The organism is Lyngbya sp. CCAP 1446/10 (assembly GCF_026130175.1).
Classification (GTDB): domain Bacteria; phylum Cyanobacteriota; class Cyanobacteriia; order Cyanobacteriales; family Microcoleaceae; genus Microcoleus.
Map to the genome: position 1 here is coordinate 1 of NZ_JAIGNI010000015.1, position 57,671 is coordinate 57,671.

54 protein-coding genes are annotated in these 57,671 nt (G+C 46.1%); 23 read left to right on the forward strand and 31 right to left on the reverse strand.

What is annotated here, in order from left to right:
• The first annotated feature begins 42 nt into the window (after positions 1-42).
• A complete protein-coding gene (locus K4039_RS08985; protein ID WP_265234817.1) occupies positions 43-543 on the forward strand; it encodes a DUF4276 family protein in 501 nt (166 codons plus the stop codon).
• A 1-nt stretch (position 544) separates the two neighbouring features.
• On the opposite strand, the gene K4039_RS08990 is transcribed toward K4039_RS08985, so the two are convergent.
• The 6 genes from K4039_RS08990 to K4039_RS09015 all read right to left on the reverse strand — a co-directional run bounded on the left by K4039_RS08990 (position 545) and on the right by K4039_RS09015 (position 5,638).
• A complete protein-coding gene (locus tag K4039_RS08990) occupies positions 545-1,324 on the reverse strand; it encodes a DUF6816 family protein (RefSeq protein WP_265234818.1) in 780 nt (259 codons plus the stop codon).
• A gap of 225 nt (positions 1,325-1,549) precedes the next feature.
• Positions 1,550-1,960 carry a ChuX/HutX family heme-like substrate-binding protein gene (locus K4039_RS08995; RefSeq protein WP_265234819.1) on the reverse strand — a complete coding sequence of 137 codons (411 nt, stop codon included), beginning with the start codon at positions 1,958-1,960 and terminating at the stop codon, positions 1,550-1,552.
• Between the two features lie 218 nt (positions 1,961-2,178).
• Entirely contained in the window at positions 2,179-3,132 is a 954-nt protein-coding gene (locus tag K4039_RS09000; protein ID WP_265234820.1) for a PhoH family protein, read from the reverse strand.
• A gap of 351 nt (positions 3,133-3,483) precedes the next feature.
• Complete coding sequence (locus K4039_RS09005; RefSeq protein WP_265234821.1) at positions 3,484-3,999, reverse strand: KH domain-containing protein; 516 nt, start codon at positions 3,997-3,999, stop codon at positions 3,484-3,486.
• Positions 3,938-4,222: a 30S ribosomal protein S16 gene (gene rpsP, locus K4039_RS09010; protein ID WP_265234822.1), complete on the reverse strand. Its 285-nt coding sequence runs from the start codon at positions 4,220-4,222 to the stop codon at positions 3,938-3,940. The genes K4039_RS09005 and rpsP overlap by 62 nt, the downstream gene beginning before the upstream one ends.
• 81 nt (positions 4,223-4,303) lie before the next feature.
• Positions 4,304-5,638, reverse strand: coding sequence for a D-alanyl-D-alanine carboxypeptidase (locus K4039_RS09015; RefSeq protein WP_265234823.1), 1,335 nt, complete (start codon positions 5,636-5,638; stop codon positions 4,304-4,306).
• Between the two features lie 477 nt (positions 5,639-6,115).
• Between K4039_RS09015 and plsX the strand changes: the two genes are divergently transcribed.
• From plsX to K4039_RS09040, 5 genes are all read left to right on the forward strand, one after another.
• Positions 6,116-7,165, forward strand: coding sequence for a phosphate acyltransferase PlsX (gene plsX / locus K4039_RS09020; RefSeq protein ID WP_265234824.1), 1,050 nt, complete (start codon positions 6,116-6,118; stop codon positions 7,163-7,165).
• 388 nt (positions 7,166-7,553) lie between these two features.
• Positions 7,554-8,555: a beta-ketoacyl-ACP synthase 3 gene (locus tag K4039_RS09025; RefSeq protein WP_265234825.1), complete on the forward strand. Its 1,002-nt coding sequence runs from the start codon at positions 7,554-7,556 to the stop codon at positions 8,553-8,555.
• 519 nt (positions 8,556-9,074) lie between these two features.
• Positions 9,075-9,956 carry an ACP S-malonyltransferase gene (gene fabD, locus K4039_RS09030; RefSeq protein ID WP_265234826.1) on the forward strand — a complete coding sequence of 294 codons (882 nt, stop codon included), beginning with the start codon at positions 9,075-9,077 and terminating at the stop codon, positions 9,954-9,956.
• A 457-nt stretch (positions 9,957-10,413) separates the two neighbouring features.
• Positions 10,414-10,605, forward strand: a complete 192-nt coding sequence (locus tag K4039_RS09035) for a hypothetical protein (RefSeq protein WP_265234827.1) — start codon at positions 10,414-10,416, stop codon at positions 10,603-10,605.
• 274 nt (positions 10,606-10,879) lie between these two features.
• Positions 10,880-11,518: a 1-acyl-sn-glycerol-3-phosphate acyltransferase gene (locus K4039_RS09040; RefSeq protein WP_265234828.1), complete on the forward strand. Its 639-nt coding sequence runs from the start codon at positions 10,880-10,882 to the stop codon at positions 11,516-11,518.
• A 95-nt stretch (positions 11,519-11,613) separates the two neighbouring features.
• On the opposite strand, the gene K4039_RS09045 is transcribed toward K4039_RS09040, so the two are convergent.
• The 6 genes from K4039_RS09045 to K4039_RS09070 all read right to left on the reverse strand — a co-directional run bounded on the left by K4039_RS09045 (position 11,614) and on the right by K4039_RS09070 (position 20,494).
• The gene (locus K4039_RS09045) at positions 11,614-12,183 is read right to left on the reverse strand and encodes a GAF domain-containing protein (protein WP_265234829.1); all 570 of its coding nucleotides are present in this window, start codon (positions 12,181-12,183) and stop codon (positions 11,614-11,616) included.
• A gap of 296 nt (positions 12,184-12,479) precedes the next feature.
• Positions 12,480-13,070 (reverse strand): YdcF family protein, encoded by a 591-nt coding sequence (locus K4039_RS09050; protein WP_265234830.1) that lies wholly within the window; start codon positions 13,068-13,070, stop codon positions 12,480-12,482.
• Positions 13,071-13,634: 564 nt separating this feature from the next.
• Entirely contained in the window at positions 13,635-14,468 is an 834-nt protein-coding gene (locus K4039_RS09055; protein ID WP_265234831.1) for a GUN4 domain-containing protein, read from the reverse strand.
• A gap of 347 nt (positions 14,469-14,815) precedes the next feature.
• Positions 14,816-15,958, reverse strand: a complete 1,143-nt coding sequence (locus tag K4039_RS09060) for a cell wall metabolism sensor histidine kinase WalK (RefSeq protein WP_265234832.1) — start codon at positions 15,956-15,958, stop codon at positions 14,816-14,818.
• 150 nt (positions 15,959-16,108) lie between these two features.
• A complete protein-coding gene (locus tag K4039_RS09065) occupies positions 16,109-18,781 on the reverse strand; it encodes an adenylate/guanylate cyclase domain-containing protein (RefSeq protein WP_265234833.1) in 2,673 nt (890 codons plus the stop codon).
• A 579-nt stretch (positions 18,782-19,360) separates the two neighbouring features.
• Positions 19,361-20,494 carry a glycosyltransferase gene (locus K4039_RS09070; protein ID WP_265234834.1) on the reverse strand — a complete coding sequence of 378 codons (1,134 nt, stop codon included), beginning with the start codon at positions 20,492-20,494 and terminating at the stop codon, positions 19,361-19,363.
• On the opposite strand from K4039_RS09070, the gene K4039_RS09075 reads away from it, so the two are divergent.
• Positions 20,475-20,642, forward strand: coding sequence for a hypothetical protein (locus K4039_RS09075; protein ID WP_265234835.1), 168 nt, complete (start codon positions 20,475-20,477; stop codon positions 20,640-20,642). The genes K4039_RS09070 and K4039_RS09075 overlap by 20 nt on opposite strands.
• Before the next feature lie 167 nt (positions 20,643-20,809).
• Here K4039_RS09075 and K4039_RS09080 read toward each other — a convergent pair whose 3' ends face one another.
• From K4039_RS09080 to K4039_RS09090, 3 genes are all read right to left on the reverse strand, one after another.
• Entirely contained in the window at positions 20,810-21,094 is a 285-nt protein-coding gene (locus tag K4039_RS09080) for a hypothetical protein (protein ID WP_265234836.1), read from the reverse strand.
• 307 nt (positions 21,095-21,401) lie between these two features.
• Positions 21,402-22,553, reverse strand: a complete 1,152-nt coding sequence (locus tag K4039_RS09085) for an NAD-dependent epimerase/dehydratase family protein (protein ID WP_265234837.1) — start codon at positions 22,551-22,553, stop codon at positions 21,402-21,404.
• Positions 22,554-22,667: 114 nt separating this feature from the next.
• A complete protein-coding gene (locus K4039_RS09090) occupies positions 22,668-23,258 on the reverse strand; it encodes a chromophore lyase CpcT/CpeT (RefSeq protein WP_265234838.1) in 591 nt (196 codons plus the stop codon).
• Positions 23,259-23,872: 614 nt separating this feature from the next.
• On the opposite strand from K4039_RS09090, the gene K4039_RS09095 reads away from it, so the two are divergent.
• Both K4039_RS09095 and K4039_RS09100 read left to right on the forward strand, forming a co-directional pair.
• A complete protein-coding gene (locus K4039_RS09095; RefSeq protein ID WP_265234839.1) occupies positions 23,873-25,063 on the forward strand; it encodes a transposase in 1,191 nt (396 codons plus the stop codon).
• 518 nt (positions 25,064-25,581) lie between these two features.
• Positions 25,582-26,799, forward strand: coding sequence for a sensor histidine kinase (locus K4039_RS09100; protein WP_265234840.1), 1,218 nt, complete (start codon positions 25,582-25,584; stop codon positions 26,797-26,799).
• 299 nt (positions 26,800-27,098) lie between these two features.
• Here the strand turns inward: K4039_RS09100 and K4039_RS09105 are convergent, their stop codons facing one another.
• Positions 27,099-27,200 (reverse strand): cytochrome b6-f complex subunit PetL, encoded by a 102-nt coding sequence (locus K4039_RS09105; protein WP_265234841.1) that lies wholly within the window; start codon positions 27,198-27,200, stop codon positions 27,099-27,101.
• A gap of 77 nt (positions 27,201-27,277) precedes the next feature.
• Here K4039_RS09105 and aroB point away from each other — a divergent pair, with 77 nt between their 5' ends.
• Entirely contained in the window at positions 27,278-28,372 is a 1,095-nt protein-coding gene (aroB, locus tag K4039_RS09110) for a 3-dehydroquinate synthase (RefSeq protein ID WP_265234842.1), read from the forward strand.
• Positions 28,373-28,468: 96 nt separating this feature from the next.
• Here the strand turns inward: aroB and K4039_RS09115 are convergent, their stop codons facing one another.
• Positions 28,469-29,236, reverse strand: coding sequence for a tetratricopeptide repeat protein (locus K4039_RS09115; protein WP_265234843.1), 768 nt, complete (start codon positions 29,234-29,236; stop codon positions 28,469-28,471).
• Positions 29,237-29,426: 190 nt separating this feature from the next.
• Between K4039_RS09115 and K4039_RS09120 the strand changes: the two genes are divergently transcribed.
• Positions 29,427-30,266 carry an SPFH domain-containing protein gene (locus K4039_RS09120; protein WP_265234844.1) on the forward strand — a complete coding sequence of 280 codons (840 nt, stop codon included), beginning with the start codon at positions 29,427-29,429 and terminating at the stop codon, positions 30,264-30,266.
• Here K4039_RS09120 and folP read toward each other — a convergent pair.
• The 7 genes from folP to psbD all read right to left on the reverse strand — a co-directional run bounded on the left by folP (position 30,257) and on the right by psbD (position 39,477).
• The gene (gene folP, locus K4039_RS09125) at positions 30,257-31,120 is read right to left on the reverse strand and encodes a dihydropteroate synthase (RefSeq protein ID WP_265234845.1); all 864 of its coding nucleotides are present in this window, start codon (positions 31,118-31,120) and stop codon (positions 30,257-30,259) included. The two genes, K4039_RS09120 and folP, sit on opposite strands and share 10 nt — an antisense overlap.
• 232 nt (positions 31,121-31,352) lie before the next feature.
• Entirely contained in the window at positions 31,353-32,078 is a 726-nt protein-coding gene (gene tpiA / locus K4039_RS09130) for a triose-phosphate isomerase (protein ID WP_265234846.1), read from the reverse strand.
• A gap of 68 nt (positions 32,079-32,146) precedes the next feature.
• The gene (locus K4039_RS09135; RefSeq protein WP_265234847.1) at positions 32,147-32,332 is read right to left on the reverse strand and encodes a PCP reductase family protein; all 186 of its coding nucleotides are present in this window, start codon (positions 32,330-32,332) and stop codon (positions 32,147-32,149) included.
• Positions 32,333-32,523: 191 nt separating this feature from the next.
• On the reverse strand, positions 32,524-36,351 hold the full coding sequence (locus K4039_RS09140; RefSeq protein WP_265234848.1) for a GAF domain-containing protein: 3,828 nt from the start codon (positions 36,349-36,351) through the stop codon (positions 32,524-32,526).
• A 287-nt stretch (positions 36,352-36,638) separates the two neighbouring features.
• A complete protein-coding gene (locus K4039_RS09145) occupies positions 36,639-36,761 on the reverse strand; it encodes a hypothetical protein (protein ID WP_265234849.1) in 123 nt (40 codons plus the stop codon).
• Positions 36,762-36,876: 115 nt separating this feature from the next.
• Complete coding sequence (psbC, locus tag K4039_RS09150; RefSeq protein WP_265234850.1) at positions 36,877-38,256, reverse strand: photosystem II reaction center protein CP43; 1,380 nt, start codon at positions 38,254-38,256, stop codon at positions 36,877-36,879.
• A gap of 162 nt (positions 38,257-38,418) precedes the next feature.
• Complete coding sequence (psbD, locus tag K4039_RS09155) at positions 38,419-39,477, reverse strand: photosystem II D2 protein (photosystem q(a) protein) (protein WP_265234851.1); 1,059 nt, start codon at positions 39,475-39,477, stop codon at positions 38,419-38,421.
• 201 nt (positions 39,478-39,678) lie between these two features.
• Between psbD and K4039_RS09160 the strand changes: the two genes are divergently transcribed.
• From K4039_RS09160 to K4039_RS09185, 6 genes are all read left to right on the forward strand, one after another.
• Entirely contained in the window at positions 39,679-40,245 is a 567-nt protein-coding gene (locus tag K4039_RS09160) for a photosystem I assembly protein Ycf4 (protein ID WP_265234852.1), read from the forward strand.
• Positions 40,246-40,415: 170 nt separating this feature from the next.
• Positions 40,416-41,210, forward strand: coding sequence for a peptidylprolyl isomerase (locus K4039_RS09165; RefSeq protein ID WP_265234853.1), 795 nt, complete (start codon positions 40,416-40,418; stop codon positions 41,208-41,210).
• A 151-nt stretch (positions 41,211-41,361) separates the two neighbouring features.
• A complete protein-coding gene (locus K4039_RS09170) occupies positions 41,362-42,576 on the forward strand; it encodes a beta-ketoacyl-ACP synthase (RefSeq protein WP_265234854.1) in 1,215 nt (404 codons plus the stop codon).
• Positions 42,577-42,909: 333 nt separating this feature from the next.
• A complete protein-coding gene (locus K4039_RS09175) occupies positions 42,910-44,019 on the forward strand; it encodes an ATP-binding protein (protein ID WP_265234855.1) in 1,110 nt (369 codons plus the stop codon).
• 101 nt (positions 44,020-44,120) lie between these two features.
• Positions 44,121-46,028 carry a DNA mismatch repair endonuclease MutL gene (mutL, locus tag K4039_RS09180; protein WP_265234856.1) on the forward strand — a complete coding sequence of 636 codons (1,908 nt, stop codon included), beginning with the start codon at positions 44,121-44,123 and terminating at the stop codon, positions 46,026-46,028.
• Positions 46,029-46,195: 167 nt separating this feature from the next.
• Positions 46,196-47,017, forward strand: a complete 822-nt coding sequence (locus K4039_RS09185; protein WP_265234857.1) for a SirB1 family protein — start codon at positions 46,196-46,198, stop codon at positions 47,015-47,017.
• On the opposite strand, the gene K4039_RS09190 is transcribed toward K4039_RS09185, so the two are convergent.
• Complete coding sequence (locus K4039_RS09190; RefSeq protein ID WP_265234858.1) at positions 46,988-47,143, reverse strand: hypothetical protein; 156 nt, start codon at positions 47,141-47,143, stop codon at positions 46,988-46,990. The genes K4039_RS09185 and K4039_RS09190 overlap by 30 nt on opposite strands.
• 160 nt (positions 47,144-47,303) lie before the next feature.
• Here K4039_RS09190 and K4039_RS09195 point away from each other — a divergent pair, with 160 nt between their 5' ends.
• Positions 47,304-47,981 carry an alpha/beta hydrolase gene (locus K4039_RS09195; protein WP_265234859.1) on the forward strand — a complete coding sequence of 226 codons (678 nt, stop codon included), beginning with the start codon at positions 47,304-47,306 and terminating at the stop codon, positions 47,979-47,981.
• Positions 47,982-48,130: 149 nt separating this feature from the next.
• On the opposite strand, the gene K4039_RS09200 is transcribed toward K4039_RS09195, so the two are convergent.
• Positions 48,131-48,595: an SRPBCC family protein gene (locus K4039_RS09200; protein WP_265234860.1), complete on the reverse strand. Its 465-nt coding sequence runs from the start codon at positions 48,593-48,595 to the stop codon at positions 48,131-48,133.
• 77 nt (positions 48,596-48,672) lie between these two features.
• On the opposite strand from K4039_RS09200, the gene K4039_RS09205 reads away from it, so the two are divergent.
• Positions 48,673-50,370, forward strand: coding sequence for a mechanosensitive ion channel (locus tag K4039_RS09205; protein ID WP_265234861.1), 1,698 nt, complete (start codon positions 48,673-48,675; stop codon positions 50,368-50,370).
• A gap of 314 nt (positions 50,371-50,684) precedes the next feature.
• Here K4039_RS09205 and K4039_RS09210 read toward each other — a convergent pair whose 3' ends face one another.
• Positions 50,685-52,136 carry a GTP-binding protein gene (locus tag K4039_RS09210; RefSeq protein ID WP_265234862.1) on the reverse strand — a complete coding sequence of 484 codons (1,452 nt, stop codon included), beginning with the start codon at positions 52,134-52,136 and terminating at the stop codon, positions 50,685-50,687.
• A 436-nt stretch (positions 52,137-52,572) separates the two neighbouring features.
• Between K4039_RS09210 and K4039_RS09215 the strand changes: the two genes are divergently transcribed.
• The 3 genes from K4039_RS09215 (at position 52,573) to K4039_RS09225 (ending at position 54,012) form a co-directional block, all read left to right on the forward strand.
• Positions 52,573-53,400 carry a CPBP family intramembrane glutamic endopeptidase gene (locus tag K4039_RS09215; RefSeq protein ID WP_265234863.1) on the forward strand — a complete coding sequence of 276 codons (828 nt, stop codon included), beginning with the start codon at positions 52,573-52,575 and terminating at the stop codon, positions 53,398-53,400.
• A 71-nt stretch (positions 53,401-53,471) separates the two neighbouring features.
• Complete coding sequence (locus tag K4039_RS09220; protein WP_265234864.1) at positions 53,472-53,690, forward strand: DUF433 domain-containing protein; 219 nt, start codon at positions 53,472-53,474, stop codon at positions 53,688-53,690.
• 166 nt (positions 53,691-53,856) lie between these two features.
• Positions 53,857-54,012: a hypothetical protein gene (locus K4039_RS09225; protein WP_265234865.1), complete on the forward strand. Its 156-nt coding sequence runs from the start codon at positions 53,857-53,859 to the stop codon at positions 54,010-54,012.
• An 87-nt stretch (positions 54,013-54,099) separates the two neighbouring features.
• Here the strand turns inward: K4039_RS09225 and K4039_RS09230 are convergent, their stop codons facing one another.
• The 4 genes from K4039_RS09230 to K4039_RS09245 all read right to left on the reverse strand — a co-directional run bounded on the left by K4039_RS09230 (position 54,100) and on the right by K4039_RS09245 (position 57,243).
• Positions 54,100-54,477, reverse strand: a complete 378-nt coding sequence (locus tag K4039_RS09230; protein ID WP_265234866.1) for a HEPN domain-containing protein — start codon at positions 54,475-54,477, stop codon at positions 54,100-54,102.
• Positions 54,467-54,931 (reverse strand): hypothetical protein, encoded by a 465-nt coding sequence (locus K4039_RS09235; RefSeq protein ID WP_265234867.1) that lies wholly within the window; start codon positions 54,929-54,931, stop codon positions 54,467-54,469. The genes K4039_RS09230 and K4039_RS09235 overlap by 11 nt, the downstream gene beginning before the upstream one ends.
• A gap of 523 nt (positions 54,932-55,454) precedes the next feature.
• Entirely contained in the window at positions 55,455-56,078 is a 624-nt protein-coding gene (locus K4039_RS09240; RefSeq protein ID WP_375339796.1) for a formylglycine-generating enzyme family protein, read from the reverse strand.
• Between the two features lie 127 nt (positions 56,079-56,205).
• Positions 56,206-57,243 (reverse strand): serine/threonine-protein kinase, encoded by a 1,038-nt coding sequence (locus K4039_RS09245; RefSeq protein WP_321161588.1) that lies wholly within the window; start codon positions 57,241-57,243, stop codon positions 56,206-56,208.
• A gap of 56 nt (positions 57,244-57,299) precedes the next feature.
• On the opposite strand from K4039_RS09245, the gene K4039_RS09250 reads away from it, so the two are divergent.
• The gene (locus K4039_RS09250) at positions 57,300-57,611 is read left to right on the forward strand and encodes an S-layer protein (protein ID WP_265234868.1); all 312 of its coding nucleotides are present in this window, start codon (positions 57,300-57,302) and stop codon (positions 57,609-57,611) included.
• Positions 57,612-57,671: the final 60 nt, after the last annotated feature.

Sequence of the window (57,671 nt, forward strand, 5' to 3'; positions counted from 1 at the left end):
CAAATCATGGGCGACATAAGAAGAACCAAGTAGGTATAATATTTGACATCCATACCGAAACATGAACCTATTCATATTCACTCATTTATTTATTATACATCGCTGAGGTTATTAAATTTTCATTCCTTATCAAAAATACCAGAATGTGCTGATATCGAAAAATTTGTTGGGTTTGCGGCACCAGAAATCGAAGCTTGGATTATTGCTGATTGGAATAATTCAATAGCTAAAAATTCAGATTTTCGAGGCAGACACGAACGGATGCGTTGGTGGCTGAGTAAAGAAAAAAATGTTCCTTTTGAGAGTCCCGAATCATTTAGTGAATATGATTTTAAAAGAGATTGCTGTCAAGACAAGCTATCAGAGACATTAATTGAGTCAACAACTGTTGAACATGAGAGCAATTTCGATCGACCACGCTTTTCCAAAGGATTGCATACTCCTTTACTATTGAGAGAAATCGATCCGAACGAAGTTCAAAAAAAATGTCCGTTATTTCGCGAACTCTATAACTATCTCAATAATTTTTGTCGTTCTTCTTAGCTTATTCTCCCGGCAATAACTCCAACCGATATCGGTACAAAGCCACAGGATGCCCCCCAGCAGCAAAATAATCCGGGTCTTGGGGCGACAAATAAATCGCTGTCACCTGATCCGCCTCAATTCTTTTACTCGCATAACCGCCATTTTCCCCGCCTCCAAACACTCGATAAGCCGTTGTTGTTTCCACCTCGTTTAAATAAATATCAGTCTCTCCCCGAAACACCTGCTGAGAAATCTCTGTAGACATAAATTCATCGGGATTGGGCGTTTCAGTGCCGCGACTGGTAACAATCGAAATTAGTTGGCGATCGCCTTTGAGTATGGTAATCTGGCGGTTGGGATTGTTCGGATCGACTTTCACGGAAAGTACGCCGCCGTCGCCTAAATAGGCTTTGGCGATGTTCAAACCGTTAAAAGTGCGATCGCCCACAATCTTCTTCGCTAGCTTAGATTTATAATTAGAAAAAATACCAGTATCTATTTCCGGTTGAAATCGCACTTGAAATAATACGGGCTGCTGTAAATACTGGCGATTTTTTTCAAATCCAGGCGTGACAATATTTGGCGCTAAAGGAGCGGCTAAATCCACCAAAATGCTCGCAACATTCCAATTTCCTCCCATCCAGTCTGGATACACCAAATCTCCCTTAGCTACAGCGATGGGAGGCTTGCGATCCCAATTGGGAAAACTGGAAATGCGATCGGCCAAAACCCCCGCCCTGGCAGCCCCACCCCACAGCAGCACAGCCAAAACCAGACAAAAACCCCAAATTACCTTCATACCAAATTACATTCAAACAGCTAATTTTTTCTTTCTCTTCTCTCTTCTATGCGTTCTCAGCGCCTCTGCGATTAATTAATCCATAAGTACGCAACAAATTAGTTAAACCTCATATTTATAGCATTTTCATAAGCAGGCATCTTGCCTGTTTCACAAAAATAAATTTGCCGCTTGTGGGGTGGGCATCCTGCCCGCCCCAAATATGCAATTTCAAAGTCGAAAAGCCTATTTTTCAAGTGTCTCAACAGGTGCGGGTTCCCAAACCTCCCCGTATTTTTCCTTCAATTCTTGCCAATTTTCCACCTGTCCCGGTTCATATTCCCCCGGCTTTCCCCACTGCAAAAACGCGCTCAAAGCAGCCTCATTTTGCTCGTCGAGGAAACGAATTGCATAAGTTGTAAAATTGCCTCTTTTCGCCTCCCCAGTCTCGAACTTCACCTGTTTGATTTTGTCCATATTCAGGTGAAACTCAAATATTTCGGCGTGCATATTTGCATATTTACCCTTCGGTAACTCCGCATAAAACAGCTTGTGAATCGAACCGCGTACTTCCAGGACAGCCGCGCTGCTAGTCACAATTAAACGCAGTGTACCCAATTTTTCGCAAGCTTCTAAGAATTCTTTCAGATTAGGCATAATTTGGTAATTGGGAATTGATAATTGGGAATTGATAATTGGTAATTGGGGATTGGTAATTGGTAATAACAACCCAAAACACCAAATAACTAATAATACCCCATGACAACTGACAACTGACAACTGACAACTGACAACTGACAACTGACAACTGACAACTGCCCACTGACAACTGACAACTGCCCACTGTCAACTGTCAACTGTCAACTGTCAACTGACTACTTTTCGTGCAGTTCGTAAGCAGCGACAATCCGCTGCACTAGGGGATGTCTCACCACATCCGCCTGATTGAATTCACAGAACGCAATGCCCTCAACGTTGCCCAGAATTTGTTGGGCAACTGACAATCCCGATTGTTGGTGTGGTGGCAAATCTGTTTGAGTGATATCGCCTGTCACTACCATTTTCGATCGAAAGCCCAGACGAGTCAACACCATTTTCATTTGAGCAGGCGTTGTATTTTGAGCTTCGTCCAAAATTACAAAAGCATTGCTGAGAGTGCGCCCTCGCATATAAGCTAAAGGAGCTACTTCGATCAAGCCTCTTTCCATTAAATCGGCCATTTTTTCGGGGTCGATTATTTCTTGGAGGGCGTCGTAAAGCGGACGCAAATAGGGATCGACTTTTTGCTGCAAGTCTCCCGGCAGAAATCCTAATTTTTCCCCAGCTTCTACGGCTGGCCTGGTTAAAATCAGCCGTTCGTACTGCTTGCTTAACAGCGCTTGCACGGCTAAAATAGCTGCTAGAAATGTTTTGCCAGTACCCGCAGGGCCGATGCAAAATGTCAAGTCGTGCGTGCGTACTGCTTGGACGTACTGGCGCTGTTTGAAGGTTTTGGCTCGAATTTCTTCGCCGCGGCGGGTTTTGGCGAGTACGTCTCGCTGTAAGTCTTGCAAATCGCCTTGGCGGTTGGTATCCAATGCGTAGCGGGCCGTCTGGATTTCTACTCCGGTGATGGTTTTGCCGGATTTCCAGTAGTCGGAGAGCGATCGCACTAATTTATGGCACAATTCTACTTGAGTTTTTGTGCCGGAAATCAGTAGTTCCTGGCCTCGCATTACCAGGTTAGCTCCGGTTTGCTTAGAAATAATTTTCAGGTTTTCTTCTTGATTGCCGGCTAGCGACATGGCGCTTTGAGTGCTCGGTAACTCGATTGTTAGTTTTTCAGTCATGCTAGCATGAGCCCCTCCAAATAAGCAATTGAATGTTAACAATTAACGGTTAAATTAGCCCTACTTTGCGAACAAAAAAACGCCAGATACTAGATTTTACCTAGTATCTAAGCGTCTTTTCTGTTTAACTCGCCAATGAGTTTGGTGCTTGAGGCACAAATCAAATCTCCCTTCTTTGAAGTGAGGTAACTTTAGATTTGAGATTTGAGATTTCAGATTTTAGATTTACCTGATTCCGCTGAGATTTGAGATTTTAAATTTTACATTTGTGTCCGATCGCAAAATCGGCAATCTAAAATCAAACGATACAACAGGCAATCTAAAATCTAAAATTCTTGCTGGGTTCTTCAGTTAATAACCGGGAGTATTTCTGCTCGTTCTAAACGTAGGTGTGTTAGTACGGCGAGGTTGTTCTCTCGGAGTTCTGCTAGGTAAGGGAGTCGGCGATGGAGGCGCTGTCCGGGGGCGGAAATCGCCTCGCGGCTCGCGCGTGCCACGATCTGGTCGATCGCGATCCGGGCGATCGCCCCTAGGCGGCAAGGAGTTGCGATCGCCCGCTTCGACATCATATATGTCTAAGTAGAGAGACTGACCAGCAGTTTGCGCCACCGCTTCGAGGGTAGTTCTAATCGCCTGAATATTGCGTCCGCCCCTACCATAAACCCGCCCTTTGTCAGGATCTTCAAAAGCGAGACGAACCCATACCCGCGATTGACGCGGGTGCAGTTCGCAATCAACCCGCAAAGACGAGGGGGTCTCTAAAAAAGGCCCAATTAAAAACTGTACGAGTCCAGCGTAGTTGGGACTAGCTGACTGCTGCTGTGCTGGATTCAACGTTGGCTCCGGCTCCGACTTGTTCAAATACATTCGCTTTTCTCAGGATGTCACGCACGGTGTCAGTTGGCTGAGCGCCTTGTTGTAGACGCTTGACAATCGCTGGAACATCCAGCCTGGTTTCGTTATTTCTAGGGTTGTAGAAGCCGAGTTCTTCTAGGGGACGGCCGTCGCGGCGGGTAGAGCTGTTCATCGCTACAATCCGGTAGCTTGCCTCGCGTTTCTTTCCGTATCTCTTCAATCGCAGTTTGATCATCTTCTTGCAGAATAGTCCTGTTTCAATTCTAAACTATTATGTCGGTCGTCTTTCGGCGAACCCCAACTCAACCCCTATTTCTTAACCTCCCAGCAAAATATCGCTGCGATTTGCTGCCCCCAAAGCTGGTCTAGCACCGTCAATGTGCGGTGTAATTGCTAGCGGCAGGGCCGATGCAGTTCCCCACTGCTGCACCAATTTTTGCAAAAATATATCTTGCTGCGCTCTCAAAGAGTCCCAATCGGTGCCGCGATTGATAATTGCAAACCAAACTAAACCCCGATCGCGCGTGGGTATCGCTCCAGCCAAAGCAATCACCGTGTCCAAAGTACCAGTTTTCACCACAGCCGATCGCGGAATGTGCCGATGTTCCACAGTTCCCTTATCGCGCCCAGACACCGGAAACAAGTCAGCAATTGTCAACCCAGTAGTCTGAAGGTTGCGGGCGATCGCCTGCATCATCCCGCAAGCCGCCCTCGGAGACATCTGATTTTCGACTCCCAAGCCCGAACCGTTAATTAATTGAAGTTCCGCCTCCGGCACCCCCGCCGCCCAAGTAGCTTGCTGCTGGACTATTTTTGCCCCGCCCAAATTGTCCGCCAGCATTTGGGCAATTTCATTGTCGCTGTGGACGTTCATCTGCTTGAGAATTTCGGGTAAAGGGAGCGATCGACGCTTCAGCAGTAAATGCCCCGAACTAGCAAATTTCTCAGCAATCACGCTGCCGGCGATCGTTACTTGCGACTTTTTAGTTCCCGGAGCCATCTTAGAATACATTGACAGCACGTCCTGCGACCAACTACGGCTATCAAGTGCCTGTCGCAGACCCTCCCCCGCAGCCACAGGATCGGACTGGTAATTCATGCGGAAATTGCCTGTCACGACCAAATTGCCAGCCACGCGATCGATACCCATTTGATTGAGAGCATTGCCAACGGCGATCGCCTCCTCCCAAACAAACAGCGGATCGCCCCCGCCACTGACCACCAAATCTCCCTGCAATACCCCATTCCTAATCGGCCCCGTTCCCCAAAACCGCGTTTCAAACTGATAATCCACGCCCCAAGTTTCCAGGGAAGCCAGAGAAGTCGCAATTTTCGTCAGCGAAGCCCCAGGCATCAGCACCGTTCCCTGCTGACTTACCAGTGGCTGCATTCCCGCTTGCACCCAAACTCCCTGATTGCCGTCAATCAGATGCTTCGCCTTCAAATCTTTTAAATATTCCTCCACCGCCGCGGATGCCGGCAAGTCTGAATTTGCCGCATCTATTCCCCCAAAAGCCAGCTCTTCGGCTATCACTAACCCGGGTATCCCTCCCCGCCAAGCCAGTACCGACACAGCGTTGGGCGCGGCACTGCGTACCCCAGCCATGTCCAGCCATAGAGACATGATTCCTGAGCTAAATAAATCCAGCATTTTTTACTCCTAAAGTCAGTCGATTTTAGATTTTAGATTTTAGATTTACTCCGCTGATGAATCTGGGAGATTGAACTTTGGTCTAAAATTTGGGGGCCGAGTCACGACGAGTGTCGGAAACTTGTACCCGTTTTTGGGCGGGCCCACTGTAAACTATTCCATTGAGTTTTTCAATTGGCAGTCAAAAATAGTAAAGTAGGGACAAACTCTATCAGATTAGTCGTCAATGACAATTGTCCGATCGGGCGCGAGCAGATTTGAGTTATTTATTCGCACTTCTGGATTCAGACTCCAGACAAGCAAGAAACGGGTACAAGGCCCAGACGCTCTTGAGTGGATGCTCCCAAAATTTTAGACCAAAGTTCCTGCTCTCAGATTCAATGCTGCAAGTCAATCTCAAATCTCAACTCTCAAATCTCAACTCTCAAATCGACTGAGTTCCTGGTAGAATTTTTAGTGTTTCTCAAACATTGGTCAATGGGATCGACACGCGCAAGAATTGCAATAGACGCTATGGGTGGGGATCATGCCCCCGCCGAGGTTGTAGCTGGAGCGCTTAAGGCACAAGCAGAATTAGGCGTAGAGATTTTGCTGGTGGGCGACCCGCAGCAAATAGAAGACTCGCTACGTCTTCAAGACGCGATCGGCCGCGTCTGCAAAGGTCAGCTAGAAATCGTTCCTTCAGAAGGAACGGTGGAAATGCACGAAGAACCTCTAAGTGCCCTCAAACGTAAGCCCAACGCTTCGATTAACGTAGCGATGAACTTAGTCAAGCAGCAGCAAGCTGATGGTGTGGTGTCCGCCGGTCACTCCGGCGCGGCAATGGCTGCTGCCCTGCTCAGGTTGGGACGCTTACCTGGAATCGATCGCCCTGCGATCGGTGCAGTTTTGCCGACAATGGTACCTGGCACATCTGTACTGATTCTCGATGTTGGCGCTAATGTGGACTGCCGCCCCAAATATTTGGAGCAGTTCGCTCTGATGGGAACTATTTACAGCCAGTGCGTCCTGGGCGTAGCCGAACCTAAAATCGGTCTGCTCAACATTGGCGAAGAACCTTCTAAGGGCAACGACGCGGCGGTTCGCACCCACCAGTTATTGGTGGACAATCCGAACATTCCTTTTGTGGGGAATGCTGAAGGCCGCGACGTGCTGTCGGGGAACTTCAACGTAATTGTCTGCGACGGGTTTGTCGGCAACGTGTTGTTGAAGTTTGCCGAAGCGGTGGGCGAAGTCGTGGTGCAAGTGCTTAAGGAAGAATTGGCCGCCGGACTCAAAAATCAAATTAGCGCTCCCCTCTTGCAAGAAAGCCTCAAGGGGTTTAAGCAGCGGGTAGACCACGTTGAACACGGCGGCGGTTTGCTGTTGGGCGTTGCTGGAGTTTGCATTATCAGCCACGGTTCGTCTCAAGCTGCCTCGATTTTTAATGCCATTCGTTTGGCGAAGGGGGCTATTGACAACCAAGTGCTGGAGCGAATTCGATCGTGCAATCGCGAAAGTGCTTTGGAACAAGAAGCTGTGAAGTAGAGGCATTCAGTTGACAGTTGACAGTTGACAGTTGACAGTTGACAGTTGACAGTTGACAGTTGACAGTTGACAGTTGACAGTTGACAGTTGACAGTTGACAGTTGACAGTTGACAGTTGACAGTTGACAGTTGACAGCTACCTCTCCCGGTCAGGAAGAGGATTAGAGTAATGAATAGTCTTCTTTTACTTTCTCCCTACAAGGGTTCCGGCTTTCAACCAATTCTTTCTGGTAAGTAGAAATTAAAAATTGAAAATGTCCAATTAAAAATGTCAGCTTAAATACTCTGTTTTACTTAAAAAAAAAGTAATTTCAGCAGTTTAAAAAGAATTTTAATTTGTAGTTTTTAATTTTTAATTTCTCGACAGAACGCTCATAAATGGAGAGGAATGTTGCAGCAATCAGGGTTCGGCATCGCCGTCACGGGTAGCGGTTCTTGTACACCGCAGGTTTCGCTTGATAATAACGGTTTGAGTCAGATAGTAGAAACGTCTGATGAGTGGATTGGGGCGCGAACGGGTATTCGATCGCGCAGGCTGGCGGACGATCGCACTTCTTTGTGCGATTTAGCGTCCGAGGCATCCCGAAGGGCGATCGAAATGGCAGAAATTTCGCCAACAGATATCGATTTGATTATTTTGGCTACATCGAGCACTGATGACTTGTTTGGCACTGCCGGCAAAATTCAATATCAGTTAGGCGCGACAAAAGCTGTGGCTTTTGATTTGACAGCAGCTTGTTCGGGCTTTGTGTTTGGTTTAGTTACAGCCTCCCAGTTCATTCGGACAGGAGTTTATCAAAATGTTTTGCTGATCGGAGCAGATATTTTATCTCGCTGGGTGAATTGGTCGGATCGCGGTACTTGCATTTTATTTGGAGACGGTGCAGGTGCGGTGGTATTGCAGGCTTCAGAAGTCGATCGCTTTTTGGGATTTGAAATTCGCAGTGACGGTACGCAAAATTTGTCTCTAAATTTGGCTTACAAAGCCGAGTCAAAAGAATTAATTGAGGGCGTGAATATCGGACAAGGTGGATTTCAACCGATCACAATGAATGGTCAAGAAATCTATCGCTTTGCCGTGAGAAAAGTGCCGGAAGTCATAGAAAAAGCGATGTTTCGGGCAAATATTAGCGTCGCAGAAATTGACTGGCTGCTGTTGCATCAAGCCAATCAACGGATTCTCGACGCAGTTGCCCAAAGGCTCAAAATTCCCCCGGAAAAAGTAATCAGCAATTTGGCAAATTATGGCAATACCTCAGCAGCTTCAATTCCGCTTGCCTTAGACGAATCCGTGCGTCTGGGTAAAGTTAAATCTGGTGATACTATTGCTGCGGCTGGTTTCGGTGCAGGTTTGAGTTGGGGGGCGGCGATTTTTCAATGGGGAAGGTAGTACGATTTTAGATTTTAGATTTGAGATTTTAGATTGGGGAATTACTGATGAATTATGGGTTGGGATCGCGGGCCGGCGGTTTCATTTTTTTGGGGAACTGGTATAATATTTGGCATATTTCAAATTGCCAAGCGTGATTGTCGGGAGTGTAACCCTTGAAAAATAAAAATCCTTTAACACGCACGCCATCATACATAGGGTAAGGTGCGCACGGAGGGGTGCACCTGGAGGACAGCAGTTCTGGACAGGCTCATCCTGAGATGAAAAATTCTCTATTGTTCGATCGACTTTCCCCGGCCCGAAGGTTGAAAATCGGGCTACGGCTATTCAACTGATTAAATTAGCCTAAAAAAATATAAACGTCGTAAAAAACGCATTTATATGTTAGGATTATGAGTCGCGAGTAGATAGTTCGTTAACAAAAAGATAGCGGATACCAGCCACCGAACTTAAAAGCGGGAAACAAAGAATTTTTGCAATCACAAATTAGCAACCACCAAATAGCAGATTACCGGAAAAATGACTAAAACAGCATGGGTATTTCCCGGACAAGGTTCCCAGGCGATCGGGATGGGTGCAGACTTATTAAACTTGCCGACAGCCAAAGCTAAATTTGAGCTAGCCAAAGAGATTTTGGGTTGGTCTGTCTCGGAAGTTTGCCAAAAAGAAGAAGAAAAACTTGCTCGCACTCTCTACACTCAGCCTTGCTTGTTCGTAGTAGAAAGCATTTTGGCAGACTTAATGCGAGAAAAGAGCGATCGACCTACAGTAGTTGCAGGTCATAGTTTAGGAGAATACGTTGCCCTGTACGCAGCAGGTGTCTTTGACTTTGAAACGGGATTGCGCTTAGTAAAACGCCGCGCCGAACTGATGGAGACTGCCTCTGGCGGGCAAATGGTGGCTTTGATCGGGTTCGACAGGCAGGAATTAGAACTGCAAATTCAGTACAGCCGAGATGTGGTACTGGCAAACGACAACAGCGAAGCACAAGTCGTGATTTCTGGAACGCCGACAGCAGTAGAAGATTTGCTGGCTAAAATTAAAGTCAAACGCGCCGTTAAATTGAATGTTTCCGGTGCGTTTCACTCTCCGCTGATGGCATCAGTGGCGGCAGAGTTTCAACTAGCCCTAAAGGCTGCAAGGTTTTCCGATGCTAAAATGCTGGTACTCTCGAACTCAGAACCGACAGCGACTACTAGCGCAGCTACTTTAAAACAGCGGTTGAATTATCAAATGACTAAAGGCGTGCGCTGGCGAGAAATCTCCCTGCAATTGCCGCAACAAGGAATCGATCGCGTAGTGGAAATTGGCCCAGGCAAAGTGCTCACTGGTTTGATCAAACGGACTTGTCCAAATTTAGCGCTGGTAAATGTTAGTAGTTTTGCCGATTTGCCTGCTTAATCTCTTGTTAAACGGTGATTCAGCCGCCGGCCCTAAAATTGAGTTAATTGGCTTGAACATTGCCCAAAAATGAATGGCACAACAGGCAAATCCGAATATGGCTTGTTGTGCAAATTGGCGATCGACAATCCAGACAGGTAGAAAATCTCGATCGGCAAATCCTGATGTAGACTAAGCTTCAGTTGACAGTTGACAGTTGACAGTTGACAGCTACCTCTCCCGGTCAGGAAGAGGATTGAAGCAATGAATAGTCTGATTTTAATTTCTCCCTCAAAGGGAGAGGCTTTAAACCAATTCTTTCTGGTAAAAATCAAGATATCTTCAAGGAAACTGCTCAAGACTTGTCAAAAGTCGGCGGCCCGGCAGGCCCGATTAAAGTCATTAAGAGACCCGCAATTAGTGGCACTCACCAAGCATTTAAAGACCAAGTGCTCTGAGATGGCGAGTTTGGTACGGGGTGCGAGTTGTCCCCATAGACAGTGCGACGCCAGATGCCCCCAATTATCGCTATCAGTGGCAGTTGTACTACGCTGACAAAAATCCCCCCAGCCAAGCGGTTAAGGATTTCTTGGGCTACGCGACTTCCGATGAAGGAAAAAAACGATGCTGGCCGGAAATCAATACCTCTCGGTTAAGCACAAAATTGTAGGATTTAATCTCCTGAAATGCTTGTAAACTCGTTAGGGATTGTTAACCAAAGTTCCTTAACCGAGAGGTATTGGGCCGGAAATTAACAGAACTTAGTTAGTCCTAAAGTCTCGCGGGTGCGTCGCTGCGGGAATTTTCGCCACTATTTGAAATTATGCGATCGCCACGCACCCTACATCATTACGTTATGCGTTTTTTTCATAAGTCTTAGTTAATTTTCCAGAGCTGAACTGATAGGCTAATATTCGGTGTAGTTTAAAATTTAAGGTTTTTCCGTGAGCAAAAGTCGCGAACCAGTCGAGAGTTTACTTCTCTATTATTTATTCAAGTGGTCAATTGTCAGCCCGATGCTGCACCTTTACTTTCGGGGCCGCATCTACGGTACAGAAAATGTTCCAGCAGAAGGGCCAGTGGTGATAGTCAGCAATCACGCCAGCGATTTTGATCCGCCGATTTTGTCTAGTTCCATGAGGCGACCGGTCGCATTTATGGCGAAGGAAGAGTTATTTAAAGTTCCAATTTTGAAGCAGGCAATTACGCTTTACGGCGCTTATCCTGTGAAGCGAGAAAGTGCCGATCGCAGTGCAATTCGATCGGCTATCAAATCTTTGGAAAATGGCTGGGCGACTGGTGTATTTTTGCAGGGAACTCGCACGCCCGACGGCAGAATTACTGACCCGAAATTAGGGGCGGCGCTGATCGCTGCTAAGGCAAAAGTGCCATTGTTACCTGTGAGTTTGTGGGGAACTCATGCAATTTCGTCGAAAGGTTCGGCAGTGCCGCGTCCGGTGCCGCTGACGGTGCGAATTGGTAACTTAATTGAAGCGCCCGGTTCCTCGGATCGCGAGGAGTTGGAAGCGCTGACTCAAAGATGTGCAACGGAGATTAATGCGATGCACGATTTGGGCCGCTGATGCAGCTTGGAGGATGTTTTTGTAGAACTTACGCAGGTTCTATCGTTCGGACTTCACTCCTTCTTTTCTGAGGACTAAAGTCCGAACGATCAAACCTATTTTATGGCGGTTGTGCGTGAAGCGAAGCTATCCCCTAGGGAATCGCCCCTAACAAAAGCAACAGCCAAGGGCGAAATTTTTTCTGTAACTGCTGCGATAACTTGGCGATCGAAGTCAGTCCAAACTCTGGGGCGATCGAAAATACAAGGCTGCAAAACCCCCCATAACAAGCCGTCAGCACAAAGGTGAGCGTGAATCAAAGCACGATGTCCGAACTCTTTTGCCTCAAAATCTTTGTTAACAACTTCAGGATTTGCTGTTTCAACATCCTCCACAAAAATTGAAGGTTCAGTGCGCAAAGCCGCAGCAAACAAAGGGTCTTCGTCTCCTAAAGATTCCGGTTCTTTTTTCCACTGGGCACCGCTAACATCGGGATAGTTCGAGTTGCGACACCAGCAGTAAGGTGTTCTGCCCGTTTGGGTTTCAGGATTGCGGAGGTAGAGAAAAACGCGATCGCAATTTAACACCTCGCCTAAAGCCGGCACCAAGGCCGAAAAAACAGCATCCGCAGTCTTGCTGTCACTCAAAATTTGCTCCAGAACTTGCGGCAGAATTTGGTCTGTCATTAACTTTCGGTCTTTAAGTTCACCTACAGATTTTAAACTACTAATCTTCTTATCTGACGGATTTGTCATCAGCCTCTTCGCGGTTTGTGAAATCGCTATCAAATACAAGTTTTAAAAATTTGGGGAAGGGAAAAAGATTTTATCGCAACCGCACCCGACCTTTAGGGCGTTCTTAATTGCACAAATATGAGATTTTCTTCCTGTTGCTTTCTTCTTTTTGTTGCTTCCTTCTCCTGATGACTAATGACTACTGACTACTGACTACTGACTAATGACTAATGACTTCTTCCCTTTGTTTATTGAATTCTGGCATGGGTAAAGTCAGCACCCGTATAACCAGTTGTCAGCCACATAATAGCTCTAGCACCGTCGCGAACAGCTTTTTGCACCGGTTCGGGGGTTCGCCCAGACGGAACTGCCACAGGCTTAAAACTAATCCCTCGACTGCCGAGCACGATTTCGCCGATAATCTGAGCTCGCCGCATATGATCGTCAGAAGTGATCAGATACACGCTCTCAATCCCTTTAGCTTTCAATTCATCTACCAGCGTGGTAAAATTTGTTACCGTATCCACCGCTCTGTAGTCTAAGTGCAGGCGATCAGACTTAATTCCCGCTTCTGAAAACACCCATTCCGCGAACTCAGGATTGCTGCCAGAAGACACCCAAATCGGCAATTGAGGGTGCTTAACAGCAAATTTGGCAGCAAACACCTCTCGCTCCGTAGCCCCACCTAGAACTAACAAAGCTTGGGGTGTCTGAAACTCGCTCTTAACCTGCTGATAGCCAAACCAACAGGCCATCAAAAGCCCTACTAGGAACCAAAAATTGAGTGAATTCCTCAAACGCTTGTAACGCCGCGTGTTTGAATTGATTCTTAACCACATCTAAACCCTATAAAAATTTTGTATAGCTGACAAAGGAACCATAACAAAAAATACTGCACGTACAGCCCACTAACAGGAATTAAAAATTTTAAAATGGTGAATTCGTTAGCGGATATACAAAACAAAAGGGCAAAAATTAGGCTTTGCCCCTCTGCTTTTATTGGTTCTCGATTTTAACGGGACTGGCCGGGTTCGAACCGGCGACCTAGCGCTTCAGATTTGTGTGAGTTTCCCCACTCTCCGGACTATTCCTTCACCGTGGGCTTTGCAGCCTTTAGGTGGCGGCCGTATGTTTAGGAGGTTTTATTGTGTTTACTTCCTAAAGCCAGTCTCTGCACCTTCCTTACCTAAACAATGTTCAGATAAAGCTTGGCTCAAGATTACCGTATCTGTCGTCAGACTTAGGCTTCCTTGAGTTTGACCACATTCACTCCCAGAGTTTCCTCGCAGGGTGCCCGATTCTTCAGGAGGCGCTTGCTCTATCCATCTGAGCCACAGCCCCAGTTGCTGAACCGTTTTGATTATAGCAGTTAATGTCGATTTTGAATTTTTTATTTTGGATGATTATCGATCGCCCGTGGCAAGTCTCGCACCGATACCGGCAAAATTCTCTGCTGCTGTGAGTGTGCCGGCACCATAACAGGCGCGCCGTCGCCATGCAGTGACAGGGAGGTGTCCAGGGGGAGCATTTTCGCCCCATGAGAGCTCGTTGTAATATTTCCAATTTTCCTTAACTCGCCAGCCGACTCGATCGCACAATTCAGTATAATTGCCCCCGGTACTTTCCCAAATCTGCTGCTGCACTGTCAACCCGAACCGCCCGCTGCTGTATTGTTGCCAAAGTTGGTCGATCGTGCGAAGGTCTGTAAGAGGAAAACTGTCAATATCCGCCGCACTTAGCCACCCTTCCTCTTCTCGGAGAGTTATCTGTAGCAAAATTTCCCAAGTATGTTCGTCAGCTTTGCGCCATTTTCGCATTTGTAACAGCTTTGTCAGTTGTCGGTAGTCCATCCCAACTTCAGACATCGGAGGAGTTTGGTCAGGTATGGCGCCTATTTTCTCTTCCAGTCGCAGTAGAGTGCTGGCAATGAATTCGGGGTTTAGTTGTTCCAGGCGGTACAGAACCCATTCTAACTGCGATTGCAGGTATGTGCGGGCGATCGCGCCTTGCTGCAATTCCTGTTGCAACTCATCAAATCGGGCTGACCAATTTTGTTGATTGCGGGCCGATTCCCACATTTGTTTTGCCCATTGCAATCTAACTTGTTCTTGTTTTAAATAAGTTTTGGAAGGCTTAGCACGCGGCGGGTAGGGAGTCAAATCCCAGCCACAAATTGAGCAACACAACTCTGCTTTTTCTTCTATGTAATCAGCACCGCACACTGGACAGTTAGACATATTGCCATAAATTCGGTTGCCAACCAATTATATAATCTAATATGCTCCTAGGATAATAGACGAGCAATTGCATAAATTTTTGATAAATACCAAAACCGCAGATTTAAGACAGATAAACGCAGACAAACGCAGATAAATTTAAGACACGAAAGCGATTTTTGTAATCATGTTCTCATAAGTTAGCGGTAGGGTGCGTCAGTTTAGTAATTTTTAATGAACGCCGACAATCAAATTCTGACGCACCATCTAAGCTGTTGAGCATTTAAATTGCATATTCGGGACGGGCTATAAGCCCATCCCACAAGCATTTTATTGACTTTTGACACACAATTTAAATGTAGAACAGCTTAACAAGGCAAGCAAATAGTAAACAAGCTGCCTTTACCCAACTCAGATTTTGCCTCGATCGTGCCGCGGTGAGCTTCGACTATTTGGCGGCAGAGGTGCAGTCCCAAACCTGTGCTGGATTTCTTGTGAGTTCCCGATCCAAACCTTTCAAATAACTTGGCTTGTTCTGTGGGAGAAATGCCGGCGCCGGTGTCTTGGATTTCCATAATTACCCAAGCCAGCGGTTGGTTTTTGAAGCTGGTATAAGCAGGGGAATTGGCAGCTTTTAATCGGACATCTATGGAGCCGCTGTCGGTGAATTTGATCGCATTTCCGATTAAGTTTGTCAGCAAGCGGTGCAACTCCAGACGATCGCCCGGATACTTGGCAATCGGAGCACTTTCTGCACTGTCTGTCAAGTTTAAATTCAGCGACAAATTTTTAGCATCGGCTAGGGGAGCGAGTTCTTCGGCTACCTCATGAATGAGCTGGCGCAAGTCAACGGGAGCGAAACTTAGGGATTTGCGCCCTGCTTCGTAGCGGTAGACTTCCAGCAGCATATTTACCATCGCGATCAGGTTTTTGTTGCTGCGAACCATTGTCCCGAAAGCGTCCCCCATCTGAGGCGAGATTTCTCCCAAAGCTCCCTGCTGCATTAAGGTGAGCATTCGATCGGCTGCTACGAGGGGCGTCCGCAAGTCGTGAGCGAGTCTGGAGACAAAATCTTCGCGCTGGAGGGCGATCGAATTGCGCTCGTCTACGCTGTGTTTTAGGCGCAGGAGCGATCGCACCCTCGCCAGCAGTTCGTCCATTTCTACGGGTTTGCGGATGAAATCGTCTGCACCCATATCCAGTCCCTGGACTACGCTGGCGCTGTCGTGAGCTGTGATCAGCAAAATCGGGATAAAGGGCAATTCCTTATTTTGTCGCATTCGCTGGGTGACTTCGTAACCGTCCATTCCCGGCATCATTACGTCTAGCAGTACCAAATCGGGGGTTGATTTGTCAATTTGGCTTAAGGCCGAAAAGCCGTTCTCGGCCGTGCTAATTTCGTAACCTTCTTCTTCCAGGATTGTCTGCACCAACAAAACATTATCTGGTGCGTCATCTACAACCAGAATGCGATCGGCTTTTGTGGCATTCGGAACAGATAAATAGTTCATTTAATTGTTGGCGTGGAAATAAATACTAACTTTAATCGGGCATTCGATTTATGTTTTCACATTTTTCTACTTGTTAACTCTGTCATAAGGAAGATCTCAAAACTTTATCCAATCTTTTTATTTTGGGGCACTTATATCTGATAAAATATGCTATTTGGTCGTCATAGTATGAACGCCGTCCCAATCGTCGGGCGGGGGTACTTCCAAATAGCTGAGTGTTCGCTGTAGGTGAACTTCCACCGGTCGATCGCTCGGTCGCATCGCTAAAGCCGCCTCAAAACAACTAATAGCTTTCTGAAAATTTCTCTTGATATAAGCATCCCGACCTTTACTGTAAAGTTCCAAAAACCTTTCGGTTTCTCCATCAAGGGGATCGGAACTATTTTGCAGCAACTCGTAAATGCCGATCGGTTGATTTTTGCCCTTAACCCGCACCTTGTCCAACTCTCGCACCCAAATTCCTTCGCGGCATAAATTGTAGGTAAACTCGCTCAAAATGATATCGCAGCCGTACTCTTTTGTAAGCTGTTCCAAGCGCGAACTCAAATTCACCGCATCGCCGATTACCGTGTAATCCATCCGTTTTTCCGAACCAATATTGCCCGAAACCACCTCTCCAGAACTAATCCCAATTCCGAAGCGAAACGGATCTTTGCCGGGGCGAGAATCATTAAACTCTTTCAAACGCCGGCGCATATCTAAAGCCGACTGCACCGCCATCCAACCGTGACTTTCCGGGGGATTGAGTGGCAGGGGCGCGCCGAACACGGCCATTAAAGCATCGCCGATAAACTTGTCTAAAGTACCTTCGTAATGGAAAACGGCCTCCACCATCGTCTCAAAATACTCGTTTAGCAGGGATACCACCTCCGATGCTCCCAGATTTTCGGTGAGGGTGGTGTAGCCGCGAATGTCCGAAAATAAAATAGTAACGTCTTTGCGTTCGCCCACCATCAGGGCCCCTTCGCCCAAGGCCATGACTTTATCTACGACTCCGGGAGTCAGGTAGCGGTACATCGTATTTTTCATCCGCTTTTCGCGGCTGATGTCTTCGAGTACCACTAAACCGCCGCGCACGCCGCCTTCTGGATTGATTAGGGGGTTGACAGTTAAATTCAAACTGCGTTCAATTACTTTAATTTGAGATTTCTGGATTGGTAGCGGACAATAAGGGTGATACCGGGCAGAATTCGGCAGCGAAAATAAAGATTGGGAATTAGCTAATTCTGCCCGCGCTACTTCTTCTGTCCAGGCACTGTTTTCGCCCCAAGCGTAATATAAATTCGGGTCTGTGCGATCGGGCACGGCCAAAATATAAATTTCTTCTGCTGTTTCTTCTGCTGTTTCTTCTGCGGATGCTGCGGAACAAAACGTTTTTTCCACCAACAGTCCCACAGTTAAACTTTGTTCGGGAACGTAATGTCGGGCTGCATGGTTGAGACTATCTTCGAGTCGAAATTGCAAATTATCGATCGGCAAAACTTCCCAAACATAGCGATCGATCAGTTTTTCTTCCCAGATCTGGGGATGGTGTTTGCCTTTAGTTTGATTTGGGGGACAGCCCAACAATTCTAGGGCTGCTTCGTTAATTGTGACAATCCGCCCCTGCAAATCTGTGGAAATCACTGCATCTGACAGACTTTGCAGCATATCTTTTTGATACTGCTTTTCCACCATCACGTTTTGAAACAGTTGAGAATTTTGCAGCGCCATTCCAGCTTGGGAATTAAAGGCTCGCAAAAACTCTTCGTCGGAAGCGGTGAAAGTGCCTTGATTTTTATTAATTAGCTGAGTTACCCCGATCAGCTCACCTTTAGCGTTATGCACAGGCATACACAAGACAGTCCGAGTGCGGTATCCGGTTTGCTGGTCTGTAGATGGGTCAAAGCGGGGATCGTCGTAAGCATCTGTAATGTTTAGGGGTTGACCGGTCGAAGCCACGTAACCGGCAATTCCTTTATTGGCAGGAATGCGAATTTCGACGATGGTTTTACCGTCGGCTTTGGCGACTTTTGTCCAGAGTTCGTTGGTTTCCCGATTTAATAAAAATAGCGTGCTGCGATCGGCCTGCATCAAGTCGCGAGCTTGATCCATGACTGCGCGCAAAGTTGTTTCCAAGTCAAGACTTTGACCTAAAGTTGTGGTGGCTCTCAAAAGCGCGGCCACTCCTCGCTGATTGCGGGCGACAACGTAGAAAGATTGACAGCTTTCGAGAATAATCCCGATCGAATCTGCAAAAGCCTGAAACTGCTGTTCGTCTTCCTCGGTAAAGGGGGCATTGCCAGCTTTATTTAACAGTCTGACCACCGCTACGGGTTCGTTTTGGCTCTTGCTGCTAAAAATCGGCATACAGAGCATGGTCTCGATTTGGTACTCCGGCGGTTCGTCTACTTCGGAATTAAAATGCTCGTGCGATCGAGCTTCTGTGACATTTATCGATTTTCCGGTAGTTGCTACGTAGCCTAAAATGCCTGCATCCATCGGCAAGCGAACTTCTACATCTTCGCCCGTGAGCGCGTGGGCTGTTTTGTACCAAAGTTGATTTTTGCTGGGGTCAACCAAAAAAATTGTTGTCCGGTCTGCTTGCAGAATTTGACCAATTTTGACAGTGAAGGCATCTAACAGTTGCTCTAAGAGAGTTTCGAGTGCGTCATTGTTAATCAGGTCCATCGCCCGGATAAATTGCTGAAATTCTGCCGTGATAAAGTCCAGCAGGCACACTAATTCAGGAACTGGCAGGCTCTTAACACGCGAGGTTAATGCCCCCATAAAATTTACTTGAGTCAGTGTAGCCAGAACGCTACCAGCATTGGAGAATGTCATGATTAACTGCTTGCTCAGAGGGTTGACAGACCTGCTGGTCGATCGGTGCTAAATTCTGCGGCGGTGCCAACTTTTAAGTTGTTTGCAGGAATTGCCTGTACTTGCTTGTAGCTTTGAGGGATCGTGAGTTTATTTTTTCGCCGCAACTTCAGTTTGCTTTTTACATATGCTCGATCGATCGTTTTTTTTACAACATCGATACGGATCCTGGTTCGTGAATTAAAGCTGAACTTGAGTTCGGAACACTGCCCGCCTGAAAATTAATTTGCAGGCTGGTGCGATCGATCGCGGGCAATGTAGATTTGACGCTATGTCAGGAGGCTGCTACGCAATCGGACTGCTTTAGCGCCTTCGGCTACCGTATCCGGTCTACTGAATGGCGGTATTTTGTCACGGGCGAAGCATTCCAAATGCTACTCATAAGTTTAATGGTAAACGCAACAACACGATAGCTACAGCAATCTAAGCAGCAAAAAATTTCGATCGGTCTTTGAGGACATCCATCCCCGCTACAAACCGAAGTATCGCGCGAGACCAGCGAAGCTGTCAGTGCTGTTTAAAGGCACGACATCCCGGCATTTAGGCAGCAGAAGGCATGGACTGAGCAAATATCACCGATTGATAGTAACGTCGCAGTTGTGAGGTGGCGGCGGCCCAACCCCAGCGTTCAGCTTCTTGGCGAGCGTTTTGGCGCAGGGTTTCCCGTTCTTCGGGATTCGCAAACAGACGCTGGGTGGCAGCCAGAGCTCCGGCTTCGTCGGCGGGGTCGAATAAATATCCGTTAACACCGTCGGTGACAATATCGGGAATTCCACCACTGCGCGCCGCGACTACGGGCGTCCCCGCAGCCATCGCTTCTAGGAGCACTAAGCCCAGGGTTTCGGTGCGGGAGGGAAAAATGAAGGCATCAGCAGATGCGTAAGCAGAAGCCAATTCTTGCCCCTTCAGGTAGCCCACAAAATTGGTGGGGGTGCCGGCAAAATATTGTTCGAGGGTTTGTCGGTGCGGGCCGTCTCCCACAAGGGCGAGGCGGGCGTTGGGAATGGCTGCGAGGACTGGTTTGATCGACTCGATTTCTTTTTCGGCACCGAGGCGGCCGACGTAGAGGAGTAAGGGGCTGTCTGGGTTATTTTGAGAAAGGCGCGATCGCATTTCTGGACTTGCCAATTCGGGGACAAACATTTCGGTATCAACGCCCCGCTGCCACAAGTCTACCCGCTCAATGCCGTGAGTTCTCAACTCCTCCACCATTGCTGTGGAAGTACACAGATTCAATTCAGCTTGATTGTGAGCGCCTTTGAGCAATTCCCACAGCAAAGGTTCAAGCATTCCAAAACCGTAATGGTGCAAGTATTTAGGCAAATGCGTGTGGTAAGAAGCCAAAATCGGAATATTGAACTTTTTGCCATAATATATACCGCCTAATCCCAAAATAGCGGGATTGACAACGTGAATAATATCCGGTTCAAACTGCTGTAATTGTTGGCCGATTGCCGGACTGGGAAGCGCCATTTTCAGTTCCGGGTACATGGGCAAAGGCAAACCCTCCACACCGTATACTCGCGCGCCTTTGTATTCTGTAATCCCGTAATCTGGAGAAAAGATCAGAACTTGTGCGCCCGATCGCTGCAAGTGATCTACAGTGTGAATCAGCCGAGTGACAATGCCGTCTATTTTCGGCAGGAAAGTTTCAGTGAACAGAGCAATTTTCATAAAACGAAGGAAGAAGGAAGAAGGAAGAGGGAAGAAGGAAGAAGGAAGAAGGAAGAAGGAAGAAGGAAGAAGGAAGAAGGCTGTAGTTATTCTTTATATATTATTGAGGAAATCGATATTTCCATTTTTTGGCAAATTTGGCGGTTAGTAACAGGATTCACTATTTAATTAAGGATCTAAAACTTAATAAATTAAGCACCTCATACAGTCTTCTCTCCTGTAAGTTGCGATATCAAAGAAGGCAGAGCCTCCGAATCTGCATTACCAGGCAGAGCCTGGTAACGAGCAATCGCTTAAGTTATTAAATTTTCATTCTTAAGTGCGATCGATAGGTTTTGGGGGTAAAATACAAATTCCCTGAATACCAATTGATACAATTATTCCACCTAAAAGCAATCCCACACCTTCAGCAAAGCAGTTAATTCGGTGAATTTCCTGTGCAGTTTTGGCGATTAAGATTTCCTTTTCTGTAGCATTCGGCGATTCGCTAACACGGCGGTAATTTTGATAACTCGCCTTTAGTGCAGCCCATTCCGGCACCAAATAATAAGCACAAACTGCACTAGCCAAAAATCCCGGCACAACAACTAAAAGCAACAAAATGAGAATTCGACTTTTCACGGTATAGAAGGAAGAAGTTCGGCAACGGATTTTGTAACGGATGTAACGGATGGAAGAAGGAAGATGGAAGAAGGAAAAAGGAAGAAAAAATCGACCGCTTATGTTTCAGCAATTAAGAACGTCATAACCATCGGGCGCGGTTGCTATATTTATTCCCAAACAAGCTAGCAGTTCTTCTCTTCCCTTTTTTTCTCTTACTTCACGCCCTAGCGCTTACGCGCGGCTTCGCCTAACGCGCCTTCGCGGTTCGTTAAAAAAACTCTCTCCCGCAGCTAGACAGCCAAATTTACCTGTGCCAAGAAACCTTCGGCAAAATCTGGTTTTTATCGACGCGGTGCTGATATTTTGTAGCAAAATTCAACAGAGAATCGAGCAGGGAATCTGAGAGATAGTGCGGCTGCAAGCCTAGTTCTAGCAAACTGGTGTTTTTGGCATTGAAATAATGTTCTTCTTTCTCGACTCTGGGATTTTCGAGGTGGTTGATTTCTACTTTTAATCCCATTGCCGTGCCTGCTTTTTGCACCAATGAGGCTAAGTCGCCGACGCTGAATTGTTCGGTGAATTGGTTGAAGACGCGGAATTCTCCGGCGGCGGCGGGGTTGGCGATCGCCAATTCGACGCACCGCACGGTATCCCGAATGTCCAAGAAGGTGCGGGTTTGTCCGCCAGTTCCGTAAACCGTCAAAGGATGACCGATCGCAGCTTGGACGCAAAATCTGTTCAATGCCGTACCGAATACTCCGTCGTAGTCCAAACGGTTGATTAACAGTTCGTCCATGCCTGTTTCTTCTGTGAGCACGCCGTAGACTACGCCCTGATTTAAGTCGGTGGCTCTTAAACCCCAGATTTTGCAAGCAAAATGGATGTTGTGGGAGTCGTGGACTTTTGACAGGTGGTAGAAACTGCCCGGTTGTTTGGGATAGGGTAGTGTATCTTTGCGGCCGTTGTGTTCGATCGTAATGTAGCCTTCTTCAATGTCAATATTCGGGGTGCCGTATTCGCCCATTGTCCCGAGTTTCACTAGGTGACAGTCGGGGAAGTCTTCGCGGATGGCGTACAGCAGGTTGAGTGTTCCGACGACGTTATTGACTTGGGTGAGGACTGCGTGTTCGCGATCGATCATGGAGAAAGGGGCCGATCGCTGTTCGCCAAAATGGACGATCGCCTCTGGTGCAAATTTTCTCATGCTTTTGCTGAGAAAATCGTAGTTGGTGATGTCACCGACGAACAAGTCGATCGACTTACCCGTTAAATCTTGCCATCGCTGGAGTCGTTGCTGAATCGGTGCAATGGGAGTGAGGGTGTCGCTGCACAGTTCCAGATCCCAGTGCCGTCGCACGAAGCTGTCGAGGATGCCAACTTCGTGACCTTTTTTAGAAAGGTAGAGCGCGGTTGCCCAACCGCAATAGCCATCGCCACCAATAACCAGGACTTTCATAAAACAACGGTGAATCTTGCTTGCCAATACTGGGTTAATGTACCAGGTAATGGTGCATTGTGAACCTTTAATCTGCAAGCGTGTTCGCCCAGGATGGACTCAGTTTTTTTTGCATTAAACCTGAATTTCGTCGGCGAAGCTGGCCCAGCGGGTGAATTCAAAGGGGCCGGCTTGAGCTCCCCAGACGTGGGCATCGGTTTCTGGGTCGCGTCCGCGATCGTGGCTGACAAATTTGTTACCATCAATCTCGAATTCGCTGTCTAGATAGGTTTTTTTGCCCTTTCTGACTACGGCACAGCCTTTTCCTGGTTCGACGCGACCTTTAAAGCTGTTGCCCGTCCAGTGGGTAAAAAAGGTGCATCCGGGGAGCAGTTTCAGTTGTGCTGTTTTGATTTCTTGCAGCCGTTGGGGTTCGCGGGATGCGCCGTAGAATTGTGCTTCGTTTTCGATCGCATAATTTTCGATGTCGATGCGATCGTCCGCCGGGACTAATTTTAACACTCGCACTCGGTACGGAGAGTTGAGTTCGATGTCGTAGGCTTGTTCTAGATAAAGACTTACTCCGTCCAATATCTCCACGGGTAATGGTCTCATACAGACGCGGATGTGGGCGAAAAAAGGCGGATTTTCAAAGGCTTGGGCTTGATTGCTGAAGTCGGCGGCCATCCAGCGGGCGAGGGTGACTATATCGGTGGAATGGGTCATTTCGATTTTAGATTTTGGATTTTAGATTTTGGATTGAGGGAGTAGAAATTATTTTAGATTAAAGCGAGAGCGATCGATTGGCGATTTTAGATTGGGGATTTTCGATTGAGGGGAACATAAGTTATTTTAGATTAAAGTGAGAACTATCAATTGGCGATTTTGATCTCCCACTTACTTTACAAAGTTAGGTTTATGGATTTTCTGTTTTTTCAGGAAGTCTTAATCAATCAGTAAATCAATGAAACACAAGACTTGAGTTTGTATAAATTTCGATCTAGCTTTTAACCGCAGGTTTCCCCAGTACAGACACAGATGGACGCAGATGATTTAATAATTATTTGAAAGCGATTGAGTACAAATCGAGTCTAAAATACAATAAAACTTACCCACGGCTGTCATCATCTTTGTTTTTTTTCCGAAATACTATCGGGGATCATCTGTAGTTTTACAAAAAAACTAGCGGAATGCGGAAAGCGAGCGTGACTTTAGTGCGCTCGATGAAAGCGGGCGGGGACTTCAGTCCCCTTCAGTCTTTCTTGTAAAGTATTGTCACAGACTGTATTTGTTTTACACCAACTTTGCTGTTGTAAGTATATCGTGATCAGGTCGAAGTCATGCTAGTTTTTGAATTCAAAACATACGGAAAGCGACAGCAGTTTGATGCTGTCGATCAAGCTATTAGAACAGTACAATTTATCCGAAACAAAGCAATTCGCTTGTGGATGGATGGCGAAAAGATTGGTAAAAACGATCTAAGTAAATACTGTGCATTATTAGCAAAAGAATTTTCGTTTTGTGATGAATTGAACAGTATGGCTCGACAGGCGAGTGCAGAAAGATCATGGTCTGCAATCTCCCGATTCTACGATAACTGTAAGAAGAAGGTTCCCGGTAAAAAGGGATTTCCACAGTTCCAAAAAGACAACCGCTCAGTCGAATATAAGACTAGCGGTTGGAAATTGGCAACAGATAGGAAATCCATCACCTTTACCGACAAACAGGGGATTGGGAAGCTGAAACTAAAAGGGACGCGCGACTTGCATTTCTACCAAGTCACTCAAATTAAACGAGTCAGGTTGGTAAAACGTGCAGACGGCTACTACGTTCAGTTTTGCATTCAGGTTGACCGTTCCGAAGTCGTAGAAATAACTGGAAATACCATTGGACTAGACGTAGGATTGAAAGAATTCTACACCGACTCCAATGTAATTGCAGTAGAGAATCCACGATTTCTCCGCAAGGGAGAATGTAGACTGAAGAAGTCCCAAAGACGGGTATCAAGGCGCGTCAAGGGTTCCAACAACAGAAAAAGAGCCAGAGTGACTCTGGGAAAACGCCACCTCAAAATAAGTAGACAACGTAAAGATTTTGCTGTGAAATTAGCAAGATGCGTAATTCAGTCTAACGACTGCATAGCTTACGAAGACTTGAGGATTAAGAACATGGTGAAGAATCACTGTCTAGCGAAATCGATTAACGACGCATCTTGGTATATGTTCCGAGTTTGGATGGAATATTTTGGCAAAGTATTCGGAAGAATTACGATTGCCGTTTCACCCAATGGAACCAGCCAAGAATGCTCTAGCTGCGGAACGATTGTTAAGAAGAGTCTATCAACACGAACTCACGTTTGTAGATGTGGATGTGTTTTAGACCGTGATCACAATGCAGCTAAGAATATCCTAAGTCGGGGATTAAGTACGGTAGGGCATACCGGAACTTGGGGTGACAATACCTTGAACGCTTGTGGAGAATTGACCGCTACCGATGTTGAAGTAATTCTGCATCGGCAAGTCGATTCATAGAAGCAAGAATCGAGCGTGGCGTTGACTCCCGCTTGAGTGTCAAATTTGTAGTGCTGTGTTGCGATCGAGTCTTGGATAGCTGTGCTGTGCGAGACAGCACTCAAAAAAAATGCTTTGCGACAGAAATGAGATGCTCCCTACTCTCGTTAAAAGCCACTTCAACGACAAAAATCCGGTTTCTTAGGTATTGATGCGTAAGTCATATACAATATCGAGATCCACTCACATTTTATTGTCCAGTCTGCTTGCGGTGCTTTGATCACCAATGTTACAAATATAAATATTCAGTTCGCTAATTTTGCTAATTTAACCAAGCTTCGCAGATGTTTTCTCATTAACTTAGCTCCGCTCTCATTAACAACTCTGTGGTAGTGAAATATCAATTGTATCTATAGCAATTATTAAAAAAGAAGTGAAGAGTAATGACGATAGACCATTGATTACCAATTGCCCAACCAGTATTTATTACTTAAATACAAGTAATATAGACTTTTTTATAAAAAGAATAATTTAATTCTATGAACATCGATATTTTATTGTTGATTTCATTATTATTGATTGCGTTGGGAGCAGGATTTATGCTCTTGTCAATCATCAAAACTCAAAAAATTTTAGATTTACTAAAAGAACACAGTGGCTATCTAGCTTGGAAGATACTGCGGTTTTTGATGGTGTTTTTTCTACTGGGATATTGCCTAGCTTTATTCTTACTTATTAATCAACAGTGGCAATTCCTTCCTATTTTGATTGGCTTAGTATTTTGCCTGGGTTCACTATTTGTTCTGCTTAACGTTAATATCTATCATTACACGTTCCAGCAATTATTAGCAACACAAGTTACTCAAGAGGTTTACCGCCGCGCTCAAATCGCAACAGAGACTACCTTATTTGAGCTAAAAAAAACCCAAGCAAAGCTGATTCATAGCGAGAAAATGTCCAGTCTCGGACAAATAGTGGCAGGTATTGCCCACGAAATTAACAATCCCATTGGTTTTATTCACGGCAACCTTAGACATCTGGAGGAATACACTCAAATAATACTGCATCTGATACAGCTTTATCATAAATACTTGCCACACCCTCCTACTGAAATTAAAACTGAACTAGAGGCGGTGGATTTTGATTTTGTGAAAAAAGATATTAGCAAAATATTACAGTCTATGAATGTCGGCACTACCCGAATCAAAGATATTGTATTATCGTTACGTAACTTTTCTCGTTTAGATCAAGCTGAGTTTAAAAAAGTCGATATTCACGAAGGAATTGATAGCAGTCTGCTAATTTTAAGTCATCGCTTGAATGCTACTTCTACCCGCCCGCAAATTTCGATCGTCAAAAAGTATGAAGCGCTGCCAAAAATTGAGTGCTGTGCGGGACAATTGAACCAAGCATTTATGAATATTATCGCTAACGCTATTGATGCAATTGATGAAAAAAGTGTTATAGACAATACTAATCAACTTGAAACAAAGGTAGGTCAGATTACTATTCGGACATCTGTAGTCGATAGATTTATTAAAATTGCGATCGCCGATAATGGATGCGGTATACTACCATCGATTCAAGGGCAAATATTCAATCCATTTTTTACCACCAAGCAGATCGGTAAAGGTACAGGAATGGGACTATCTATTAGCTATCACATTATTTGTGAAAAACATCACGGTCAGCTAAATTGTTCCTCAATTCCCGGAAAATTAACGGAGTTTACAGTTATGATTCCAATTATAATGTGAGGGTTGGTCTGTCGTAATATAGCCTTTATCAAAAAGGTGAGGAGTTGAAAATTTAGATTTTAGATTCTTCGACTTCGTTCGCGAAGCCGAAAAACTTAAAACTTGTACCGCGAAGCCGAAGTATCTATATTTTTTTTGACAAACGCTATATTAAACCTCTTGTCGAATTCTTCGATCGACCGAAGTATTGGCGGGCTAAATCTAGAGGAAAAATTCAAGATTTTTTGCAGAAATACTTCGTTCGATCGCACGTTTGACCAGAAATTTAATGTTCTGGTTTTTACATCTAAGTTAGTAAATTAGATGAGTTTGACAGCCCGCAGACCAAACATCAGCACTGTCGCCAAGGCGACCATGCCTCCGAAAATCCCAAAATAAGCTATTGCTCCGCTAAGAGTCATGGCAATTTCTCCAAAATAATCAATAAAAAGACCTATAAGAACTATAATCTAAAATCTATAATCTAAATTAGATAAATATGCAATCGATAATTAAAGTTGACTTGGGCCCACAATCTTACAATATTTGCGTGCGATCGGGCGGCTTAGACGATCTCGGCACGCTGATGGGCGATTTAAGTTTGGGCAAAAAGGTGCTGCTGGTCTCGAATCAGTCGATTTTTCGGCAATATGGCGAAAGAGCAACAGCATCCCTCGAATCCGCTGGGTTTGAAGTCAGTACCTGCATCCTACCACCGGGAGAACAGTACAAAACGCTAAATTCGGTGCAGAAAATTTACAATGAGGCTTTGGCAAACCGCTTAGAACGTTCCTCAACAATGGTGGCTTTGGGCGGCGGGGTGGTTGGCGATATCACCGGTTTTGCGGCCGCGACTTGGCTGCGCGGAATTAATGTGGTGCAGGTTCCAACTTCGCTGCTGGCGATGGTTGATGCTTCTATTGGCGGCAAAACGGGGGTCAATCATCCTTCTGGGAAGAATTTAATCGGGGCTTTTCATCAGCCACGTTTGGTTTTGATTGACCCGGATGTACTTAAAACTCTGCCGGCGCGGGAGTTTCGTTCGGCGATGGCGGAAGTCATCAAGTATGGGGTGATTTGGGATGCTGAACTTTTCGGGAAGTTGGAGAATTGTAAGCGTTTGGATCAAATGCGCTATGTGAAGGCGGATTTGTTAGCTGAAATTTTGATCAGGTCTTGCCAAGCTAAGGCTGAGGTGGTTAGCAAGGATGAGAAGGAATCGGGTTTGCGGGCGATTTTGAATTATGGACACACGATCGGTCATGCTGTAGAAAGTTTGACTAATTACAAGGTGATCAATCACGGGGAAGGTGTGGCAATCGGTATGGCTGCGTCTAGCCGCTTGGCTGTGGAGTTGGGAATGTGGGATGCTGAGTGCGATCGCCGCCAATCTGCTTTAATTACCAAAGCTGCTTTACCGGCTAAGTTGCCGGCAGGTGTCGATGTTGAGGAGATTTTGAATACTTTGCAACTGGACAAGAAGGTGCAGGATGGCAAGGTGCGCTTTGTGCTGCCGGTGCGCTTGGGCGAGGCCGCTGTGAGCGATCGCGTGGATGGAGATGTGATTATACAAGTTTTGAGGGAAATGCTTTAAATTTTCGTTCTTGGGGGTGTTGAACCGCTCTACAAGGTCGATTAATGCCGATCGCCAATGATGTTTTTTCTGTCAATGTTCGATCGGCATTTCAGCTTAGGAACTACTGGACTGTGAATTCATTTCTTCCAAAATTTTATCTACTCTAGTAGCAGCTTGAGTTCTACCCTGCTTGATAAATAACTCCTTAGCTTTTTTGAGGCTGGCTACTGCCTCCGCTTGGTCTTCCTTTGCACCTTGTTGGTACAAACCGACTCCTAAATTATTTAAAGCATCGGGATATTGGCTGTTAATTTTAACGGCTTGTCTCCATAGCACAATCGCCTCTGGCAACTTCCCTAGACTTGCCATCGCCACGCCCAAATCGTTGTGAGCTTTGGCGTGCTGTGGGTTGACTTCAATGGCTTTTTGGAATTGGACGATCGCATCGCTCATTTTACCTTGTCCTGACAGCAGACTTCCCAATTTATAATAAACATCGGCTTGTTTGGGATAGCGAGCGATTAGTTGCCGGTACAAAACTTCGGCATTGACCAGATTTCCTTGACCGTAAAGGTCGTTGGCAGTTCTCAAACCCAGGGTGTAACCTTTGCCTACAACTTCGCACTTTTTCTCGGAGTTGCCTTGCTGCTTGCAAATCTTGAGTTCGTCTCCCTTCATCTCGTAGGATAGAACTTCGCGAACTGCCGGCCCCCGGCGCGGTGGCTGCGAGTTTTGCGACTGCAAGTTTGGGGAAATTTGCACCGTGGTTGGTTCAGCTTGTACAGGTGGGACAACTGCCAATGCGCACATTCCAGCCGCCACAATGCTTGGGCCAATCCAGGTAAAAGGTTTGAAAGGGCGAAACTCTCGATCGTTTTTCATGTCTTTTGTGGAAATGTGTTGTTGATATGCTGGGTTTCACTGCTTCGCCGTGAGAGTCCAAACACATGGCGACTTACTATTGAACTTGTTATTGACAGTCGAGACATTTTAGCACGCGATCGGCAGATTTTGAGTTAAATTAGAGTATATTCCCGATCGATTCTCAGTCAACCTTAGCAGGAAAGTAGAAATGGGGCAGTCTATTCTCACCATGCTGTTTGCGCTCATCCTCGGCTACGCTGTTAACTCAAGCGTGAAAATAGTCAGCGGTGGCGACGAAGCTTTAGTCGAACGTTTGGGTCAATACAAGCGCACCCTCAAGCCGGGATTCCACTTTATCAGTCCCCTGGTCGAAAAAGTCGTCTGCGTGGACACAAGCCGCGAACGAGTTTTAGACATTAAACCTCAATCAGCAATCACGGGCGATAATGTGGCCCTAGAAGTCGATGCCGTTGTGTATTGGCGGGTTGTGAATTTGCAGAAAGCTTATTATGGAATCGATCAAATTGAAAATGCGATCGCCAACTTAGTTTTAACTACGTTTCGCGCTGAAATTGGTCGATTGCCCATGCAAGACATCTTGAGTTCCCGAGATGACATGAATAAAAAGTTACTTAAGAAATTGGACGAAGCTACCGAAACTTGGGGCGTTAAAGTAATTCGCGTAGAAATTCAAAGCATTACACCTCCGAAAAGGGTGCAAGAAGCTATGGAAGAAGAACGCGCCACCAAGAGCGAATGGCAAGCAATGGTCAATAAGGCGATCGGCACTAAGGAGTATATGAGGCTCCTCGTTGAAGCTTTAGACTCCCATCCGAATAGCAAGCAAGTTTTGAATTACTTAGTAACCGAAAAATACTTAGAGGCTCAACAAAAATTAGGCGAAAGCGACAATGCCAAAATTCTGTTTATGGACCCGAAGAATATGTCAGAAGCTCTCAACAATTTGATGGATTCTATGCCGGATGTCGAGCCGCATACTCACGGGGGAGAACTCCAAGCAATCGACCAATCAACCGCTCAAGATTGATTTCTGAAGATGGCGTCGGCAACCAGACAAACATCGTGCATTTCTCTGACATCGTGAACTCGCAAGATATCTGCCAAATTTGCGATCGCACCTGTACAAGCCGCCGCTGTCCCCCAAATTCTTTGTTTAGCTTCCGGCTGCTGCAAAATCTGACCGATGAAGCTTTTGCGGGATACTCCGACTAAAATCGGACAGTCCAAAACACGAAATTTTGGCAACTGTTGCAGAATTTCCAAACTTTGACTGTAAGTCTTAGCAAAGCCAATACCGGGGTCGATAATTATCTGAGATTTGTCAATTCCCGCAGCAACTGCCGCTGCAATTCGACTCTGCAAAAAGTCCCCAATTTCCCCCATTAAATCCTGATAATCTGTGAGTTTTTGCATGGTCTGGGGAGTTCCCCGAATGTGCATCAAAATTATTGGTACTTGCAACTGGGCAACTGTTGACAGCATTTCCGAGTCAAAAGTTGCTCCCGAAATATCGTTGACAATATCAGCCCCCGCGTCAACCGCAGCTTTGGCAACCTGCGCTCTGGTAGTATCGACCGAAATCGGAACTGAGCCAAAAATATCGGCTTTTTGCCTCAGCATATTGACAACAGGTATAACGCGATCGAGTTCCTCGGCTAAGGATATTTCCGCTGCACCGGGCCGAGTAGATTGACCGCCAATATCAATAATATCTACCCCCGATTTTACCATATTTTCAGATTGCGCTAAAGCAGATTCTATGGTATTGAAATCGCCGCCGTCGCTAAAACTGTCAGGAGTTACGTTCAAAACGCCCATTAAATAAGTGCGTTTCCCCCACTCGAAAGTTTTATTTCTAATGGTTAATTTGCGATCGTTCATCAGTTATTTTAAATAGCTATAAGTTATTAGACAAGATTGCATTCATTTGCAAACCATCTTGAAATTATCTGCGTTGCATCGCCTTGTATCTGCGGTTGACAGGCTCGCATCAAAGATTTATGCAATCTTGTCTAATATTCGGGGCGGGCTAGAAGCCCACCCCACAAGAGTTTGATTATTTCTTGATATTCAATTGCAATTCTGAGCTATCTTACCAATTACAAATTACCAATTATTTATAATTGACAATTTTATCGAAACTCGCAGCTTCCAAACTCGCACCGCCTACCAAAACGCCATCAATCTCAGGCATCGCCATAACTTCATCAATATTCTCACCTTTGACAGAGCCGCCGTACTGAATTGGCACGTCAGGATTAATCAATTTACTGCGAATCAAACCAATAACTCGGTTAGCTTCCTTCGTTTCGCAAGTATCGCCAGTGCCGATCGCCCAAATCGGTTCATAAGCTATTACTAAGTTATCTTGATCAACACCAACCAAATCCTGAGCCAACTGAGATAAGATGTGAGATTCAGTTTCTCCGGCATCCCGCTGCTGCTTCGTCTCTCCCACGCACAGAATCGGAACTAAACCAGATTTCTGAGCAGCTTTCAGCCGCAAATTCACTGTTTCGTCAGTTTCGCCAAAATATTGCCGTCGTTCGCTGTGACCCACTATGACGTAGCGAACCCCAAGTTCTGTCAGCATTTGCCCGGAAATTTCGCCAGTATAAGCTCCCGACTCCTGCCAGTGGACGTTCTGAGCACCGAGTCTGATCCGGCTTCCGTGCAGGTTTTTCGAGAGGACACTCAAATCTGTGAAGGGAACGCAAAGCACGATTTCCCGTTCCTCTGGGGTTTCCGTCAGACAGGACATGAATCCTTGAAGAAACTCTAGGGATTCTGCCCTAGTTTTGTACATTTTCCAGTTGCCAGCTATAACTATTTTGCGCACTATTTTTTTAAATCCTTGTCCTTACAACGCATTTTATAGTCTAGAGCTTTAGGGTACATTTCGATCCCTTATTGCCCAAACTCGATGCGAGCTTGCTCAACTAGGTCAACTGTGATGACTTCGGTTTCGGCTTCGCGGGCTAGCTGCTCAATGCGGACGCGAGCTTGTCCCCGGACAAAATAGGGAATATTTTTGAGCTTGGTTTTGGCTTCGGGTGTCCATTTTAAATCGTTTGAGAATTCGGAATCTGGCATGGTGTATCGGTCGATCGACTACAAGCGCTCAGTTTTCAATTTTGACAAAAGTCTGTCTGATTATTGAATTTACCATGTTTTGGGGCGATCGGGCGATCGAACTAAACTAAAACGGCGGTTGAAACCGCGCCTAGACAAACTTGCGTCTTCAACCCGCGCACCATCCGGGTTTCGTTTGTGTAGACGCGGTTTCAACCGCCGAATCTTCTAATCGGAATCTCGATCGCCAACTCAGTACCTTTCCCTAATTCCGAACTACACTTAAAAACACCACCGTGTTTCTCTACCACAATTTGGTAACTAATTGACAGTCCCAATCCAGTACCTTTGCCCACCGGCTTAGTCGTGAAAAAAGGGTCAAATATGCGTTCTCTCATCGATTCCGAAATTCCAGAACCGTTGTCAGAAATCCGAATCACCGCGCTAGGAACATTGCCATTAAGTTGACCGACAGCAGTAGAGATTTTAATTTGAGGACTCACTGATTTGCGATCGACCAACTTGTCCGATTCCAAAGCATCGATCGCATTTCCGATGACATTCATAAACACCTGATTCAACTGTCCGGCATAACACTCAACCAGAGGCAAAGTGCCGTACTCTTTAACTAGCACAATGGGTGCACTGTCGGGATTAGACTTCAACCTGTGCTGCAAAATTAACAGCGTGCTGTCAATGCCTTCGTGAATATCAACCGCCTTCATTTGACTTTCATCCAGACGAGAGAAATTTCTCAAAGACAGAACAATTTGACGGATGCGATCGGCTCCCACCTTCATAGACAATAGCAACTTCGGCAAATCTTCGAGCAGAAATTCCAAGTCAATATTTTCGGTCAATTCAGCAATTTCAGGACTAGAATCGGGATATTGCTGCTGGTAAAGTTCCAGCAAAGTCAGCAAATTTTCAGTATAATCACTAGCGTGATTGAGATTACCGTAAATAAAATTAACGGGATTGTTAATTTCGTGAGCAATGCCTGCCACCAGTTGCCCCAAACCAGACATTTTTTCAGTCTGAATCAATTGAGCTTGAGTTTGCTGCAAATCCTTTAAATTTTGAGCAATTTGTGCTGATTGGTTTCTGGTTTGAGCCAGCAAATCGGCTTGTTGAATAGCTACACCTAACTGATTGGCAACTTGAGCTAAAAATTTAACTTCTGAACTTTCCCAGCAGCGCGGCCCAGAATGTTGATAAGCTGCCAACAAACCCCAAAGTTCTTGTCCCACAAAAATTGGTGCGATCGCATAAGCCTTCACCTGAAATTGCTCTAAAATACCGACGACACACTCCGAGTGACAAACTTGATAGATATCCTCAACGGCTAGAGTTTCATTATTGCGATACCTGCCGCCTCGGTGTTGCTGCAAATAAGTATCCTCCCAAACCGTATTGATATCTTCCCCTACCAATTTTTTCCAGCCATCTTTGACAAACTCAGCAACATATTCGCCTCCCCAATCAGAATTGAAGCGATATACAGCAATTCTATCAACTTGCATAAACTGACAAACTTCTTGAGTTGCTGTCTGAAAAATCGCGTTAATATCGAGAGATTCTCGAATCTTGACCACCACTTCAAACAGTATCCGCTGTTGCTCGGCAGCCCACTGGATATCGATCGTTTGCTGCCGCGTTTTGGCGAGCAAATCTGCTTGTTCTAATGCAACGCTCAACTGAGCTCCAACTTGCGTCACAAACTGAATTTCCGAACTGTTCCAATTGCGCGGACTGTCGCATTGGTGCACGCACAGCAAACCCCAAAGTGCGCTGCCATTCATCATTGGCATAATTATTTGCGCCTTAATTTGAAATTGAGCTAAAAGAGCAGTGTGGCAGTCTGAGAGTCCCGCATTTTCGATGTCTGGCAGCACTTGAATTTGTCCCTGACTGTATTTTTTTGCATACTTTTCGCTAAAGAAACGATCGTAAACTTTTACATTCATTGCTGAATCAAAAGCTGGCAAAACAGCTTCGGTAATAAATTCACCTTCATTAAAATTCAAATCAGGATCGAAGCGATAAATTCCAACTCTATCTGCATTTAAAATTCGCCGCAGTTCTGTAGTTGTCGTGCAAAAAATTGTATCTAAATCGAGAGATTGTCTAATTTTAGCAACAACCTCAAATAGTATCCGCTCCTGCTCGGCTGCCCGCTGCAAATCAACTGCTTGCTCCTGAGTTTGAGCGAGCAAATCTGCTTGTTCTAGGGCGATGCTGAGCTGAGCGGAAATTTGGGTAGCAAACTGAATTTCGGAAGATTCCCAGTGGCGGGGAGCCGAACACTGGTGCACGCACAGCAACCCCCAAAGGTCGTTGCCTTTCATCACCGGTGCAACTAAAGTAGCTTTCACCTGAAATTGCTCCAAAATTCCCCGAAAACAATCTGGCAGTCCCACTTGTCTGATGTCGGGCAGTGCGTGAACTCGCCCCCTAGAGTATAGCTGGGCGTATTTTTCTCCAAAGCAATGATCGTGCACTTTCACAGCCATTGCTGAGAGAAAATCTGGTAAAACATCTTCGGCAACGAATTCGCCATCCTTAAAATTCGATGCGGGATCGAAGCGGTAAACCCCAACGCGATCGGCATTTAAAGCCTGCCGCACTTCCTGGGACATTGTGCTAAAAATCCTGTTCAAGTCCAGGGATTCTCGCATTTTTGCCACCACTTCAAACAGCACTCGCTGCTGTTGGGTCAACTGCTGTAGTTGAGCTGTCCGCTCTTGAACTTGATTTTCTAAATTAGTGTTAAGTTCCTCTATTTGTTGGTCGAGTTGGTAGTGGTTAATTGCCTTAGAAAAATGGCTACCAAAAGTTTGTACGAGTTCAATTTCTTCAGCATTCCATTCGCGAATCTGAGCGGTTTTTGACTCTTTCCACGCTTCAAAAGATATCCGAGATTGGGCGAGCCGCCCGTCGGCATCAAACTGTCCTGCCCAGAGAGTTTCGGTGTCAAATTCTTCTCTAAAAATGCTCAAATAACCGAATATTTGCTGGCGGTTTCTGAGCGGTATGATTAAAATGCTGCGAATTTTTGTCGATCGAAATGCAGGTTGCAGGCTTCTCAAACTGCTAATTTTGTACAAGTCGGGAATTGCCCAAACCTGTTGCTCGCCCGACTTAAAATATTCGGGCCAGACGCTGTATTGCTCTACCTGCTGGTATTTTGCCGAAACTTGCATCCTCGGCCCTGATCCGCAAGTGTAGACTTTGGGTGCGCGAGTGGAATTGTCGGAGTTGGGTTCTAAACTGGTGACTTTGTTGCTGTCAAAAATGCACAGCCTGCCACCGGCTGCGTCTAGTGCAGCTACAGATTCTGCCAAAGCTGCTTGCAGTTCGATCGCGGGCTGGGAGTGCAGGGCTGCGGCGACGCGGTTGACGGCAGCTTCCCGCTGAGCTTTCGCTCTCGCGCGCGCCAGGAGGGTTGATTGGGCTATGGCGACGCCGAGGTGATCTGCCACCATCTGAACGCCTTGCAATTCGTCTTCTGGGACACTCCGGGACTCGGAGTGGTGAGATACCAACAACCCCCAGAATTCTTCGCCATGAAAAATTGGTACTGCTAAGGAAGCCTTGACGCCGAGTGCAGTCAAGTATTCAGCGTGGCAGGAGTCGATCGGCCTGTACCGCACTTCGTCGGGCAGCAGTTGGCCGGAAACCGCGTCGCGGCGGGGACTTTGGCCTAGCTGCCCGGAATCGATATCGGCGATCGATCGCACTTGTACTTGCGCGAACAGTTGGCGGGCGTGAAGGGGAATATCGTCTGCGGGAAAATGCAGCCCCAATAGCGATGGTAAGCGGTTGCCGTTAATTGATTCGGCAATCACTTCACCACTGCCATCGCTATGGAATTTGTAGATTTTTACTCTGTCTGTTCCCAAGAACGATTGAACTTCCGCTGCTGTGGCGCTGAGAATTTCTGGCAATTCTAGAGAGCGGCGAATGCGGTTGGCGATGCGATCGAGTAAATTTACTCGATCGTACATTACCTTGACATTTTGGATCTTTAATGAGTCCATTATTAATCTTTTGCTTTCCCAGCAATAATATTAAGTGGCTGAAAAGTCTTGTGCCTGTTACAAAAATAGACAAGCACAGGCATTTAATAAAATATGAATATCCAGTAGGGCGATGGTAGATGAGTTTTGCGCCGCTAGGGATCTGCCTTGACACTGCAACTTCCCATTGCAACTTTCAATTTTGTGTGATTAAAACTTTTCTACTCTCAATATAAACTTTGTAGAGCGTGCCTTGCAAGCTCTTTACCCGAACAAATTAAAATTGTCAAGTGTCAAGACTTGCAGAATCATTCAGAGAAAGGTCGATCGACTTTTGAGCCATTTTTTCCAGATATACCAACCTGACAACTAGAAAGCTCTTGATTTCCCAAAGCCACACAGTCTATTGCTTTTTTTATTCTTCCTGACATCCGTTATATCCCGTACATTGTTCGTTGCCGAACTTCCTTCTAGCCTAAAAAAGCTCCCGCCGTTAAGCAGGAGCTTTTTTAGATTAGACCATCAAATCAGCAAAAGCGCGATCGATTAGTCCAAATCAGGCATAGACAGCACAGCTTCATTTTCGCGATTGATACCTCTTTCAAAGCCAGCGACAGCCGCGCGAGCGCGACCAGCGTGCCACAAGTGGCCGACCAAGAAGAAGAAACCCATCACAAAGTGGAAACAGGCCAACCAAGAACGGGGAGAAGTATAGTTAAAGGCATTAACTTCAGTTGCCAAGCCGCCCACAGAGTTCAAAGAACCCAAAGGAGCGTGAGTCATGTACTCAGCAGCTCGGCGAGCTTGCCAAGGCTGAATATCGTTCTTGATTTTGTTCAAGTCCAAACCGTTAGTACCGCGCAAGGGTTCCAACCAAGGGCCTTGGAAATCCCAGAAACGCATCGTTTCACCGCCGAAAATGATTTCGCCAGTAGGAGAGCGCATCAGGTATTTACCCAGACCGGTAGGGCCTTGTGCAGAACCGACGTTAGCACCCAAGCGTTGGTCGCGGATCAGGAAGGTCAAAGCTTGCGCTTGAGAAGCTTCCGGGCCCGTCGGGCCGTAAAATTCGCTAGGGTAAGCAGTGTTGTTGAACCAGACAAAGCAGGCGGCGATGAAACCCATAAGGGACAAAGCGCCCAAGCTGTAAGACAGGTAAGCTTCACCAGACCAGATTAAAGCGCGGCGAGCCCAGCCGAAAGGCTTGGTCAAAATGTGCCAAACACCGCCACCGATACAAATCAAGCTGAGCCAGATGTGACCGCCGATGATGTCTTCCATGTTGTTGACGCTGACAATCCAGCCTTCGCCACCAAAAGGAGAGCGAGTCAAATAGCCAAAAATCACAGCGGGGTTGAGGGTTGGGTTCGTGATAATACGCACGTCGCCACCACCTGGAGCCCAAGTGTCATAGACACCGCCGAAGAACATGGCCTTAGCCACCAGCAGCAAGCAACCGCCACCCAATAAAATCAGGTGATAGCCGATGATGTTGGTCATCTGGTTCTTGTCTTTCCAGTCGTAGCCGAAGAAGGAAGAGTATTCTTCGAGAACTTCTGGGCCGCGAACGGCGTGATAAATGCCGCCCAAACCGAGAACAGCAGAGGAAATCAAGTGCAGAACACCGACTACGAAGAACGGGAAGATATCAATAACTTCACCGCCGGGGCCGACGCCCCAACCCAAAGTAGCGACGTGGGGCATCAAGATTAAGCCCTGTTCGTACATGGGTTTTTCTGGGATAAAGTGAGCGACTTCAAACAAAGTCATTGCTCCAGCCCAGAAAACGATCAAACCAGCGTGAGCGACGTGTGCGCCCAGCAGTTTGCCTGAGAGATTGATTAAACGAGCGTTGCCTGACCACCAAGCGAACCCGGAGGATTCTTGGTCGCGACCGCTTGCGTAGGAATTAGAGAGCGTTACCACGCGGTAGAACCTCCAACGATGTTAGGTTTAGGTTTTGGATTTCGGTTTTTTTGTTCCCCAGTAGGGTACGGGAGTACCGCGCCTGCGCTGGGGAATAGGGATTTGGATTTCAATTTGAATTTAAAAAACTTAAATTAATCTGAAATCCAAATCCTGATTTTTTTAAAGTGCGTTACCGCGAGGCAGAACTTCTTCTGGGAAGATGAAGTTTTCGTGGGGTTGGTCGGTCGGAGCCATCCAAGCACGGATGCCTTCGTTAAGCAGAATGTTCTTAGTGTAGAACGTTTCAAACTCAGGATCTTCAGCAGCGCGCAATTCTTGTGATACGAAGTCATAAGCACGCAGGTTTAATGCTAAACCGACGATACCAATGGAGCTCATCCACAAGCCTGTGACGGGCACGAACAACATGAAGAAGTGCAACCAACGTTTGTTGGAGAACGCAATTCCGAAGATTTGCGACCAAAAACGGTTAGCTGTCACCATCGAGTAGGTTTCTTCTGACTGAGTTGGGTTAAAAGCTGGGAAAGTGTTAGCACCTTCGCCATCTTCAAACAGGGTGTTTTCTACGGTTGCACCGTGAATAGCGCACAACAGCGCGCCGCCCAAGATGCCTGCAACGCCCATCATGTGGAAGGGGTTGAGCGTCCAGTTGTGGAAGCCTTGCAGGAAGAGTAGGAAGCGGAAAATTGCTGCGACGCCGAAACTAGGGGCGAAGAACCAACCTGATTGACCCAAGGGGTACAGCAGGAACACGGACACAAACACGGCGATGGGGCCGGTGAATGCGAGGGCGTTGTAGGGACGGATGCCGACTAAACGGGCAATTTCGATCTGACGCAGGCAGAAGCCGATCAGTGCGAAGGCGCCGTGAAGGGCGACAAATGTCCACAGGCCACCGAGTTGGAACCAGCGGGTGAAGTCCCACTGTGCTTCGGGGCCCCACAGGAATAGCAGGGAGTGTCCGAGGCTGTTGGCTGGGGTGGATACTGCGACGGTGAGGAAGTTGGCTCCTTCGAGGTAGGAGCTTGCCAAACCGTGGGTGTACCAGGAGGTAACGAAGGTGGTGCCTGTCAGCCAGCCACCGATGGATAGGTAGGCGCAGGGGAATAGCAGGATGCCAGACCAGCCTACGAAGACGAAGCGATCGCGCTTGAGCCAGTCGTCGAGTACATCAAAGATGCCTCGTTCGGTCTGGGCGCGTCCGACTGCGATTGTCATAGCTCTTAAATCCTCTTGCTTGTTAAAAGACCAAGGTTTCTAATTAAAGTTAACATAACTATATATTATAAGTTCATTAATTTTCAACTAAAACGGCAGGAGTTGATACAGAATCGCGATCGGCTAGTCGCGATCGCCCAGGCGAATTGTGACGCACAGGTGGGCTAGTTGAATTAAAATTTGGCTTTAAGGCTGTTTATTATGACTGCAAAAACAATGACCTCGATCGATTCTGTCCTGCGCTACCAGGTTTTGGGCTCTCGTCGCTTCAGCAATTTCTGGTGGGGGACGATTGTCACCATTGGAGGCACTGGTTTCCTGCTGTCGGGCATTTCCAGCTACTTGCACGTGAACTTGCTGCCTTTTTCTGACCCGACTAAGCTCATTTTCATCCCCCAAGGCATCGCGATGGGTTTCTACGGTGTCTGCGGCGTGCTGTTGGCGCTTTACCTGTGGCTGACTATTCTCTGGGATGTCGGTGGCGGATACAATGAGTTCGATCGCAAAACAGGTAACATTCGGATCTTTCGCTGGGGATTTCCCGGCAAAAACCGCAAAATTGATTTTACTTGCCAGACATCGGACGTGCAATCTGTGCGGGTCGATATTAAAGAAGGTCTCAATCCCCGCCGCAGTATTTATCTTAAGCTCAAAGACCGCCGTCAGTTTCCCCTGACTAGAGTCGGACAGCCGATTTCTTTGTCTGATGTGGAAAATCAAGCTGCCGAATTGGCTCGATTTTTGCAAGTTCCCCTAGAAGGACTTTAGGGATTTTCGATTTTCGATTTTCGATTGGTAATGTCTTGTAGGGTGCGCGGCTGCGCACCAAATCGATAAATCTAAAGTATGTACGCCGTGCACATTATCCCCGGTAAATCGATAAATCTAGGGTGCACGGCTGCACCTTATGTTGAGTCAAAGTGAAAATAAAAATGCAAATGCAAATCAAAATTCAGCGGTGGTTCTTCTCACTTTTAATAGTTGGTGCGCTATTTGTCGGGGGATGCGGTAGTTCCCCTGCTGCAAACTCAACTCCAACACCAAATCCGGCATCGGGTGAAAGTATTTCTTTGTCTCCATCTCCGTCTCCGTCTGCGTCTCCGCCTGCTGCTGTGGCGGCTGGTTCGCAATTTAGCAATTTGGCCCGCTTGACCGGAAAAGCAACGGTGGTGATGATCGTCAAAGGTGCTCCGATTACGATCGAACTTGACGGCACAAATGCCCCAATTACTGCCGGCAATTTTGTCGATTTGGTTCAGAAAGGAGTATACGACGGGCTGGTATTTCACCGAGTCGTGCGGGAACCTCAGCCTTTTGTAGTTCAGGGCGGCGACCCCCAGGGTAAAGACCCTAAATTCCCTACGGCGCGGCTCGGAACTGGCGGTTTTATTGACCCGAAAACTTCTACAGAACGCAGGATTCCTCTGGAAATTAAAGCTAAAGGTGCTGCAAACCCGACTTACAGCCAAACGCTACAAGAAGCTGGGGTTGCCCAGAAACCCGTGTTGATGCACACTCGCGGGGCTGTGGCTATGGCTCGATCGCAAAGTCCTGATTCGGCTTCTTCTCAGTTTTACTTTACTTTGACCGATGTGCCGTTTTTGGACGGTAGTTATGCGGTTTTTGGCTACGTGAAGCAAGGGATGGATGTAGTCGATCAGATTCAAGCGGGCGATCGCATTGAAAAGGCTACTGTTACTCAGGGTTTGGAAAATTTTAAACCTGTTAATTAGTCAGTTGACAGTTGACAGTTGACAGTTGACAGTAGACAGTAGACAGTAGACAGTAGACAGTAGTTAGTAGTTAGTAGTTAGTAGTTAGTAGTTAGTAGACACACAACTGCTTTCTGTTTTCTACTTTCTGCCGAAAGCAAGCTTTCTATTTATGGATGTTGTGGTTACGGGAATTGGTCTTGTTTCAGCTTTAGGTAATTTAGAAAATAGCTGGAAACAACTGTTGTCTGGGAATTGTGGCATTCGGAAGCATCAACCTTTTTTAGAACTTGAACCGCAGCTTTTGGCTTTGGTTGGTACAAAACCTGCTGATTTAATAACTTTAATTCGGCAGGTTTTGGCAGATGCTTTGCAAGATGCTGATTTGACTTTGCCTTTGCCTGATTGCGGAATTGCGATCGGCTCTAGCCGCGGCTTTCAGGCAAATTTGGAACAGTTGGCTAGGGAAGAAAGAAGGAAGAAGGAAGAGGGAAGAAGGAAGAGGGAAGAAGGAAGAGGGAAGAAGGAAGAGGGAAGGGAATTCTCAATGCCCAATTCCCAATTACTAATTCCCGATTCTCGATTTGTGGATTTTTTGCCTCACATGGGGGCGATCGCGGCGGCGAGGGCAATTGGCTCGACGGGGCCTGTATTCGCACCGATGGCTGCTTGTGCGACGGGCCTACAGTCGATCGCCCGCGCTGTTGATTTGATCCGCACCGGTGAGTGTCAGCGGGCGATCGCCGGTGCTGTGGAAGCCCCAATTACACCGCTGACTCTGGCTGGATTTAGCCGGATGGGTGCTTTGGCAAACACGGGCTGCTATCCGTTTGACGAACATCGGGAAGGCTTGGTGCTCGGCGAAGGCGGGGCTTTATTTGTATTAGAATCGGCTGAGTTGGCAAGCCGTCGTGGCGCTAAAATTTATGGTCGAATTTCTGGTTTTGGGTTTACAAATGATGCTTGTTATGCTACTGCGCCGGAGTTGGGTGGGAAAAGTGCGATCGCGGCGGTAACTCAATGTTTGAAACGCAGCAATTTATCGGCGGTTGATATAGATTTTATTCACGCTCATGGTACTGCAACTGATTTAAATGACCGACATGAAGCACTGTTAATTCAGAAATTGTTTCAGCAAGGAGTTGCTGTTAGTTCGACTAAGGGGGCTACGGGTCATACTTTGGGGGCTTCGGGTGCTTTGGGCGTGGCTTTTTGTTTGATGGGTATTAAATACCAAATGTTGCCACCTTGCGCTGGTATGAAAAAACCTGGGTTTGAGTTAGATTTTGTGCGCTGTGCCCGATCGACTATTGTGAGAAATGCGGTTTGTTTGAGTTTTGGCTTTGGCGGACAGAATGCTGCGGTTGTCTTATCTGGCGATCGTTAATTTTTGGCAATGAAAGGCGATCGGCATTTAAATTGTGCGCTCTTTCTAAAGTTAAAATCTTGTCATGCTCGCCGCTGAACTCGATCGCACATCCAATTAAAATCTCACAAATATTACCATATTTATGGATTTTAGTCAATTAATTAAGAATTTGCGCGAGATTGCTGCTGCTGTCTGAGTCTGGCTCTACATTCCCGCGATCGCCCTTTCCCGGCCAGGGATGCCAAAACATAGAGCCAGATTCAAGCAGTATTGTATTTTATCAACGCATCGATGCCGATCGGCGAAAATAGAAAAAAGAAACTGTTTAAATTAAGCATTAGGTATCATCTCATGGATCTGGCATCTCATCGATTTATGTCTTATTTTGAACCTCTGCAAGCTGCTCACCTGTGTCAAATAGCTGTATTGGAGAGTTTTGCTGAGGAAACGCTAGTTTTTGAAGAAGGAGAAACAGCCGATTTTTTATATCTAGTTTTAGAAGGTGAAGTCGAGTTTAGCAAGCGGATTGAAAACGGTAAATATCAAACTATTGCTGTCGCTAAGCCAGACGATTTTTTTGGCGAACTCGGAGTTTTAGACGGAGAGCCGCGCAGTGCTAGAGCTGTGGCATTTGGCGGCACGACTTTGGCAAAAATATGCCGCGAAGAACTAATAGCAACTCTAGAGTTTGCTAAAGGCAGTTCGGTACTGGAAATGTTTAGTTTCATTATTAAAAATTTGCGTTCTACGACAGATCAATATGTTAGCCAGTTCGTACACAAACAAAAAATGGTATTAGTAGGAGAAATGGTGAGTACAATCATTCACGATTTCAAAAGTCCTTTTACGGGAATTAAACTCTCCAGCGAAATGCTCAAAGAAATGCACCCGGATGAGGAAACTCAGGAGTGGTGCGAACTTATTCAATTACAAGTTCAGCGAATGTTGGGGATGGCTGAAGAAGTATTAGAATTTTCGCGAGGGAACTCTGTATTAAATAAAAAACCAGTCAATTTAATCCAGACATTGCAGCAGTTTGAAAAATTGAACAGAGTTTATTTTGATGCGGCAAAAGTAGATTTGGTGCTGCGGGTGACAGAAGTGATAGTGGAAGCGGACGAAAATAAGATTTTGCGCGTTTTGCAAAATCTAGTTGGGAATGCTGTTGAAGCTTTTGGCGGGCGCGGGGGGCGAGTTGAGATTATTGTGACACAAACCGAGGAGTGGGCAGAAATTAGCATTTACGATAACGGCCCAGGTATTCCGCCATCAATTCAGGACAAATTATTTGAACCGTTTGTGACCTACGGAAAGCGGACTGGTACTGGCTTGGGAACGGCGATTGCTAAGTCGATCGTTGATGCTCACAAAGGGGAAATTACCTATGAATCGGACAATGAAAAAGGGACAATTTTTTACATTCGATTGCCGAAAAATATTGCAGAAGCGGAGCAAGTTTAATTAGCAGACAGATATCAGGCTTTTCTCGATTTTCGTGAGATATAATGTGTAGCGAGTAGCAGAATCAAGTAGAATTTAATTAACGAACTGCTAAAAATCTGATGCCAGTTACTATTCAAACCTTACCCGCAGAAGTTATCAATTTAATTGCCGCCGGCGAAGTGATTGACTCGATCGCCGCTGCGGTACGAGAATTAGTTGAAAATTCTCTGGATGCTGGCGCAACTCGCATCGTTGTGTCTGTTTGGCCCGAACAGTGGCGGGTGCAAGTTGCAGATAATGGTACGGGAATGGATCTGGAAAATTTGCAACAGGCGGCTTCGCCTCACAGTACGAGCAAAATTACCACGGAAGCTGACCTTTACAAAATTGCTACTTTGGGATTTCGCGGGGAAGCTTTGCACAGTTTGGCTCAGTTGGGCTGTTTGGAGGTTTTGAGCAGGCCGAATGATTTGGGATTGGGGGATTTTTGGGAAAATCGAGAGTCTGCGGAAACCCCCCCCAGCCCCCCCTTGTTAAGGGGGGGAGTTGAGAATTCATCGTTTAACAAAGGTGGAGTTGAAAATGCTCGATCGGGCTGGCGGGTAGTTTACAACAACGCGGGCGTTGCTGTGGATCTGGAAACAGTGGCGATCGCCCCTGGTACGGTGGTGAATGTGGATAATTTGTTTGGCAATTGGCCTGTGCGCCGCACTTTTTTGTCGCCGGCACAGCAAATGCGATCGATCCAATCAATTATTCAGCAAATAGCTATTTGTCACCCGCACGTTAATTGGCAGTTGCGTCAAGCAAATACGCCTTGTTTTTATGTAACTTCTGCCAGCACAGCGGCACAAATTTTGCCTCAATTTGTGCGCGGTGTGCGATCGAGCGATTTACAATATTTAAAGTTAGATTTGCCTGCGAGTCCTCAAAATCAGCAAGCAGCAAATTTTTTGCGAGAAACTCAACTTGTGGGAGCTACAAGCAAGCACAATTATCAATTACCTGCTGCTACTTCTCAATCATCTGTTACCAATTCCCAGTCTTTGGAATTAGTAATTGGTTTGCCCGATCGCTGTCACCGCAGGCGGCCGGATTGGGTTAAGGTGGCGGTGAATCGGCGGGTTGTGCGATCGCCCCAATTAGAGCAAACTATTCTCAGCGCCTTCGCCCGCACTTGTCCGCGCGATCGCTATCCTGTGTGTTTTGTTCACCTACAACTCTTCCCCTCGGAAATCGACTGGAACCGCCACCCGGCTAAAGTGGAAATTTATCTGCACGATCCGAGTTTTTGGCAAGCACAAGTTGGCGCTGCAATCGATCGGGCTTTGCACCTGAATGATGAGGTTTTGCCAGATCCTCCAATTCCCGATCGCGTGGGACAATTGCTGAAGGCATCGGAACAGAAAAGTGCTTACAGTGTAGGGGTTTCGGCTCGCCAGAATGATGAAGGGTGCCAAGATACAAAAAGTCGTAAAATAGGATTGATGGAACTGAGGGCGATCGCACAAGTTCACAATACTTACATTGTGGCCGAACATTCCAGCGGAATGTGGTTGATAGAACAACACATCGCTCACGAGCGCGTTTTGTACGAACACATCTGCGCTGATTGGCAGTTAAAATCTCTCGAAAAACCAGTAATTCTCAGTCAATTATCTGCCCTGCAAATCGAGAATTTGTCGCGCTTGGGTTTGGAGGTAGAAACATTTGGCGAACAGCTATGGGCGGCGCGAGAAGTGCCTGAATTGTTGGCCGATCGAGATGACTGTGCGGCTGCGCTTTTTGAACTCAGTAAAGTCGCAGATTTGCAAGCTGCTCAAGTTGCTACTGCTTGTCGCAGCGCTATGCGTAACGGTACTCCTTTGAGTCTTTTGCAAATGCAAAATTTGTTGGATGAATGGCAGCAAACTCGCAATCCGCGCACTTGTCCTCACGGACGCCCTATCTATTTTGCTTTGGAAGAATCGACTCTGGCTCGAATTTTTCGCCGCAGTTGGGTAATTGGTAAAAGTCACGGGATTTGAAAGTTAAAAGTTATGTTGTAAGGTGCGCGTTACATACAAAACTGTTTTTTTTAACCGCAGAGGGCGCAGAGAACGCAGAGAGGAAGAGTAGAGAGATGTTTTTAATGTTTTTTTGGGCAACAGGATATTCGGATAAAATGTCAATTAAAATCAAATAAATCATTAATATGGACTTTTCAAGAGCCAGACAACTCTTTTATCAAGAAATTAATCAGCCTGATGGTTCGATCGACCTGGCGAAAGCTGCACTGTATCTGGCTTTGGAAGAATACCCGAATTTAGAGCCGGAAGCGTATCTCAATGTTCTCGATTCGATCGCCGATCAAGTGCGCGATCGCCTCCCGCCACAGAATTATCCGCTGCGGATCATTCAAACAATTAACCGCTATCTGTACGAGGATTTGGAATTTTCCGGCAACGATGTTGATTATTATGACCCCCGCAATAGCTTTTTGAATCAAGTGATCGATCGCCGCACTGGCATTCCCATCTCTTTATCATTGGTTTATTTGGAGGTTGCTAAGCGCATTGATTTTCCGATGGTGGGGATTGGGATGCCGGGACATTTTTTAATTAAGCCGGATTTTGAAGATGCTGGGATTTTTGTGGATGCGTTTAATGGTGGCGAAATACTATTTCCTGAAGATTGTCAAGGGAGACTTTCTCAACTTTACGGTCAACCGATGGAGTTGCAACCGGCTTTTCTCGCCCCGGTAAGTCCGCGGCAGTTGTTGGGGCGAATGCTGGGGAATTTGAAGGCGATTTACTTCCAACAGGGTGATGCTATGAGGTTTCTCGCGGCGATCGATCGGATTTTGCTGCTGTTTCCCGATGCGCTGTTGGAAAGGCGCGATCGCGGAATTCTCTACTATCAACTGGGGCGCTTGGCGGAGGCGCGCCACGATTTGGAACTATACCTGACAAATGCTCCGAATGCTGAGGATGCTGCTAGAATTCGCCTATTGCTCGAAAGGCTCGACCAGAACTAACTTAAATGGGCGATCGCACAACATCGCATCCCAAGCCACACTCGATAAACTGCTGCTGGACAGCCCAATATCGCTCTTATAAGTTTTGCAAAGCTCGATGAATTCTTGCAAATCTGGGTATAACATATAACCGAGCGATTAACACCTATCTTTTGATAGGTTACATTTGCTCGACCTGACTGTAAAATATTATGTCATTTACGGAAGTCCTGAGTCCACTTTCCCCACTGGTACCCGCAGAGACGATCGATCGAAACAGTATTTTGACGTAAAAAGGCACAAACCCATGAACTTTAAGTTTCAACCAAATTATCTCAACGGAATGCAGCTACAGTCAGCCCATTTTACCAAAAAAATGTCAAAGTCTTTATCATTAGGTTTGGCACTTTTAATCTCGACAAGTGCAGTATTTCTCAACAGCGGCAAAGCTTTTGCACTAGACAATGTTACCGTAAAATACGGTGCAGTTGACGTAACTTTACCGATGAGCGACTTGCAAAGCTTTGCACAAACCGGCAAAGCATCACCTCAACTGCAAAGCGTTCTGAATTTGTCGAAACAAAGTCCCGATTCGGTACGCGAAATATTAACGCGAGAAGTGGCTTTAGATTCCCAATTAGTAACGCGGTTGGCAAATACTTATTTTGGGGAAATTGTTTTCAAAGAATTGGGCGACGTTGCTTATACGCCGACAACTAGGCTGCAAAGCGCGCCGGCACTGCGCGATGCCTTACTCGCAGCTTCCAAAGATGGCAAAATATCGCTGATCGAAGTGATTCAAAATTACGGGCCTGCTGCTTTAGAAGTGAATGGCAATCAAGCGGTGGCCATCTATCAGCGAGTCATCAAAGATTTGCAAGATATGCAGGCTTTATATCAGAATTCCCCAGCTTTGCAAAATACGGCAGGTCAAGCAAGACAAATGATTTGTCAGCCCAATTCATCATCGGGGGCTGGGAAGTAAATAACTGAAATTGTTGGAATTAAGAAATCAGAAATCGGGAATTGGGAATTGGAAATTGGGAGTTGCTAATTGCGAATTGGTGCTGCTTTTTCTATTAATCTTGAGGTTTCAACTATTGCCAATTACCGATTCCCAATTACCGTTACCGATTAGCTATTACTAATTTTTTCCGATAATTGCTCCGCTACTCGTTTGAGTCGGCGGAGTTGGTCTTTCATGTCTTTCTTGGTCAAAGAAGCTGCAAAGCGATTGAAACCAAATCTAATTAAAGGATTGGGGATTTGAAATTCAAAGCGGTTAATCAAGAGAGTTCCTTGGATTTGGGGCTGACATTCCCAGCGATCGCATCCTTTGAAAAATCCGTCGAACCCCCACACAATTAAACCGGGTTGTCGCTCCAACACTACGCTCTCTAAAGTGGGTTGCAAAACCGGAATTTTTATGATAAATAAGCTGCGACTTCCCACAGCAGTATCCCATTCGCCTTCAGGATCGCAGCGCAGTATGGGATTCAGCCATTTGTGCATTAAAGTGCGATCGACTATACAGCGCTCAACCAAGGTAGCAGCAGCGCGAATTTCAATAGATTGCTCGAAAACTTGACGAATTGACATGGAAACCTGCAAGCTAGAAGCGTATTCTTACAGTTTCTTATCTTGTTTGTCAAATCTGACGTTAATCTGAGAAAAAAATGAATCAAACTTGGCAAGAAATAACTCAACCGATATCGGGCCCAATGGTGGCTTTGTCCGATGGCTTACGCCCCGCTACGCTACGCATTTTAGCACAGGCCCCGGCAGCCACGAATCCGCTGGCAGATGCCGAACGCGGAATTAACAATTTTGTGGTGGGTTCAAACATTGAGAATCTGATCTGGGCGATCGGTATCCTGCTAATTGGCTTGATCGTATCAGCCCTCGTCTCATCCCTAGTTGGGGGATTGCTCAAGAAGACGACGATCGACAACCGACTGGCTGGTTGGATTACTGGCCGCCCGGAAGGAGAAGGCTCCCCGCAAGTGGAAAAATGGATTTCCGGTGCGGTATTCTGGATCATTTTTATCTTTTTCCTAGTTGCCTTTTTCAACCGGCTGAATCTAACGGCTGTCTCGCAACCCCTCAATACATTTCTCAATCAAATTGCCGGTGCTTTGCCTAAGTTAGCCAAAGCCCTAATTTTTCTGGGGATTGCTTGGGTGTTGGCGACAGTTGCCAAATTGGCATTATCGCGGGCGATGCGGAGTTTTGGCGTAGACGAGCGCTTGAATCAGCAGGTGGGGAATGCACCTACCGAGAATCCTTTGCTGCTGAGCGAGACTCTGGCGAATGCGCTGTACTGGTTCATTTTTCTGCTGTTTTTGCCGTCGGTTCTCGAATCGCTGGAATTGCAGCAGGCTTTGCTACCAGTTAATAATTTGCTGAACCAAATTTTGGCGGCAATTCCAAAAATCCTGGAAGCTTTGGTGATTGGGTTTATCGGCTGGCTGCTGGCTCAAGTGGTGCAGCGGATTGTCACGAATCTGCTGGCTGCTGCTGGGGCGGACAGTTTGGGCGCTCGGTTTGGCATTTCCCGGAGTTCGGGCGGACAATCGCTGTCGTGGATTATCGGTACGATCGTCTACGTGTTGATTTTGATTCCCACGGCGATCGCAGCTTTGAACGCTTTGGACATCCAAGCGATTTCCTTGCCGGCAATCGCGATGCTCAACACGATTCTGGGCGCGCTTCCCAACATTTTTACAGCAGCGATAATTCTGGCCGTTGCTTACATTTTGGGGCGCTGGATCGGCGATTTGGTAACGAATATCTTGACGGGAATTGGCTTTAACAATGTCTTTTCTTGGTTGGGAATGCAGCCGAAACAGCCGCTGCGACTACCGCCTAGTTCGATCGATCCTGAAGCAACGATTCTTCAGGAACCGGAACTTCCTGCGCGCACGCCTTCGGAGTTTGTCGGCATTGTGGTGCAGGTGGGCATCCTCCTGTTTGCGGTGGTGGCTGCTACCGATGTGCTGAGGATTCCAGCGCTGACAGCGATTGTCAGCGGTATTGTGCTGGTTGCAGGTAGAGTGCTGGCCGGTTTGGTCGTATTTGCGATCGGCTTGTATTTGGCGAACCTGGCCTTTAGTTTGATTGCTAGTTCTGGAACTCGCCAAGCGCGGTTGTTGGGCCAAACGGCTCGCATCGCGATTATTGCTTTTGTGGCGGCATTAGCGCTGCAACAGATGGGCATTGGCAGCGATATTGTGAATTTGGCTTTCGGGCTGTTGCTGGGGGCGATCGCAGTTGGAATTGCTCTAGCCTTTGGTTTGGGTGGGCGCGACATTGCGGCCAACGAACTTCGCGAATGGTTAGCGTCGTTTAAACAAGATAAAACGCCGCGTTTGTAACTCTATAAAATGGCGTTTGTCAAGTACAAACGCCATTTTTTTATGGTTAATTTCATTGCCAGTTGAGACGGCGGTTGAAACCGCATCTAGACAGACAAAACCTGCCTCCGCATGAAGAGTGAGTGGTTGAAATCACGTTATTTTCTTTAGTCGGCGGAGGCAGACTTCGTTTGTGTAGACGCGGTTTCAACCGCCGAGTCTTGTTAACTGAAGCCTAAATTTTTCCAAGTATAACGACAAATCAATTGCCTTGTGGGGTGGGATTATAGCCCGCCCATAAACAGATTATTAAAAACAAGCAAGTCCCAAAACAATCAATGAGATTGATGTTTTTCCCCACTCCCCAAATTCAACTTAGCCCGCAACTCATCCTTAATCCGATTTAAAATAGAATCCTCATCCAAAGAAGACAAAATCTTGCTCACCACAGCCTTCGGCCCATCATCTCCCCAAGAAGCACCATTAGCCAAATAAGCCTTAGTAACTTGACCGATTCCGTAGCAAGAAACCCCAGCAATTGCAGCTTGAGTCACAGCCACAGAAATATAAGGCCCCAAAGCCAAACCTCCCGTCGCCGGTGTCGCCAAACCCAACAATCCTTTCAAAGAACTCAAACCCAAATTAGCCAACAATTCGCCCGCAGTAATTCCCCCCATACTAATCGCAATCTTTTGCAGCAACTCCACCGCCCCCGCTTCTGTCATCGCAATGCCGTAAACTTTAGATAAAGTTAATATCATCACCACATCAATTACCGCACCGCTAAGAATATCAACTACAGTAACTGGATTTAGGGCGATCGCCACAGCTTTAGTCATTACGCCATTCCAGATAATGCGATTAGCAGCATCATCTCGAATTTCCATTTTTCGCTGTACTAACTGCTCATTAATATCTCCCGCACAGAGCATCGTATTCAGCGCCACCAAAGACTTGCCTTCGCGGTCTAAAATCTCCAAAATCTTTAATTTTAAATCTTGCACTTGTGGCAAACTGCGCGTCATTTTGACTCCCATACTGCCATCGGGACGGCGCACCGCCTGCGCTGTCAAAGGTGAAGCCGCGGACATCACAATTTCATCGGGAGATAACAATTCTCTCACGCGATCGTCGCGAATTTTATGATAAATTGCCAGTCTATCTGCATCGGGATACTGGTCAATTTTATTAAAGACTAATAACATCGGTTTTCCGGCTTCCCGCAACTGCGAAAGTGCTTGATATTCCACTTTCGTAATGTCGCCAGCAACTACAAACAATATCAAATCGGCTTGTTTAGCGACGCGGCGGGCTAAAAGTTCGCGAGTTTCGCCGTCAACTTCATCTATTCCCGGTGTGTCGATTAATTCTACTTGCGATAAACGGTAAATAACAGGCGAAAGTCGATCGGGTAAACCGTCATCAACACCATCTCCGACATCCCACTGGCCAATAGTTGTGGTACGAGTCACCCCGTGAGTAGGGCCTGTTTCAAACACATTTTGACCGAGTAGCGCGTTCAAAACCGAAGATTTTCCCCTTCCTACCATCCCAAACACAGCGATTTGCACGCAAGCGCGCTCTAGCTTGTCCAGCATGGTTTCCAAGCCGCCAATTTCCGGCTCCAGTCCAGTTCGCTCTTGTGCTGTCAAGTCGAGATTTTCTACTATATCTCGCAGAGCATCTTTAGCGCGGCGCAGGTTTAGTTCTGCTTGAATGTCTGCGAAACTTAATATTGTGTCGTCTAATTCGCGATCGACATTTGAGAAATCCGATACTTCAGTCATTGTTACCTGATGTTATAGCTTTGCTTCACTTAAAGTTTTAACCGATATGATGCTATTCTAGCTTTTTCTGTGGGCTTTGTACATTGGGGACGGGATAATGCTCGTGAGTGTCAACTTAAACCTGACAACCCTTGTATCTGTCGTTAATAGCCGAGGCCAGATCCCCCTAAATCCCCCTTAAGAAGGGGGACTTTGAGTGTTTCCGGTTCCCCCCTTCTTAAGTTCGTTAATAGCCTAGGCCAGATCCCCCTAAATCCCCCTTAAGAAGGGGGACTTTGATCAGAATCTTGTCCCCCCCTTTTTAAGGGGGGCTAGGGGGGATCTGGCCTCGGCAGCAAACAGAAGTATATGAATAAGTTTGACATTAAGTTTACACCAGCGAGCAATGTTATGCCCATAAAAATGTCATGTCAAATCCATTTAATTTACAACAATAATGATTAACACCAACAAAATAGCAAAGTATCCATTTCTATTACGAATAATAATTTTTCTCTTAATCTTAGCAGCAATCTGGCTGCCCGTCGCCGCCCCAATTTATCTCTTAGTTAAAGATAGGAACCTCGCAACTATTCTGACAATGGGATTGTTGTTTGTCGAATTTCTGTTCCTAGTGCCGCGCTGGGGAAAACAGGTTTACGGACAAACGCAATTACTCAAAAGTTACGGTTTAGTCAATACGCGACAAAACGGTTTTGAACTTTTGACTGGATTGGCGATCGGGCTTTCGATCACTTTCACCCTATTTTTAGTGCAAGGACTGTTCGGTTTTGTCTCATGGCAAAATTCTGATAATTTGCCTCGAATCATCGCAGAAGGGCTATTAAGCGCCCTGGGAGTGGGTTTTGCGGAGGAGTTAGTATTCCGTGGTTGGTTGCTCGACGAGTTGCAGCGGGATTACAACAATCAAATTTCTGTGCGGGCGAATAGCCTGGTATTTGCCCTATCTCATTTTATCAAACCTGTGGCGGCGATGTTGCGGACTTGGCCTCAGTTTCCGGGCTTGTTGTTGTTGGGTTTGATACTGGTTTTGGCAAAGCGAAGCCGTCAAAATAGGCTGGGTTTGTCGATCGGGCTTCATGCAGGTTTAGTCTGGGGATACTATATAATTAACGTCGGTGAGTTAGTACGATATTCTGGCTCTGTCCCGGATTGGGTGACTGGAGTTAACGGCAATCCGTTGGCTGGGGCGATCGGGCTTTTGTTTTTGAGCGTGTTGGCTGTGGGAATGCGACAGATGTCGGAACAGTCCAAAGGTTCGTAGCTCGTAGGGGCGGTGCCCCCGTGCCCGCCCGAATTTATCGCAGGCGACACACCCTACAACTACTTAGGCTTATGTCTCAGAATTTTCAGATAATTAGCATTTCTGATGAAATTATGGGCGGAACTCCTGTTTTTATTGGCACTAGGGTTCCTGTTCAAACACTTTTTGACTATTTAGAAGCCGGAGAGTCAATTGATGATTTTTTAGAGGGATTTCCCACTGTAACTAGGGAGCAAGTAATTGCTCTGTTGGAAGTTCTGAGAAAACAATTGATGGCAATGGTGGCGTAGAATGAAGTTGATATTGGATGAGTGTATCGATCGCAGATTGGCAAAAGAGTTTGTGGGCTATGAGGTGAAAACAGTTCCACAGATGGGATGAGCCGGAATTAAAAATGGTCAACTTCTGGCTCTAGTAGAAGCAGAGTTTGATGTTTTTATTACAGTCGATCGCAATTTGTCATTTCAGCAAAATCTGCCACAGTTTAACATTGCCGTGGTTGTTTTGCAAGCATCGTCTAACCGCTTGGCAGATTTGAAGCCAGTGGTGCCAAATATTTTAGCGATTTTAGCTAACGTAGTTAAAGGTAAAGCTACAGTTGTTAGTGCGTAAGCGCGATATTTGGCTCCATGACTCCACCGGCTGATGAAGCAAGAAACCCGACTCCAGCAAAAAAACATTATCAGATTAAATTGATATTTAGAGATTACTTAGGTTAGAAATAATTTCTTGAGAACGCTTGATCGCAATAGTAGCAATCGCAGATAATAAGGGAAAATTATCGTCATAATCTGCTTGATTTCGATAGCGGCGCAACACTGCTAAATTATCGGCGATTAATTGATATCTTGAGTCAGGATTAATATCAAATTCTTGCCAAACATAGCGGTTAACATCGCTAGTTTTTGGCAGGGAATGACTTTGTTTATCTCGCAAATAGTTCCGCGCTGAGATAAAAGCAGCATAATAGGAACGACTGATAGCATCCCTCAATCGCGCCTCCTGTTCAGCAGGAATAGTTGCTTGACCAGCAAGTTCTTTTGCTAAATTTAGGTATTGCGACCAATCAAAACTCATCAGTGTATTCCAAAATTGTATAAAAATGCTCCCGAATTTCGTGGGATAATCCCCTCGACCAATTTTTACGCAATTCGTCTTCTCTATCCATTGCTGCATCGGGTTCGAGGTCTGTTAAGATGATTGAGAGAACCAGATGAATATAGTTAGGAATTTCCGGGTCATTGATGACTTGAAGTAATAGTTTTTGTTTGGGAAAATAAGGGCTAATCTGAACGGGTGCGTCTAGGACAATGGGAAGTAGAAACGGATATTTGTTGATAAATTCAATGACTTCTGTTTTGTCTCGGAAAATGTATGATTTTTCTAGGGTTTCGATGTCTGATTGGGAAATGAGGAACGGCGCGACTCTGGGTGCTGATATCTTTTGTAAGATTAAGGATGCTATGGCATTTTGTTCTGCTTCGGGTAGTTGAGAGACAGTGGCAAAACTTTCTGCTAATAGGTTATTCATTTTATAAATCTCCTCTGCGACTATTCGTGAGAAAAATCAATATTTCTAATTATAATCTGTTCATGGGTGAATCTGAAAAAAAAATTATACCATTTTTCTAAAATCGTGCAACACTCTTCGACCCCCCCTAGCCCCCCCTTGTAAAGGGGGGGAACAAGAATACTGTTGCATTTTTTTTTAAAATTGGTATTAGTTTACTACGCTGGAACCCATCCTAAATCAGTACCAACTCCTCCGTAAATAAACCAGACTATTTCAGCAGACTTGTCTCTACAGAAAGTATTGACACAGTGACAGTGATTTTCCCAAACAAGACTTACGCGCAGGTGCCCAGAAACCGGGTTTTTTGCGATATCCTTCGCTGTACTCCACAGATTAAGTAAAAAACCCGGTTTCTTTGTCGGGAGTTCATCCACGAGTGCAAAAATAAATCGAGTCACCAGAGACGACCAAAAAAGTGAAAAAGAAAAAAGAGTAAAGAGCAAAAGGGCAAAAGAGCAAAGAAGAGTCCTCGCGGGGAAAACTAGGACGACGAAGAAACCAAAGCAACCGCTACGCGAAAACCCCTGAACCTCCACCTGTAGTCCGCCAAGCCGTAGTTACGATAGGCACTCCGGCAATGAACCGCATAGTAGTTCCAGGAACCACCACGCTGCACCCGGTTTTTACTATCTCCACCACTTTCCCAAGCACTTCCGTCAGTCGGCGCACCGCTATAATTATCGTGCCAAACATCTTGACACCATTCCCAGACATCCCCGTGCATATCATAAAGTCCAAAGCTATTAGGCGGAAAACTACCCACAGCAGTTGTTTTTTCACGATAGATTCCCTTCGGTGTCGAACCGTAGGATTGATTCCCCTTATAATTAACTAAATCCGGGGTAATAGTGTCCCCAAAATAAAAAGGTGTAGTGGTTCCTGCACGACAAGCATATTCCCATTTTGCCTCACTAGGCAATCTATAATTGCGTCCAGTAAGTTGAGATAACCTAGCACAAAATTCTATAGAATCATCCCAAGATACTTTCTCAACAGGCAAATCATCACCTTTAAATTTAGACGGATTGGGATTGAGGTCAATCTTGACTTTCGGTAAACCTGCCACAGCCCGCCACCCGACCTGAGTTATTTCATAATTTCCCATACCAATACTTCGGACAGTTTTAGATATAGTCGAGTCTCCGAAACCATTGCTGGCTATATTTTGGATTATTTTTTCAATGTTTAAGTTCAGCCCTAAGTTTCAGAAAATGCGTAAAAAAGGGCAGGGCTTAGTCCGTAAGGCTTACAAGGCCATTAAAAAACCCTCCGAAGAATTGCCATACAAAAAGTAAAAAAATGAGCGACATTAATAACAGTATGGTGTTGAAAACTAAACGGATAAGTCCTAATCCAGCTAAACGGACGAATTGTAAAAAGCCTCGCCTTGTCGGCGGCGGTGGCGGTGGTGTTGGTGTCGGTGTCGGTGCCGGTGGTGGTGTAGGAGGCGGCGACAAAGATAAAATTGCTTGCAATGCTTGCTCTGCATTTTGATAACGCTGACTGAAATGGTCGCGCACCATTTTATCTAACACATTTGCTAAATTATTACTGACTTGCGCTTGATTTCGCCAAATAATTTCTCCCGTCTGCGGATCTTCTGGTAAGGTATAAGGAGCTTGACCAGTCAATGCTTGAATCCCAATCATCCCCACTGCATAAATATCGCTACACAGTTTAGGTTTGCCCTTCGCTTGTTCACTGGGCATATAACCCGAAGTACCAATGCCAACGGTGAAGCTAGTTTGTCCTTGAGCATTAACAACCATTGTGCTAATTTCCTTGACCGCTCCGAAATCAATCAAGATAATTTTACCATCTTGGCGGCGCATTAAATTAGCAGGTTTCAAGTCGCGATGAATCACATTTTGCTGATGAACAATGGCTAAAATTGCTAAGATATCGTGCAATAATTTAATACTATAGGATTCGCTTAATTTTTTTCCTAGAATCAGTTCTTTGGTAAGGTCATGTCCTTCGATCAAATCTTGCACCAAATAAAATTCGCCATTTTCCTCAAAGTGGGCGGAAAGGCTGGGGATTTGGTCGTGTAGCTTACCCAATTTATACAGGGTTTCGGCTTCTTTGTCGAACAAGCCTTTGGCAATTAGTAAGTCGGCGGGTTTTAGGCTTTTCGGTTTAAGATGTTTGACAACGCACTGGGGCTGTCCGGGTAAGTCTAAATCTTTGGCGAGGTAGGTGTCGCCAAAAGCGCCTTGTCCCAAGAATTCGATAATTTGATAATGATTGCGGAGGGTACGATCCAGCATAGTATTCAGGGAATGCAGTGGAAGTTAGGATATATTGTCGCACAAAAAGTAATGAGATGCTTAAATTCAGAATCGTTGCCGCATTTATACTGCTAATTAGTGCCAGTTGTTCAACTCCCGCACAATCACAAAATCCTGCACAAGTAAAGCCAAATAACTCTTTAGTTCAACTCCAGCCAACCCGCGAACAAATCCTCAATGCTTGCGTGATCAATCGCGCGGAAACTCTGCCAAATCCTTTTACGGATGTGCCATCAAATCACTGGGCTTACAAAGCTGTTTTGACGATGTATTATTGCGGCGCTTACCGAGAAGCAACTGCACCTGCTTTAATTCAAGAATTGCTCGAATCACCACAAATCAATTGACTATCCCGCATTTCATCAGAGGCCAGAAACCGGGTTTTTTACGACAATACTTGTTGAAAA

What these genes read in the sequence shown, in the direction of transcription:
- K4039_RS09090 (WP_265234838.1), bottom strand. Translation starts at nt 23,258, where the DNA reads ATGACCCATTCCACCGATATAGTCACCCTCGCCCGCTGGATGGCCGCC.
- K4039_RS09175 (WP_265234855.1), top strand. Translation starts at nt 42,910, where the DNA reads ATGGATCTGGCATCTCATCGATTTATGTCTTATTTTGAACCTCTGCAA.
- fabD (WP_265234826.1), top strand. Translation starts at nt 9,075, where the DNA reads ATGACTAAAACAGCATGGGTATTTCCCGGACAAGGTTCCCAGGCGATC.
- aroB (WP_265234842.1), top strand. Translation starts at nt 27,278, where the DNA reads ATGCAATCGATAATTAAAGTTGACTTGGGCCCACAATCTTACAATATT.
- K4039_RS08990 (WP_265234818.1), bottom strand. Translation starts at nt 1,324, where the DNA reads ATGAAGGTAATTTGGGGTTTTTGTCTGGTTTTGGCTGTGCTGCTGTGG.
- K4039_RS09050 (WP_265234830.1), bottom strand. Translation starts at nt 13,070, where the DNA reads ATGTGGTTAAGAATCAATTCAAACACGCGGCGTTACAAGCGTTTGAGG.
- K4039_RS09185 (WP_265234857.1), top strand. Translation starts at nt 46,196, where the DNA reads ATGGACTTTTCAAGAGCCAGACAACTCTTTTATCAAGAAATTAATCAG.
- K4039_RS09095 (WP_265234839.1), top strand. Translation starts at nt 23,873, where the DNA reads ATGCTAGTTTTTGAATTCAAAACATACGGAAAGCGACAGCAGTTTGAT.
- K4039_RS09005 (WP_265234821.1), bottom strand. Translation starts at nt 3,999, where the DNA reads ATGTATTTGAACAAGTCGGAGCCGGAGCCAACGTTGAATCCAGCACAG.
- K4039_RS09015 (WP_265234823.1), bottom strand. Translation starts at nt 5,638, where the DNA reads ATGCTGGATTTATTTAGCTCAGGAATCATGTCTCTATGGCTGGACATG.
- K4039_RS09055 (WP_265234831.1), bottom strand. Translation starts at nt 14,468, where the DNA reads ATGTCTAACTGTCCAGTGTGCGGTGCTGATTACATAGAAGAAAAAGCA.
- K4039_RS09250 (WP_265234868.1), top strand. Translation starts at nt 57,300, where the DNA reads ATGCTTAAATTCAGAATCGTTGCCGCATTTATACTGCTAATTAGTGCC.
- K4039_RS09105 (WP_265234841.1), bottom strand. Translation starts at nt 27,200, where the DNA reads ATGACTCTTAGCGGAGCAATAGCTTATTTTGGGATTTTCGGAGGCATG.
- K4039_RS09190 (WP_265234858.1), bottom strand. Translation starts at nt 47,143, where the DNA reads ATGTTATACCCAGATTTGCAAGAATTCATCGAGCTTTGCAAAACTTAT.
- K4039_RS09140 (WP_265234848.1), bottom strand. Translation starts at nt 36,351, where the DNA reads ATGGACTCATTAAAGATCCAAAATGTCAAGGTAATGTACGATCGAGTA.
- K4039_RS09165 (WP_265234853.1), top strand. Translation starts at nt 40,416, where the DNA reads ATGCAAATCAAAATTCAGCGGTGGTTCTTCTCACTTTTAATAGTTGGT.
- K4039_RS09045 (WP_265234829.1), bottom strand. Translation starts at nt 12,183, where the DNA reads ATGACAGACCAAATTCTGCCGCAAGTTCTGGAGCAAATTTTGAGTGAC.
- K4039_RS09220 (WP_265234864.1), top strand. Translation starts at nt 53,472, where the DNA reads ATGTCTCAGAATTTTCAGATAATTAGCATTTCTGATGAAATTATGGGC.
- K4039_RS09230 (WP_265234866.1), bottom strand. Translation starts at nt 54,477, where the DNA reads ATGAGTTTTGATTGGTCGCAATACCTAAATTTAGCAAAAGAACTTGCT.
- plsX (WP_265234824.1), top strand. Translation starts at nt 6,116, where the DNA reads ATGGGATCGACACGCGCAAGAATTGCAATAGACGCTATGGGTGGGGAT.
- K4039_RS09085 (WP_265234837.1), bottom strand. Translation starts at nt 22,553, where the DNA reads ATGAAAGTCCTGGTTATTGGTGGCGATGGCTATTGCGGTTGGGCAACC.
- K4039_RS09215 (WP_265234863.1), top strand. Translation starts at nt 52,573, where the DNA reads ATGATTAACACCAACAAAATAGCAAAGTATCCATTTCTATTACGAATA.
- psbD (WP_265234851.1), bottom strand. Translation starts at nt 39,477, where the DNA reads ATGACAATCGCAGTCGGACGCGCCCAGACCGAACGAGGCATCTTTGAT.
- K4039_RS09000 (WP_265234820.1), bottom strand. Translation starts at nt 3,132, where the DNA reads ATGACTGAAAAACTAACAATCGAGTTACCGAGCACTCAAAGCGCCATG.
- K4039_RS09235 (WP_265234867.1), bottom strand. Translation starts at nt 54,931, where the DNA reads ATGAATAACCTATTAGCAGAAAGTTTTGCCACTGTCTCTCAACTACCC.
- mutL (WP_265234856.1), top strand. Translation starts at nt 44,121, where the DNA reads ATGCCAGTTACTATTCAAACCTTACCCGCAGAAGTTATCAATTTAATT.
- K4039_RS09120 (WP_265234844.1), top strand. Translation starts at nt 29,427, where the DNA reads ATGGGGCAGTCTATTCTCACCATGCTGTTTGCGCTCATCCTCGGCTAC.
- K4039_RS09060 (WP_265234832.1), bottom strand. Translation starts at nt 15,958, where the DNA reads ATGAACTATTTATCTGTTCCGAATGCCACAAAAGCCGATCGCATTCTG.
- K4039_RS09115 (WP_265234843.1), bottom strand. Translation starts at nt 29,236, where the DNA reads ATGAAAAACGATCGAGAGTTTCGCCCTTTCAAACCTTTTACCTGGATT.
- K4039_RS09205 (WP_265234861.1), top strand. Translation starts at nt 48,673, where the DNA reads ATGAATCAAACTTGGCAAGAAATAACTCAACCGATATCGGGCCCAATG.
- K4039_RS09160 (WP_265234852.1), top strand. Translation starts at nt 39,679, where the DNA reads ATGACTGCAAAAACAATGACCTCGATCGATTCTGTCCTGCGCTACCAG.
- rpsP (WP_265234822.1), bottom strand. Translation starts at nt 4,222, where the DNA reads ATGATCAAACTGCGATTGAAGAGATACGGAAAGAAACGCGAGGCAAGC.
- K4039_RS09195 (WP_265234859.1), top strand. Translation starts at nt 47,304, where the DNA reads ATGAACTTTAAGTTTCAACCAAATTATCTCAACGGAATGCAGCTACAG.
- K4039_RS09240 (WP_375339796.1), bottom strand. Translation starts at nt 56,078, where the DNA reads ATGGGAAATTATGAAATAACTCAGGTCGGGTGGCGGGCTGTGGCAGGT.
- K4039_RS09210 (WP_265234862.1), bottom strand. Translation starts at nt 52,136, where the DNA reads ATGACTGAAGTATCGGATTTCTCAAATGTCGATCGCGAATTAGACGAC.
- K4039_RS08995 (WP_265234819.1), bottom strand. Translation starts at nt 1,960, where the DNA reads ATGCCTAATCTGAAAGAATTCTTAGAAGCTTGCGAAAAATTGGGTACA.
- K4039_RS09170 (WP_265234854.1), top strand. Translation starts at nt 41,362, where the DNA reads ATGGATGTTGTGGTTACGGGAATTGGTCTTGTTTCAGCTTTAGGTAAT.
- K4039_RS09135 (WP_265234847.1), bottom strand. Translation starts at nt 32,332, where the DNA reads ATGCCAGATTCCGAATTCTCAAACGATTTAAAATGGACACCCGAAGCC.
- K4039_RS09025 (WP_265234825.1), top strand. Translation starts at nt 7,554, where the DNA reads ATGTTGCAGCAATCAGGGTTCGGCATCGCCGTCACGGGTAGCGGTTCT.
- K4039_RS09065 (WP_265234833.1), bottom strand. Translation starts at nt 18,781, where the DNA reads ATGACATTCTCCAATGCTGGTAGCGTTCTGGCTACACTGACTCAAGTA.
- K4039_RS09070 (WP_265234834.1), bottom strand. Translation starts at nt 20,494, where the DNA reads ATGAAAATTGCTCTGTTCACTGAAACTTTCCTGCCGAAAATAGACGGC.
- folP (WP_265234845.1), bottom strand. Translation starts at nt 31,120, where the DNA reads ATGAACGATCGCAAATTAACCATTAGAAATAAAACTTTCGAGTGGGGG.
- K4039_RS09245 (WP_321161588.1), bottom strand. Translation starts at nt 57,243, where the DNA reads ATGCTGGATCGTACCCTCCGCAATCATTATCAAATTATCGAATTCTTG.
- K4039_RS09100 (WP_265234840.1), top strand. Translation starts at nt 25,582, where the DNA reads ATGAACATCGATATTTTATTGTTGATTTCATTATTATTGATTGCGTTG.
- K4039_RS09145 (WP_265234849.1), bottom strand. Translation starts at nt 36,761, where the DNA reads ATGTCAGGAAGAATAAAAAAAGCAATAGACTGTGTGGCTTTGGGAAAT.
- K4039_RS09200 (WP_265234860.1), bottom strand. Translation starts at nt 48,595, where the DNA reads ATGTCAATTCGTCAAGTTTTCGAGCAATCTATTGAAATTCGCGCTGCT.